Raw genomic sequence first — 57,671 nt, 5'->3', positions numbered from 1 at the left:
CCATTCAACATGTGGCATTCGCGGACAAGCGGCCAGTCCCGGCAACGCTCTTCAAATGCCGACAGGTCGATCTCGGCCTGGCTCATCAGGCCGACCATCGCGAAAACCTGCACCTCGAATCCCAAGGCGCGGCTATCGACATCGGCATGATACCCGCGTATGTACCCCTGCTCTTCTAGGGTGCGCACACGCCGCAAACACGGGGGCGCCGAGATTCCGACACGCTTGGCAAGCTCGACGTTCGTCATACGTCCGTCCGCCTGAAGCTCCGCAAGAATCTTGCGATCAATCGGGTCAAGCTTGGTACTGGCCATTTGTAAGGAATCCTGTTCGTTTTAGCGCAACTTATGTTCTAAGCCCTCGCTGCGCAATATTATTTCAATATCACGCAACAATTTTTTCAACGTAGACCGGCAGGATGACGCATCCATGCCACGCACACAGCGCCGAAACAGCTTGCAGACCCTTTGTGCGGCATCGGTGGTTGCACCCCCGCGGGGCGCCGCATAAGTATTATGCGCTTTCACCAAAGGGACCAGAGGCACATGACTGATACGCGCCATACCAAAGTTCTGATCATCGGCTCCGGCCCGGCTGGCTACACCGCCGGCGTCTATGCCAGCCGCGCGATGCTGAACCCGATCCTTGTTCAAGGGATCGAACCGGGCGGACAGCTGACCACCACGACCGAGGTCGAAAACTGGCCCGGCGACACAGAGGTTCAGGGCCCTGACCTTATGGTCCGCATGGAGGCTCACGCTAAGGCGATGGGCTGCGAAATTATCGGCGACATCATCGTTGATCTGGACCTGTCCAAACGCCCCTACACCGCCAAAGGGGACAGCGGAACAGTATACACCGCTGACGCCGTGATCCTTGCCACCGGCGCGCGCGCAAAATGGCTGGGCCTGCCTTCGGAAGAGAAATACAAAGGCTTCGGCGTCTCGGCCTGTGCGACTTGTGACGGGTTCTTCTATCGCGGACAGGAAATTGTCGTGATTGGTGGTGGTAACACTGCCGTTGAAGAGGCCCTGTTCCTGACCAATTTTGCCTCCAAGGTCACGCTGATCCACCGCCGCGACGAACTGCGCGCAGAAAAGATTCTGCAAGACCGCCTGATGAAGAACGAAAAGATCGAACCACTGTGGTTCCACACTTTGGAGGAAGTTGTGGGCGAGGACTCTCCTATGGGCGTCACCGGTGTGCGGGTGAAGCATGTCGAAACTGGCGAGATCACCGAGATCGACTGTAAAGGCGTCTTCGTCGCCATCGGCCACGCCCCCGCCAATGAATTGGTTAAGGACGTTCTGGAATTGCACAACGGCGGCTATGTGAAAGTGAACCCCGGCAGCACAGAGACATCTGTCCCTGGCGTATTTGCAGCAGGTGACCTTACAGACCACAAATATCGTCAGGCTGTAACCTCGGCAGGCATGGGTTGCATGGCTGCGCTTGATGCAGAGCGGTTCTTGGCTGAACAAGAGTGATCTAGTCGTCCAAACGACAAATTCACAAAAGACGTTCAAAGCGGTGGCAAATGTGAATTTGCCACCGCTTTATTTTGGACCACGCCAGCAGAGCCGTTAACAACAGCCGTCCAACATTTACAAATTGTTTAAAATCTTTTCCTAAATGTTGCTTCGAAACGTCGAGCAGGGCGGAAATTTGTTTGCTTTTGCAGCATTCTGTGCGATCTGTTCATTCGTGAACACACTTTGAGTCAAGCAGATGACCACGACCACGCAAAAGCAAACGATGCCCCAAGGCGACGACCTGTTTCGCCTGCTGCATCGGCTTGACCTGACGCCAGAGGCCTCTCAGCGGGTCATCGCGCAGGCGCTTGGCGTGTCTTTGGGGCGGCTCAACGCGCAGCTACGCGCGGCGACCGAGGCGGGCCTGATCGCGGTCTCTGACCGTGACGGTCCCGATCGCCGCCAGCGCTTTGCCTATGCGCTGACCACCAAGGGCGCCGCCGAAAAGCTGCGCCTGACTGACAAGTTTCTGGCCAGCAAGCTGGCCGAATATGACGCCCTTCATGCCGAATTGACCGGCACTACGAGCGGATTGCTCGCCCTCCAAAAAAGGACTTCCCCGATGGAATCGAACCTGTCTCCGATCCCGGAGCTGTTTGTCTCTTATGACAGCGCCCAAAAGCTAAAAGTCGAGGCCGCCGACCTGGTCAGCCACGACCTGACCCCACGCCAGATCTGCGACCTGGAACTTCTGATGAACGGCGGCTTCAATCCGCTGAAGGGTTTTCTAACTGAAGAAGACTATGACAGCGTGGTCGAGAACATGCGCCTTGCGGACGGCTCCCTTTGGCCGATGCCCATCACCCTGGACGTCTCAGAAGACTTTGCCGAAAGCATTGAACTGGGTCAGGACATTGCCCTGCGCGATCAGGAAGGCGTGATCCTTGGCACCATGACGGTCACCGACCGCTGGACCCCGAACAAAGCACGCGAAGCCGAGAAGGTTTTTGGTGCCGACGATCTGGCCCACCCTGCCGTCAACTATCTGCACAATGTGGCGGGCAAGGTCTATCTGGGTGGTCCGGTCACCGGTATTCAGCAACCTGTCCACTATGACTTCCGCGGTCGCCGCGACACACCGAACGAGCTGCGCGCCCTGTTCCGCAAGCTGGGTTGGCGCCGCGTGGTTGCGTTCCAAACCCGCAACCCGCTGCACCGCGCGCATCAGGAACTAACCTTCCGCGCCGCGAAAGAGGCACAGGCCAACCTGTTGATCCACCCCGTTGTCGGCATGACCAAACCCGGTGACGTCGACCACTTCACCCGCGTCCGCTGCTATGAGGCGGTTCTGGACAAGTACCCGGCAGCGACCACCTCTATGAGCCTGCTGAACCTGGCGATGCGTATGGCTGGCCCGCGAGAGGCTGTCTGGCACGGCCTAATCCGCAAAAACCACGGCTGTACCCACTTCATCGTTGGCCGCGACCATGCGGGCCCCGGCAAGAACTCTGCTGGTGAAGACTTCTACGGCCCCTATGACGCGCAAGAACTGTTCCGCGCCCACCAAGATGAAATCGGCATCGAAATGGTCGACTTCAAACACATGGTCTACGTGCAGGAGCGCGCCCAATACGAACCGGCGGACGAGATTGAAGACGGCGTCACTGTCCTGAACATCTCGGGCACCGAACTGCGCCGTCGTTTGGCCGAAGGTCTTGAGATCCCTGAATGGTTCTCGTTCCCCGAGGTCGTGAATGAACTGCGCCGCACCCGCCCTGCCCGCGCGAAACAAGGCTTCACCGTCTTCTTCACCGGTCTGTCGGGTTCGGGCAAGTCGACTATCGCCAATGCGCTGATGGTCAAGCTGATGGAGATGGGCGGCCGCCCCGTGACCCTTCTGGACGGCGACGTTGTGCGGAAGCACCTGTCATCCGAACTGGGCTTCTCAAAAGAGCACCGTGACATCAACATCAAGCGGATCGGCTATGTCGCGTCCGAGATCACGAAAAATGGCGGCATCGCCATTTGTGCTCCGATCGCGCCCTACACAGCCACACGCCGTGCCGTGCGTGAGATGATTGAAGCCTACGGCGCATTCACCGAGGTGCACGTTGCGACGTCTCTTGAGGAGTGCGAACGCCGCGACCGCAAGGGCCTCTATAAGCTGGCGCGTGAAGGTAAGATCAAAGAGTTCACTGGCATCTCTGACCCATATGAAGCGCCTACCAACGCGGAACTGGTCGTAGACACCGAAGGCGTCGACGTGGACAACTGCGCGCATCAGGTCATCCTGAAGCTGGAGCAAATGGGGCTGATTGCCGGCTAAGGTCGCAGTAAGCGCCGCTCAACTCGCAACCCCGCGCCTTTTGGTGCGGGGTTTTTCATTTACGCGTCACAGCCGACCGAAGCGAGCGCATTGACACCGGTTCCGACCTCATCCAAACCCTAACCCAACAATATTAGTCGGGGCGTGCGGTCGAATTTCGATGCTAGTCATTTCACTTTCCACAATACCCTCACGGTTCAGGCTATTAGAACCAACATTGGAGACACTTGTCGCGCAAAGCGCGAAGGTAGAGGAAATTCGGCTGAATATCCCTAAATCCTATCGCCGTTTTCCGGACTATGACGGAAGCCTGCCAGACGTCCCCAAAGGTATTCGCATCGTTCGCCCGGAAGAAGATTGGGGGCCAGCGACCAAAGTCTTGGCGACCGCCTTTGATTTAAGAGGCGAAGACTGCCAGATTGCCTTTTGCGACGACGACAACCTGTACCCAAGCCATTGGGCGCAAAAGATGCTTGATGCCAAGGCAGAACGACCCGACGACGCTATCGGATTTATCGCGGAAGACATTGCGGTTTTGACTAAAGAGCCCGTTGTGCCAACCCATTTTCCCCGCGCGGTTACAGCCAGGAAGGATTTGACCTACCGTTGGGAACGGCTGAAGCAACAAATCAAAGCTAGGCAACTGCGCGCCATCCGCGGAAAACCTCCGCGGATCTATGTGTCGAAGGCGGGGTACCGAGATACTTTGTATGGCTTCGGCGGAGCATTGGTTCAGCCCGACTATTTTGACAACCGATCTTACGAGATTCCGCCCGTGGTCTGGGCCGTTGATGACATCTGGCTATCAGGCTGTCTGGCCCGCCAAGGTATTGGTATCTGGGCCGTAGCCGGAGAGAAGATTCCGGCACTATCCCCGGCACATTATCACGACGGTCTGGCCTTCGATGAAATAGAAGGGGCCAACCGCAAACAGGCCAATCTGGCGTGCATCCGGTACATGCAAGACACCTATGGCATCTGGAAACCTGCAGAGGCGCAATAATAGGTATGCTTGTCATCTCTCTTTCGACAATTCCACCTCGCTTCAACCATTTGGAAGCAACGCTGCACTCGCTTCTAGAACAGACAACTGATGTCGAAGAGATCCGGTTGAATATCCCCAATTCCTATCGCCGTTTTCCCGATTACGATGGCAGCCTGCCAGCGGTGCCTAAAGGCGTCCGCATCGTGCGCCCGGAAGAGGACTGGGGGCCCGCGACAAAGGTTCTGGCCGCCACCAACGATCTAAAAGGCGTCGACTGCAATATCGCCTTTTGCGACGATGATCGGATCATGCCCCCTCATTGGGCTCAATCTCTGATCGAAGGCAAGCAACAACGCCCGAACGATGTGATTTCCTTTATTGGCGAAGATCTTTCGACGATTACGGGAGAGCCTGTCGCGCCCTCCCGGATGCCTCGTGCCAAGCCTGCGGGTAAGGATTTTGCCTACCGGTGGGCTAGGCTAAAACAACAGATCAAAGCGCGGCAGCTGCGCTCTGTCCGGGGCAAACCTCTTCGGCCGTGGTACAAGAAACCGGGATACGTTGATACGCTCTACGGAACCTATGGTGCCCTAGTTCGCCCCGAGTATTTCGATGACCAAGTCTATGACATTCCGCCAGTGCTTTGGTCTGTCGACGATTTTTGGCTTTCTGGCAGCCTTGAACGCAAAGGCATCGGCATCTGGACCCTGGCAGGCCCGTGCACGCCAGATTATACTCCGGCCCACGAGATGGACGCGCTTGAGAAAGAAGCGTTCGATGGCGCGGGCCGCCATGACGCCAATAGGGCCTGCGTCAAATACATGCAGGAGACCTACGGCATTTGGCCAGCATCAAAAAAGGCCGCGTAGTTCAACGCGGCCTTTTGTCAGTAGCTCTTGTACCTGATCAGGCGCGTTCGGAGTATTCCATGGTCTCGGTGTTCACGACGATGTCCTCGTCCTGACCAACAAACGGCGGCACCATGACCTTCACGCCATTGTCCAGAATAGCCGGCTTGAAAGAGTTCGCAGCGGTCTGACCTTTGACGACCGGCTCTGTCTCGGCGATTTTGCAAATCACCTTCTGCGGCAAGGTCGCGTTCAGCGCCTCGGCTTCGTAGAATTCGACAACGATGGTCATCCCATCCTGCAGGAAGGGGCGACGATCGCCGAGAATTTCCGCGGGCAGTTCGATCTGCTCGTAAGTTTCGCTATCCATGAACACCAGCATGCCGTCGTTTTCGTACAAGAATTGCTGGTCTTTTTGCTCTAGGCGCACGCGTTCTACTTTGTCGGCAGACCGGAAACGTTCATTCAGTTTCGAGCCATTTCGCAGGTTGCGAAGCTCTACCTGAGCAAAGGCGCCGCCTTTGCCGGGCTTCACGTGGTCGACCTTTACAGCGGCCCACAGACCGTCATTGTGTTCCAGAACATTGCCGGGGCGAATTTCGTTTCCGTTGATCTTGGGCATAAGAGACCTTGTTTATAAGGTTGATCGAGAGTTTCCAGCACCTATATCCAGAGCAGCACCTGCTGGCAAGAAAACTGTCGGATAGGAATAGAAGGAAGCGAGCTATGCAAAATATGCATGGAAGGTATTCCAAATAAGGGAACCAGAATCGCGTCAAATTCGTCATAAACGGCTTCACGCCAAAAAATGCAAGAACAAGAATAAAGGACGACGAGATGGTAGATTTCGTTGATGGCACAGCTTTTAATCACGAGCAGGGTAACCGTGCTCGAAAACTGTTCGCCGCAGTTGTGTTGGCCGCATTGGATGATGCGATTGCCGACGACAAAAAATACGGCAACGGGCCGGAACAAATCGCCCGTTGGGCACGCTCGCGTGACGGGCGTGAGGTTTTGTCCTGCGCTGGCATCGACCCGAACGAACGTGTTGTTTCGGGGCTGATGGAATTCGTGTCCAAAGGGGTCCGCACCTCTGTCGCGTTGTCGCGCGAAGAAAGCGAACGCCGCATGGCACAGGAGCAGGCCGAAGCGGCCTAAACCTTCGCCGACATTCGGTATGAAAAAACGCCCGGGTCTGCCTCGGGCGTTTTTTTGTCAGGAAAGCAACGCCCCCATCAGGCTGCTGACATGCGCGAACGATGTGCCGGGGCATTCACATTGCCCGCCTTCACACCCTAGGACAGATCACGTTCCGTCAGGGCGCGGGCAATCTCACGGCGGACCACTTTGCGAAGGCTTTGGGACAGTTTGTCACCAACCTCGCCCTTTAGTTCCTCGCGCAAAATCTCGGCAATCATGTTGCGCAGCTCCGGTGTATCCACCAGTTCGGCAGGAAGAGGGCTGGGCTTGGTTTCGACGGGTACCAGCGGACTGGACAATTCCAGCGGCGCCACATCAGCTTCCTCGACCGGATCGGCGATCTCTTCAGATGCCGCAGGCCAGTTGCGCGCAGCAACAGCAACGGCATTTTCCAACCGCAAAACCCGGTCATCGACCGAGGTCTCTTCCCAGGTCTGGTTGGGCACCAAAACCGGGTTGGTCAAAACCAGCTCTGCCACTTGTTCGACAATCCGGTGATCAGAGGTCAGTACAAGCTTTCCCTCCTCTACCTCGGGATTCGCGACATCCTGCCCGCTACCGTCGCTTACGAGGCGGCGGATCGAGGATAGCACCTCATTGATTTCGGCAGGATCTCCTGACTGTGTCATGGTCGCGGTCAAACTCCAATTTCCCAAATCAAACGGTAGCGATTTGCATACGATGACACAACTAGCGGATTAATTTGCTTCTTTTCCAAGGCGTTTCAGAACGCCATCCAGCTGGTCGCCCTGAAAACTGCGGATCGGCGCAGCTTTGACAGCGTTGTAATAGACCGTCGGATCATAGGTCTGAATGCCAAGGTTCAGGTTCTCGGCGGTCAGCAGCCCCATTGAGGCCATCAGCGTGAAAATCGCGACATACTGGTCTGCCTCGGCCCGGATGCGGGCGGCACGGGCGTCCAGCAAATTCTGCTCTGCATCCAGCACGTCCAACGTGGTTCGCGCGCCAAGCTTGGCCTCTTCCTGCGTTCCTTCAAACGCAAGCTGAGCCGCGCGAATCTGTTCACCGCTTGCGGTGATCTGCGCGCGGGACACAGCAAGGCTAGCCCAAGCGTTTCCGACGGATTGGTCGATCAGGCTTGTGGTGTTCAGCAGGCCGGCCCGAGTGGCCTCTTTTTGCTGAATGGCACGGCGCTCCAACGCCCGAAGGGCACCGCCCTGATAGATCGGCTGGCGCAGGGTCAGGGACACACTGCTGTTGTCATTGCCACCATCGGTCCTGCCGATGGACGCCCCGGCGGTGATGTTCGGCCCCCTGGATTTACGGGTCCGAAGCACGTTCAGCTCGGCAACTTTGACTTCATGCTGAGATGCAATGATCGACGGATGGGTCCGCAGCGCGATAGCACGGGCTTCGGACTGCGAGCGGGGAAGTTTCGGCAAGCGTACATTTGCAGCCAGATTACCCGGGTACTTACCCGTGGCCTGACGATAGGCTTCACGCGCGACATTCAGTTGGCCCTGATTGGCCACGCGGTTGCTGCGCGCCGCTGCCAGAGCGGCCTCGGCGATTGAAACATCGGTGCGGGTCACTTCACCCACTTCGAACCGATCACGCGCCGCTTCCAGTTCCTGCGTGATCAGGCGAACGTTGCTTTCGCTAAGCAAGACGTTCTGAACCGCGCTACGCACATCCATATAGGCCTGTACCGCCCCAAGCAGCACCTGCTGTTCAACACCGACCAGACCAGCGCGGGTCGACAGAACCGTCTCTTTTGCGACGTCCACACCCAGTTGGTTCGCGCCACCATCGTACAATACCAGCTCAGCTGAAATGCTTGCGCTGGCAGACCGGCTGTTGCCCTGAATATCGGAGTGGGAATCGGTCGCGTTCGCGACAAAGCTGATCACGGGGCGCAGCGCCGCAACGGCGCCTGCGACATCCTCATCCGCAGCCCGCAGCAGGGCGCGGTTCTGATCCAGAAGATTGCTGTTCTTATACGCCGCGACCATGGCGTCGGTCAGCGTTTCGGCCGAAGCCGCTCCTGCGCCAACGCTAACAATAACAGCGGCCAGTCCGGCCCGTACAATCGAAGGGAAAATGATTTTCATGTTTTAACATGCTCCAAATCCCCTGCGGAGCAGAGGTGGTTTACAATACGAAGGCGTTCTGCCGTTCAAACCCCGGAAGGACGGGAGCCCCTGCATTGAACGCGTAGCGCCAAGAGACCTCTCCATCAATCTTATAGCCGACGCGGCAAACGCCAAGGGCACCTTCCTGAAAAATCGCAAGAATACGCCCACCTTCTTTAACCTGTTGCAACAGAGCGTCAGGCATATGCTCGACTGCGCCCTGCAGGATCACCACGTCATAGGGACCGTGCTTTGCATCGCCTTCAGCAAGCGGCGCTTCGATCACAGCAGCGTTGTCGGCGTTCTGCTCGGACAGGTTGGTCTGAGCATCCGCGGCCATATCCGCATCTTCTTCAACAGCGACAACGGCTTCCGCCATACGTGCGAGAACTGCTGTAGAATAGCCAAGACCGCAGCCAAGGTCCAAGACAACTTCATCAGGCTGCACATCCAGCGCGTCCAGCATCTTGGCCAGAACGCGCGGGTCCAGAACCACACGACCGTTATCAAGTGCTACGTGCTCGCCCGCATAGGCCGCTTCGCGCTGTTCGTCGGGAACGAATTGTTCGCGCGGGACAGTCAGCATGGCTTCGATAATCGGAAACTTAGTCACATCCGACGGACGGATCTGGGTGTCTACCATCATGCGGCGGCGGGTGGCGAAGTCTGTCATTGTGATGAAGCCCCTCAAGCGGTTCGGAATCCCGCTACCCATGCCACATTCCCCGGCCAGCGGCAATATCCCGAAGCCGCGACAGAAGCGCTTGCGCCCCCTTTGGGCATGCGCTATGACCGCCGCACACTTCGGCGAGTTGGCGGAGTGGTGACGCAGCGGATTGCAAATCCGTGTACACCGGTTCGATTCCGGTACTCGCCTCCATTTTCTTCATATACTTCAAAATCTCAATTGATGCCTTGAATGTCCAATCTGGGGTATTGATTGGTTGCTATGAGTTGCGAACTTAGCGGAGCACCTTAGCGGCGAGTCTTTATGCCTTTAACGACCGTTATTAGAATTGACGATGCGTGTTGAGCTAAATTGAACGAAAGTCGGGCCTACCTTAACCTTGGCTATTGGTCGCAACATAGCGCGGTGCATTCCGGTCCCCTCAAGAAATAACACCACCGCCCGAACTTGTGGCTTCTTGAAGCCTTGACTGGCTTCCCTAATCCCATTTTCCTCCTTTCGCTCTCTTACAAGAACGAGATTGCGCGACAAGACGGCACACACTTTACCTATTAATTTTTACTATCAGATACTTACGATCATTTATCACTGAAAATTTCACCCGCAAATTACAGCGAATTGAATTTAAGCATTTCAGGCGCCCTCCAGTGGTCGAGCACCTTGCTTGCATGATTTTACCAGATCAAATTAGATGGGCCCAAACACGAAAATTACATTGGCGGTTTCATGACAAAAAAAGCGATGAATATTGGCTTTCACTTCCTTGAAGCTGCAGCAAAAACCCCTGAGCGCATTGCGATCATGGATGAAGAAATTGCCATCTCCTGTAAAAGTTTTCGCGCTCTGGTTATCTCAGTTGCTCAAAATATGGCTGTTAAGGGCGTTAACCGCGACAGTTTGATTGCGGTCCGGGCCACAGACCCGACAGTCATCCTATCAACACTGTTGGCCGCTGCTTTGCTAGGCGCGCGATGGGTCTTCGCCAAGGACGGCCTGGACCAAATCGAAGAGTTGAAGGTGACCCATTGGTTTCAAACGGAACTAGAAGGCGCAGCTATTAGGCCCGACGCGATATTTATCGACGAAACCTGGGCATCCACACCCGATGGATCGGTTTTTAGCGAAGAGCAGTTTCCAGGCTTTGAACGTGAAGACGATACATTCCTGTTCGTGTCCACTTCAGGCACAACTGGCAAGCCAAAATACGTGTCGATAAGTGCTAAAAATCTCTGGATGCGAAACGAAGCATTTAGGCAGCAAGAAAATCTTCTCGGCCAACGGGTTTCGTTGCTATTCAAACCTCACTCGCCGCCCTTTCTGTGCCGAGCTCTGGGTGTGCTGTCCGGAGGAGGCACTTTAGTCCACAGTACGTCTCCCAACTTTTGGCTGTCTCACAATGTTTCGTTGGTCGTGGGGTCACCCGGCCAGTTACAAGGACGGCTAGAGCATGAAGCGCCTCGCGGCAAATTGGGGAAAGTACTGGTTGGGGGCGGCGCTCTATCCGAAAAACTGATCAAAACGCTGCTACAGGATTTCACTGAAGTCGTCAGCGTTTATGGCTCAACCGAAACAAACAGCAGTATCTACAAGACTCTCAAGCTGGGCGATGCGGGAGAGGTACTTTCCAGCTTCAAGTTTTTGGATGCTGAAATCGAAGTTGTCGATGAAAACGGCAAACGTTTGGGGCGGGGAGACGAAGGCCATCTGCGGATCAAAACCCCTCACATGGTACATGGTTATGTCAACGATCCAGACGCGGCTAGAAAAGCCTTTAGGGATGGCTGGTTCTACCCCGGCGATATCGCTGTTCGAAGTTTAAGAGACGAGATCGTTCTAGTCGGCAGGAGTAACGACCAGTTCAACATCGGAGGCACGAAAATCAACGGGCAAACAATTGATCTGGCCTTGCTTTCCGTGGACGGTGTGGAAGACGCGATCAGTTTCATGATGCCGCATCCAGATGGGTCCGAAACCCTCGCCGCATTCATCAAAACCAAGGCGGGAGCGGACCCACTTAAGGTAATTTCGGACGCCAAGATCCAAATCACCTTAATGGCAGGCGATATAGCTATGCCAAAACGCATGATGTTTTCGAAAACGATTCCCCGTACGGAAAGCGGCAAGCCGAACAGGCGGGCGTGCGTGTTGATGGTGAAAAGCTCTCCTGAATACAAAAAACAGCATTAGATCACCTAGTCTTGGTAATACATGGCGTAAGAACCCCATTATAAAATAAGTGCTACTCTAAATTGTTAGCTTCATTTTTTGGGCCCTCTGTGCCATAGTCTATCGAAGCGAGTGTTTTTTGAAGGTCGGTAAGATGAACAAATCGGCAATTACAAAGATTGTTGCAGGTAGTGCCGTAGCTGTAGCGGGCGCATCTTCGGGTGCAAGTGCTCAGGAAAATCTTGAGGGTTTCTACATAGGTGGCAGCCTCTCGATGCCCCAAGGCGGAAGCTATGACGGATACGATGGCGGGACCTATACAGATGAAAGCGGAGTCGCTGGTCTGTTTGGGGGATACAATTTTGTCAGTGGCAACCTCGTATACGGCGTCGACGTTGCGATCCACAGCGGCATTGATTTAGACACCGGTTATGCAGATAACTTGAAAGGCCTGACCGACGTACGCGGACGTATTGGTACCGTATTCGGAAATACGTTTGTCTATGCGTCAGTCGGTTATAGCTTTGTTGACTTAGGCAACCCCGACACCAGCGAAGATGATTACAACTTGGGGTCCGACAGCGGCTTGAGCCTCGGCCTCGGCTTTGAAACCTCGCTAAGCGATAATATGTTCGTTGGTTTCGACTATACTCATCGAAAACTGGATCGCGAATGGGTTGAGGACAAGTTTGAAGCACGTGATCTGAATACCGCGACACTGCGCGTCGGCTTCCGCTTCTGACGATCACAACTCTGAATTTTGAAGAGGCTGTCCTACTGGGTAGCCTCTTTTGTTTCACCCAGTGGAATCACTTGGTTCGAGCTGACTGACAGCCAGTAGGATTTCCCGACTGCTAAGTTCAAATTCTTTGAGACTTTCACCTGAAATATCTCGCCACCAGCGCGCACAGTGGCGTGGTAGTAGCCCCCAAGAAAATCGACCGTCAAAACTTCCGCTTTAACCCAGCCATCCGTCGTCGGAGCCATTTCGCTGATCACCCAGCTTTCCGGTCGGACCATAAAGCCCGAAGCGTCAAACGAACCTGCCCCCTTGTATCCGGCAGCGCTCAGGAAGGTCTTGTTGTCAAACACTTTGCCTTGCCCAAGAAAACTGGCAACAAATTCCGACGCGGGCTGATGATACAACTCTTCTGGGGTTCCAATTTGTTCAATCCGCCCCTCCCGCATGACCATCATTCGATCCGAAAGCGACAGCGCCTCTTCCTGATCATGCGTCACAAGTAAGAAAGTTAGCTTCAGTTCCGTTTGCAAGAGCTTCAAGTCACGCCGTAGTCGGATACGCAACTCGGCATCTAGATTGGACAAAGGTTCGTCGAGAAGCAGCAGTTTGGGCTTTGTCACCAAGGCTCGAGCCAGGGCTAGTCTTTGCTTCTGCCCCCCTGATAATAATGCAGCAGGTCGGTCCCTTAAATCTTCCAAAGATAGAAGGGTTAGCATCTCGCCAACTCTTTCAGACCTCTGGCGCTTAGACAGGCTCTCAGTGCCTTTCAAGCTTTCGAGTGGAAAGTGAATATTTTGAGCAACGGTCATATGAGGCCAGACCGCAAAAGATTGAAACACCATTCCCAGCCCACGAGCATTCGGTGGAAGATCAACCCCACTTTCGGAATCGTATACCGGCGATCCAGAAATTTTGATTTGCCCAGAGGTAGGGCGTTCAAGTCCAGAGATCATTCTTAGCAATGTGGTTTTGCCGCAACCTGAGGGCCCAAGGACCGCGAAGAACTCTCCCTCGGAGACCTCAAACGAGGCTTTATCTACGGCTGCCTGCTGGCTGTGCTGGCCGGCAAAGCGCTTACATACATCCGAAACTTTTAAAATTGCGCTCACCTGAGCCTCCGGTTCATTGTGGCAACGTAGTGTGTGACAAGTGAAACCAGAACGCACAAGATTGCTAGAAGAGTGCCCAGTACGCTGGCGGCTTCAAACTCTCCAAGGCTGGCGTATTTGAAGATCAGTATCGACAAGGTCTGCAGATCAGGCGGCGCAATAAGGATTAGCGTGCCTACGTCTCTGATTGTTGCCGCGAAAACCAGCATGAATACCAGGATCAATGCAGGCAGGTTCAATGGCAAAACAATTCGACGAAAGATCGTGGCCGGGCTTGCCTTAGTCAACTGAGCAGCCTCAAGGGTTTCGCGGTGTGTTTGCCCCATAGAAACATTTAAAAGGTGAACCCCGATTGGGATTTCCTTAATCATCATCGCAAGGATCAGCGGCACAATTGTACCATGCATAACACTTAGACCGGGCATTAACGAGAGCTGAAGAATTCCCGCCCCCAACACAACACTGGGAAAGGCCCAAGGCAACCACGTTGCAACCGCCATGACACCGCGAATACGCTCTGGCAAATGCATGATTGTCCAAGCAATTGCGGCGAACAAAAGCGTTGCCAGAAACGCAGTTGAAAGGCCTAGCCCCAAGGTAGACAGCATTGATCTCTGGACATCACCGCTGCCAAGAACCGTCTCCCAATGCCGAACAGTCCAAGGTTGACTGAGGTCGAAAAAACCAAAAAGCTTCATGAAAGAGCCCATAGCCAGCATGATAAGTGGCAAACCGACGGTCAAGAAAAGGTACCCACCGACAACGAACGCACCAATTCGTTTACTGCTAGCGCTATAGCTGCTGACCGTTCGGTGAGTTTCATTTTCAGCGCCGGTTGGAACCGCCAGTCTTCGCTGCACCAAATGAACGACCGATGCCAAGGCGACTAGCAGTATCAAAAATAGGCTGCTCAATGCCATGGCCTCACTAAGCATCGGAGGCTGCTCTGTGATGAAGCTGTAGATGCGCGTCGAGAACACATCAATTCGGGCCTGCACACCAAGGATCTGCTCGACTTCAAATGACTCCAGCGCCTTTAGAAACGAGGCAACAGCGCCAACCAATGCAGCTGGCAAAGCTAAGGGCAAAATTACACGACGCAAAGTCTTCAATGGATGCGCACCAGACAAGTTCGCTGCATCTTCGAACGATCTGTCGATCAAACGCATCGTTGGCAGGATCAGAATGACAAGGATGGGAACTGTCTGGATCGTCATATGCGCCCATATGATCCCGCCATAAGAGTTCATATCGAAAAACGCTCTTGGCCCACCAAAAGCATGTATCACCTGATTGAGCACTCCCTGGGGGCCGTCCAGAAGCAAATTCCAGCTCGTCACCATCGGCAACAGAGGTAAAAAGTAAGCGAACCAGAACACCGTCTCGAAAAGAGCTGCCCCAGGCACCTGCACACGCACCAATAGCCACGCCATAACGAGTGCGATAGCCAATCCCAAAGGCACCCGTATTGTCAGAAGCAAAGAGGTCCATGCCGCGTCCAGGCTTTTCGCATCCTCGAACAAACGGGCCCAGGCATCGAAACCGAACTGGTAAGGCTCCCCTCGGGCTGACACATCAAAACTTAGGGCAAGGATCGAAATTATTGGCCCGACAGACAACAACAGAAGCACTGCCAGAAAAAAGCAATCGCGCAGGAAGCCAAATCCTGCGCGATTACGTGAGAAAGTTTCTGGCAAGACCTACTCCGACAGAGCTTTGCGCAATTCGGCAGCGAAGACTTTACGGTCATTCTCCCACCAGTCCTGCGCATAGGTATCCAAGTAATCTTCGCCCTCGACAGGCTCGACGAACTTTGGCCACGCGCCTTCAACGACATCTACGCGATCCGACGGCACACTCATCAAGTTAGAATAAATTGTTTGCGCTCTTTGGCTTAGGAACCAATTGGCGAACACGCGTGCAGCATATGGATGCGGAGCACTAGAGGGCGCAGTCATGGCTGAAGCACCACCCACCAAATACCCAGGGTGATCCTGAAGCGAAATGACCTTGATGAAATCAAAGCCTTCCGCTTGGTATTTCACAATGTGTCGGGCGATTGGCGCTAGGGCGACTGCATACTCTCCGCGTGCAATAGTATCCGTCGTTTGTCGCATGTCGCCGGTTAAAGCGACGTCTTGGCCAACGTACAAATCTTTTACGAACTTGGCCCCCAGTTTGGCAGTCAGAAATGTCGCAAGTGTTTGCCCGGCTCCGGGGAAGTTCGGATCGTGAGCAATGATCTTCCCCCTAAGGTCGTCGCGCAAAAGATCCGTCCAATTTGTAATACTTGAAGGATCGACCTGACGGCTATCAACAAGAATACGTCCCGCGACATAGCGAGAGGGAACCGGATTATAAAGGCGGGTGTTGTCGACATAGGCAAGCGCCCCGCCTCGCCAGTTTGAACCTTCGGTGACCTCAGGCAAGAATAGGTGATCGCCTAGGCTCAGGTATTTCCCGGCGTCACGCAAATCTGCATTGGCGGGACCATGCAAATAAATGTCAAAACTTGCATTATCGGCCGCGGTCTCTTGTTGAAACCTTGCCGGACCTTCGCGACGACCGGCTGGGATTAATTGAAACTTTAGCCCCGTATCCTCTTCAAAGGCGGCAGCAATATCATCCCCAAGATTGGGGTTGCCCATTACGATGACGCGGCCTTCTTCCTTTGCAGCCTCAAGGAGGGCCTCGAATTCAGGACTGGAATTGACCGGCCAATCACTAGCCAAAGCAAATGATGGCAAACAAGCAATCGCAAGGCCGGCAGCAAACTTTTTCACTATTTGGATACACGAAAACAAATCGATCCCTCCTGTTCGAACTATTGCAATTCCGGTCTGCCTTTTAGGGTTTCAATATCGACTTTTCCCGATTCTGTCAGAGGAAAGTCCGCCAACCTAAGGACTTTCGTCGTGGAGAGATTGGTGAAGAGACTCTCTGTCACTTGATTGATAGCCTCCACTGAAATCTCGCTGTTCGCGACGTAGCAGATCGCGAGTTCTTCCATTTCATTGGCAGCAGAGACCGCCATAGCGGCGAAATTTGCCCCAGGGAAAGAGCTCTCAAGTCGCCGCTGAACACTTTCCAGAGATATCTTGTTACCACCAAGGTTGATCACATTCTTGGTACGTCCAAGGATGTACAGTTTCTTTCCTTCCATACGCATGATGTCGCCCGAAAAGAATACCCCGTCCAGAAATCCCGTTTTTCCGTCTGATTGTTCTTGGCCGTAGTAGGAGTAGGCTCCGGTCATCGACTTGCGACTGAAACCGACTACGCCCTCATTAGCTTCTGGAAGAGGGTTCAAGTCTTCGTCAAAGAAACGAACTTCGATATCGTCCCGGTAGACTTCTCCCACAAACCCTTCTTCGAACGGGGTATCCAGATCATATCGAGCGACAGCAATGCCCCCAATCTCTGCCGCACCGAAACCGATTTCGATCGTTGCATCGGTATGTTTACGAAGCTCCGTCAGCATCTGGTTCGAAGTGTAAGCTCCGCCGAGAACCACGTTTCTCAGCGAGCTTAAGTACTGACCGGGGTTCTCTACGTTCAGCATCTGCTGGATCAACAAAGGAGAGGCGACCAGATAGCTAACCGCATAGTGATCAATGAAAGGCAATAAACGATCTTGCTCTGCCCCCAAGGCGACGACACTGCCACCAGCGCAGAGAATGCCGAGATAGCTGTTCATTGCCCAGCCATTGTCGGGCTTCATTCGAGACGCCCAACGCTGCTTATGAGCGTCAGCCGCTTGCACTCCACGAAAACGCATTACTTGACTGATCCGTTCCTCCTCTGGGGAAGCGACAAGCTTCGACTGCCCAGTGGACCCGGACGTTGTGCCGATGAACGTCCCGGGTTCAGGACTGATCTCTGCCGGAGTGATCGGGGTCAACTGGTGAAGGTCTTTAAACCAATCGCCCTCTACGAGAATTAGCTTGCTTGTTTTTGGGGCTGTCGGCCTTACCGAAACCCAGTGGTCATACAGTGTATCATCGATATAGGAAGCGCCTTCGCCTGCGTAGATAACGCCATAGCCTCGGAGGCTGAGCAGCAAGGCAAAAGCGATACACAAATCCCCTCGGTCTGTATCGATCAGCAGGGTTTGACCGGACTTCACGCCACGATCTTTAAGCGCCCGATCAATTGCGACAACCAACTGCAAGAGGTCCCGGTAGCTCAGCTGACTATTTTCAGTGAACAACGCTGTCTTTTCAGGTCGCTTTTCCGCCGACTTGTAAAAAAGTTCGTATAGTCGCACCCTACCTGCCCTGTTCGCCCGAATTTCTGGTTTTATTAGGTTTAATAGTTGCAAATAACTATTGGAACCAGCAGAAAAAGACGATCGGGGATACAACGAGAGCTGTCTCAGCGATCCAGAAAAAGCAGTGTGAGGTTCGGGATGGAGACGCTTTCAACACGGTTTGAAACTACCAGCCAAGCATTTTCCAGCCAGATCGCGATGTTTGAACTTAGCGGCACACCTGTCCGTTACGAAAACTTCTTTTTCACGGTCATCTCATTCGCGGAAACTCTTATAGGCCTTGGCGTTCGGCCCGAAATGCGGGTCAGCATCCATGTACCTGATCACATAGCGACAACAGCCCTGAACTTAGCTGTACTTCGCCTGGGAGCCACGCTGGTAATTGGACCGCTGAACCTTGTAAGAGCACGGCCCGATCTGGCTGAAAAAATGGTCATCATCCGTCAAGTCGCGACGGGTGACCCACGTGAAATCTTGATGGACCAAAGCTGGATCCGCCCCCCCACTCGTATGATCGAAAACGTTGGCAACGCGAAGATGATCCGAGCGACATCTGGAACGACGGGCATCCCAAAACTGCGTTTGACAGACGAGGCGTCACTATTACTGCGCGACGATTATTCACGGTCAAAACGCGGCTCTCCCGACGGTCCTTGCTATGTGGGGGTAAATACCCGTTCAGCGACAGGGTTTTCCAACGTGATGCGCGTCTACAATTCTGGCCAAAAACAAGTTCACCAATTGGCCGAGTTGAAGCACACGCTTTCAGCTATGGAACAGATTGACGTAAATTACGCCTACATCCCGCCGCTACATTTCCTGAACCTGCTTAACACCGCAAAGGAAACCGGAATTTACCCTCGTAACCTGAAAAAAGTATTCGTTGGTGGTGGTCGCGTGGAACCTTCGCTAGCCACCGAAGCAGAGACCTTTTTGGGATGCGAAGTCTGGAACACCTACGGAAGCACTGAAACCGGCTCGATGGCCCATGCTCGACCTTCCCAGCACATAGATTTGCCCGGGTGCGTTGGGCATGTGTACGAAGATAGATCCATCTGTTTTCGAAATGGCGAAGGAGAAATTGTCTCGTCAAGCGAAGGTGGGCACCTTTGGGTGACCGTCCCAGAGGGGTTTCAAGTTTCGGACTTCGACACAGGGCAACCTATTTGTGACGATGACGGTTGGCTCGATACTGGCGACATCGGATATATCGAAGATGACCTCCTAATTTTGAGCGGACGTCAAAGTGAGTTTTTGAATCTTGGGGGCGACAAGCGTGCGCCTTCTAGGATTGAGAACGTCGTTCGAGTATTTGATGGTATCCGAGACGTTGTCGCCTTTGCAGTCTGCACCGACACTGGAATTGACGAAATTGGCATCGCCATTGTGCCCGAAGACGGGTTCGACCTTGGTAACTTCCAAAAGTTTCTCGATGAACGATTTGGCCAGAAGTACAAAACCCAAGTTATTCTGATCGACAATATTCCTATGACCGAAACAGGAAAAGTGGACCGTCAGCACCTTTCACAAACCTATTCCGGGACAAACGACTGACCACAAGAAGGGCACTTCAAAGTGAAAACAATTCTTCGAACTCTTGCGGCGTTGGCATTCGGCGTTCCGGCGATGGCCTTTGAAGCTGACCAGTTGATCCTGAAAGTCGGTTACTCGGCCGGTGGCGGCTACGATCAGTCCGCACGATTAGTCGCCGATCACTTGGGGCGGTTTCTGCCCGGCTCTCCAGACGTAGTAGTGCAAAACGTACCGGGAGCAGGCAGCCTGAAACTCGCGCGATTGTTCATAGCGACAGGCCAGAACGACGGGTCCGAACTGGCAATGATCGGGTCAGCTTTGGGATTAACGCCAGTATTTTCACCGGACGAAAAGAGTTTCGACCCTCAAGCCGTGCATTACCTTGCAAGCCTGTCCAACCAGTCCGCCTTCTGCGTGACCAGTAAGGAAAGCGGCATTACCTCATTCGAGCAATTGCTAAGCAGTTCAGCCAAACTGGGAGCTACTGGTAAGAAGTCGACCACCTATACCTACGGCGCCGCGATCAAGGCAGCGACGGGAAGCTCCATTAAAATCATTACGGGCTTCGAAGGTGGATCAGAAATTAACTTGGCAATGGAGCGCGGTGAAATCGACGTTCGTTGCGGCTATAGCTTTGCTTCGTTGATGCGTGCAGGAGGTCAAGAACGTTTCAACATACTGGTGGAGCTGGGCGCAGAGCGGCAGAACCTAATCGAAGGAACCGACTACATTCTGGACTATATTGAAGAGCCATCTAAACGTGAGGCGCTCGTGCTCGTGTTCTCGTCCAACTTTGTACACTACCCTTTGATTGCGCACCCAGACACTCCGGAACCGACCATAAAAGTACTGCGTGATGCCCTCAAGAAAATGTCCACCGATGACGCGTTCTTGGCGGACGTAGCCAAACGAGGCCAGCCAATTGTCTTTACGCCCGGAGAGGATGTCGAGGTTTTTCTAGACACCCTATTAAACGGAAGCCCCGAAGTTCACCGACTCGCCCGCGAGCTGGTTAAGTAAATGACACCCAACCCGGATTCATAGCAATGGATCTGCTTTTTAGTGCAGTAACCGACTTGCTGGAACCGACGCGGTTTCTATTGCTTGTACTTGGTGTCTGCTTGGGTTTGATCGTTGGGGTTATTCCGGGCCTCGGGGGGCCTTTCGGACTGACGATCCTTATTCCCGTAACCTATAGCCTCGACCCTGTTTCTGCGATGGCCCTGATGTTGGGGATGGCCGCCGTCACAACAACATCTGATACGATCCCTGCGGTCTTACTTGGCATCCCAGGCACTGTTGGGTCTGCGGCAACCGTTCTTGATGGTCACGCGCTTGCCAAGAAAGGGCAGGCAACCCGAGCTTTTGGAGCTGCGTACCTCTCTTCTTTGATCGGAGGGCTTTTCGGGGCTTTGGCTCTGGCAATGGTTTTGCCACTAATGCGGCCTCTCATTCTGTCTTTGAATTTCGGAGACTTGCTTGCGATTTCGATTTTCGGTCTCACGCTTGTCGCTTTGTTGTCCGGTCGAAATCCTGGCAAGGGAATTATTGCAGCGTTGCTCGGGGCGCTATTGTCATTCATCGGACTTGACCCCTTTGAAAGTTCGGAACGCTGGACCTTCGGAAGTATCTACCTTTGGGATGGGCTTCCCATGGCGACTGTCTTTCTGGGGCTCTTTGGCTTGGCAGAGCTAACAGCACTCCTTGCGAGAGGGCGTATTCAGATCGAAGACGTTCCCCCCAAACGCACTGACATCATAAGGGGCTTCAAAGACACCGTTGCAAACTGGCCCTTGGTCCTGCGTTGCAGTGGGATCGGTGCTATTCTCGGGGCCATTCCCGGGATCGGAGGCTCTGTCATAGACTGGGTCGCTTATGGTCATGCTGCACGCCGCCCCGGCGCAGGCGGCCCCTTTGGCGACGGCAACATTCGCGGCGTCATCGCTCCCGAAAGTGCCAACAATGCCAAAGAAGGGGGGGCATTAGTCCCAACCCTGGCTTTCGGCATCCCCGGGTCTGCGACCATGGCCATTCTATTAGGTGCCTTCACAATCTATGGGCTAGAGCCTGGCCCACAGATGTTAGAGCAAAACTCACAGCTGATGATTGCAATGATACTGACATTGGCAATTGCCAATGTCATAGGCGCGGCATTCTGCCTTGGTGCGACCCGCCAACTCGCGCGCTTGGCACAAACCAAGGCCGAGGTTCTGGTTCCGCTAGTTTTGGTCTTCGTCCTCCTTGGCGCATTTCAACATGGCAAGGCGGGTTCCGATTTCTTAATTCTGTTTGCCTTTGGTCTTCTTGGAATTTTTATGCGCCGACTAACCTGGCCTCGGCCAGCGTTCGTGCTTGGCTTCGTGCTTGGCCCAAGCCTCGAACGCTTCTTTTTCCTGACCTATCAGGTTTCGGGTTGGGACTGGGTCACGCAGCCGCTTGTTGTCTTGCTTTTGTCACTGACTGCAGCGGCTCTGTTTCGGCAAATGAAAGGGTGGCGCATCGCCAGAAACACTTCTGAACCAAGGCATCACCTACGCGCAGATTTTTTCTTTGCCCTCATACTTACAGGGATCGCTGTTTATGGGCTTTTTACTACATTCCGCATGCCATTCGCCGCAGCGTTATTTCCAGCCGCCGTCTGCGCACTCATGCTCACTGGCGGCGTGTTTGTGATCAGTTCGCATCTTCTAAACCGCAGCGCCAAGACCGCAAGTGAAAGGCTGTTGAAAAAGTCGGACTTAACCTTTTTATCCGGTGTCCTATGCCTCTCACTTACAATTCTTACATTTGGACACTTGATTGGCCCCGCTCTATTTATCGGCCTTGCTGGGATTTGGTTTAAGGTTCAGTCCCCTTGGGCCACTCTTTTGTCGATGGCAGGCACCAGCGCCGTGATATTTTTGGTCTTTGACCTGCTGGTATCACAAGCGTGGCCAGAGCCGTGGCTGGCATCGATTTTCTAGCGCTTCGGATTCAGGTGCACCTGCAGTTGCTTCTAGAAGTGTGAGAACTCCTGAAAGGAACAGCAAAGAATCGGCAAGACGGGCGATTGACTGAAGGCCCTTGCAAGGAAACTCGGATTTCACACTGCGTCACCGCTTACCGCAGGTCGGACGGCTCGATGCATCCTGACCCAGGAGTGAACTTGACTTTGTTTGGCCTTCTGGTGGTCTTAGCCCTCGCCATTTTTGAGGTTCATTGCAAACAAGTTTCAGTTTGTTTTTCGAGCTATCGGTGGGGCCTGAGGTTTACGTGGCATCTTCGCCTTTCCCGTCCGGAAAATCTTTTCCCAAACGTCGAGTTTGCCCGTGACGGCATGATAGAGGGCTCGGAAGGAAGAGATGTACAGGAGTTGGACGAAGCCAAGACGCATTAGCGGCGAAATCAGCAAAAGCGACCAATCCCACCGCCTTTTAAACCAAAAAGCAAAGATCAGATTCACTACATCCAGAAAAACATGGGCGGCAATCGCTAGATAGAACTCGAACGAAAAACCGAAAGCTATTGGTTGAACGCCCAGCGCAAAAGCGAAGACGGATTGAAGGAGCAGTCCAACAAGCAAGAGGTCCAGAAGCGGGTACACGACACCTGAAACCAATCGATACCAAAGGGACTCGACGATCGAAATCAGTCCGATGCCCCTGCCCTCAAGTATGGCGCGCTTATGCTTCCAAGAAACCTGTAGAATGCCAAGAGACCAGCGAAGGCGCTGCTTCATGAATTGCCGAAGTGTTTCCGGCACTTCGGTGTAGGACAGGGCATCTGGCTGATACACAACGCGGTAATTCGCACGGTTTACCGCGACAGTCAGATCAGCATCTTCAGTGATCGTATCTCCTGTCACAAAACCGGCTTCCCGCACCGCGTCCGTACGCCAAGCGCCGATTGCGCCGGGAACCACTAGAATTCCGTTGAAAGCCTGATAGGCGCGGCGCATCAACTCTTGGCTCACGGTATATTCGACCGCCTGACACCTGGTGATGAGGTTCATCTGGTTGCCAACTTCGACCGTCCCGGCCACAGCGCCGACCTTGGGGTCGCGGAAAGGCTGAACCAGATATTCTATGGCGTCCGGATGCAACAGAGTGTCGGCGTCAATAACTACGAAAATGGGGCTATCTAGGTTATTTATGGCAATATCTTCTGCATACCATTTGCCGTGGTTCGTCTCGCGAATAAGTTCGATACGCTCATCGCTGGCAACAAGTTCTTCCACGATTCCCGCGGTATGATCTGCAGACCCGTCGTCGACGACCAAAACCTTCAAATGGCGATAGGTAGAGTCCAGTATTGATGCAATTGTGCGCGCGATCACCTGTTCTTCGTTGAATGCGGGAACAACAACCGTGACTTCCGGTTTGTAGTTGGGCTCCACCGGGTACCTGTTTCGCCAGATTAACGCGAGAACGATCTGGATCGGGGCCCGAATGAGGACGATCAGAGCCAGAATGAGAAAGAAGTCTTCAAACGAATTCCAGGAAAAACGAAGCGATCCATAAACCACCTTATCCAGAATGTCGGGCTGGGCATCAGTATAAGCGTGCAGCCGTTGCGCATCGGTTTCGACAACCTCTGGCATCGAAAGGATCTGGATGCCTTCAGCAAGAAAAAGGTCCAAGGTGGTCTTGAAGCTATCTGAAACCGATTTCGAATTTCCGCTTGAGAAGTCAAATCGAACGATGCCAAAGGGCTGCGACAGGACAGCCGCCAGCACCACTTCGTGGAACGCTCTCGGGTCATATTGGCCATATGGCGCAGAGATGCCCGTGGGCAAAGCAAGGCGCCCCTGTTTCTGAAGCTCTCTCGCGACCGCCAGTTCTGCGACCCGACTTACGGCAAGCGGCGATCGGCTTGGGTGCCGAACCAACACCGGAAGAGTGCCCGTATGGTGGTGCAACGCATGTTGGGAAAGGTCGAAGGAAAACCGGTCCAGACCGCTTACAAGACCATCGCCATCTATGTCTCCCTCGGCCAACAGCCCGATTTCGTGCCCCTCCTCCAAGAGCCGGGTGATACGATCGCTTCGCAACAAGGTGTCCTCAAGGCCAAGCAAGAAAGTCGCTTTCACCTCAGCCCCCGACAAGGCATTCAGAACGCTGTCAAAATCGTCGAGATCACCCAGGCCATCAAAAGTTAGGGTAAGACTGGGAAGCGAGACATTAGCGATTTCAGAGAGCCAAGGCGCCTTGGGGATTATGTCGTATGACAGGGCGCTCAGCCCCACTTCGGGACTGATCGCCGCTTCAAATCGGCGGACGCCCAATCGCCCCTCACTTGTCGAAACAAATATGCCGTCTTCAACTGTTTCGATTACCTGCTCTCCAAGAGAGACAGTTTCAGGCGGCTTGGCAGACCCATCCAAGAAAACCTCCCAAAGGGTCGGGTCCTCATAGCCTATAGGCCAAATGACGACGGGAATACTCTCGGGGATTGCCTTGAGCGCCTCAGACATAGTCACCGCATCTGGAAGCCAAATCTGGTTTGGTCGTCCTTCCACATCGATAAACCTGACCATCATAGAGCTAGCTTTGGCGTCAAACGTTGGTGGAGAGCTGTAGGTTGCTGCCTGATCCATAGCCACCGCATAGGAAACCCGTGAAGAGCGCCTCTGACCGCCTTCCCAGGATATGCCCGCCGCCGAAATCGCAAACCTAAGCTTTCCAGTCTTCGCGGCCTCGTGGAGTTCGCCGACTTGTTTAACAATCCACGCGCCAGTCGCCGGGGCAACGGTCGGAGAAGTCTTTGCATCAATAAGAACGGCAACGGCGATATCGACTGTCGCCAGAATATCCGGGTCCCTTAGAAAGGCCGCTTCGGAGGGGCCGATCAAACACTGGCCTAGGCCAGAACGATCTAGGTGTTGCTCCAAAACGCCGAGCGCACTGAGCACAAGCGAAGGGGAAATGTTCCCAAACCCGCTTAGGTCTAGACACACACCTGAGACGCCACTCGCCTTCGCAGCTTCAGGGTTCGGCAGAGCCGCCTGAATGATTTCATCCACCTCCCCCGCCAGCATTTTCGCCAACTCATCTTCGACAACACCGACTTCCGGCGAAAGAAACGGCCACCTTTCAGGACCGCGCATCGCGTGATCTTCAGACCGAATTTCCCACGCGGGGAAGGCACCGAATGTTGGTTCGTCAGTCTCGGGTTTTCGGCCCAGAACTGCGGCCCCGTAGAACACCTCTGAAAAAAACGCGCAGTTCTGCCTTAGTCCCGAAAGAGCGGTTTCATCAGCTGCGGGAACAAACGCCGAGACGGGACGGGCTGTTTCCCCTGTGACATCGCACTCCGGTGCATCGCCTGACGAAAGCACCCGGCTTCTTAGATCGCGTGTCGGGTGCTTTTCTGCCGAAACTTCTAAAATGTTCGGAAGGACCGAAATCGGCGCCTGAAGCCTCTCGATGCGAGCGGTAAAGCTGCTTGCTAAAACGGCTAACGCAACCACAAATGCGAGCAAGAGAAAGGCCAACAAACGGGCGCGCCTTCCCTTCGGATCGCTGAAGATCAGCTTTGGCTCAGGCGGTTCCCGCTGGATGCGTTGTGACATCTGGCTCTATTGACCTTCTCAAAGCCTTGGCGTTCATTCTTATCTATATATCAATCAGTCGATGAGTTGACGAGGAAGTGATATCCTGTGGATAACCTGATGAAAAGGCGGACGCTGATGCAAGGGCGGGGCTTCGCAACATGATCTCACGCCGTGCAGTTATCCAAGGTGTTATAGGCTCAACACTTGCGCTACCGGCGGGGCGGGCGACCGCGCAGCAAGCGCAGACTTGGATCGTGCAGATTGATGTCGATCACAGCGCCCTGTCAGCGGCAGACATGATCGAGGCCGTCGGCGCTTTCACAGAACGGCATGTGCCGGTTCTACTTGCCTTGGACCCCGCACTGTCAGCGGAACAGGTGCAAGCGATCTCTGAGCTTGTATCGGCGAACAAGGGGCTTCTTGAATGCGCGACAGTGCTGACCAAAGACCCGGGGGAACGGCGATATTTTCAAACAAGAGCGGCGTCAGAGTTACGTCGCTCACTTTCTGAAAGAGGCTGGCCGACAGAATTGCCTTTGCGCTGTTGTGACGTGCGGAATGATCCGGCCAGCGTCGATCCCTTTGCGTTCCGTGATGCTGGATTTCGTATCCTGATTTCTCTGCAGGACGATGAAGAACAAACCGCCCCTGTCTTCAATGCTCAGGATGGTGGATTGCTGGACATCCGTGGAGGGATCCGAATTCGGGCGGAGGACGCGCCAAGTGCAATCTTCGCCCGCGCTCACTCGTCAGCCAGTGTCTTCAGATTTTCCCTCTTCGACCTCTACACGAAGTCCAAGCAGAAAGAATGGGCAACCGCCTTGTCGGACGCGTTCTGGCAAGGGCGTGCCTTTGTGACTCTCCCATCTGACTATCTCCTTCAACACGGGCGAGGGATCACCAGCCGTCTGGGCCTTATTCTGGAGACCCCCGATGCAAAGAATCCAACTGCTCCGATCAAAGAGATTATGAACCAGTTCAGCGCGCGGGGTTGGTCGCTTAGCCTTGTGGATCCCGGCCTTGCAGGTCGAACAAACAACGACTACTGGGATTGCGATCCGCGCGAGCAAGCAGAACCCAGCCTATCTAAATTTCAGTGTCGATCGTCCGCCGAAGATGCGATTTCCGAGATCGGTGATCGTGTCGCACTTCTGAATCCAGATACTGAAGGTGGCTGGACCGGTCTGCGCGCCGACGGAGTTTTTCAGATCACCACAGAGTTTTGGCCACAAGGCGGGCTTACCGATGTCCTCCGCGTGGATCCGTTTTCAGACCGCTCCCTAGTCTTGCGCTCAGATGACATTCGAACGCCAATTCAACGTCGTAAAGTGTTGGCAGATCTCGACGCCTATTCCTCACTCAATCGAACCGGTGTTCTTTCAGTGGAAAGGTTGGCGACCGAGCTTCTGACACCGCCGCCTGCATTGGATCGGGTCTGGTCCCATCGGGAAAGGATGGCTCTGGATCCTCCTAGAGCGCAGACGCTGGATTCAGAAGCCAGAGCGTCGCTGTTGGATGATGCCCGCATCGCATGGAACTTTATCCTGACTCACTCTGACCCGCGAACAGGTCTGTGCCCTGGCACCGTAGACCTTGCTCCAGGAGGATCGAGGGATGACAGCATAACTATGTGGGATGTCGCGAGCCAGATACTGGGCACCCTCGGGGCCGGGTCAAGCGGCCTCATCGATCAGGCAGAGGTGACAGATCGAATAGAGGGCATCCTTTCCAATCTTCCAGTGACATCCTTGGGTGGACACAAACTTCCTCCCAGCTTCTTTCATGCCTCTAGCCTGAGGGCCCAAGAGTTGGGCTTCGATTCCTGCGATACTGGGCGGTTCTTGAACGCCTTGTCGGTCGCCGTAGATACCGGCGCCATCAGCAGGGATGCTGCCGAGGAATGCATCAATCAGTGGGATCTTTCGGCAGCTGTCCAAGATGGGCGGCTTTATAACTTCGGAAGCGGTCGCTTCCATGACGTTACCAACTCTCACTGCAATGCCTACGTGCGGCGAGGGTATCAGCGTTGGGGTTTTGAAGTAGAGCGCGCATTGCCGCCAATACCTGATGACCCCAGCACCGACGATCTAATGGCGCTAGTATTCGCGGCCGGTGACATCGGGGCCTATGGCACAGAACCGATGCTTCTAGATATTCTGGAAACCGGCGCGGATCCCGCCATTCAATATCTGGCCGAGCTTCTTTTCGACGCCCAGCTGTCGTGGTTTGAAGACACTGGTGAATTCAAATGCGTTTCCGAGAGCCCCCTGAATTTTGCGCCTTGGTTCATTTACAACGGTCTTCGCGTAGATCGAGCTGCGGAAGACGCGTGGACGCTCCTGACCTTGGCCAAAGATCGGACGTATCAGACAGAAGACTTCAAACGCAAAGCAGAAGTGCTTAGCACAAAGTCGGCTTACTTGTGGGAAGCCCTGTTTCCACACCCGTACTCAACGAAACTTCGGGAACTCATGCAGGAAAAGGCACGCATTCAAGAACAAGGCTTCTCGGCTGGATTGTTTGCGCGCGACCTCTCTCCGATGGAGAATTATTCGGACCTGAATACCAACGGCATCATATTATCCGCAGTCGCGAGAATGCTTGAATAGAGGGCGAGCGAAGCTCCGAGCAGCACGCCCTCGGGTACCCGTTTCAATCGGCAACACGTTTGTTACCTAGTGGAAAAGCGGACGTTAGTTCAGCGATGCCAGCTTAGCCGGCCTTTTAGGTGCAAACGGAATTTCATAACCAGCAAGGGTTCTGACATACCTGTAGATCGGTGTGCCGTACGGATCGACGATTTTCCGGCTGCCGCCTGACTTGATGAATTTGCGCAGCCCGCCAGTCCCAAGCAGATGCGTGGCACCCAGCATTCCGCTTGGTGTAAGAACCACATCGCCCGTACGCGTCCACGCATAGCGATGAAGACCTTCGGACTCGATGTAGTGCCACATCAGTTTGACCCAATTCCGGGCGGCTTTGTCTTGAACTCTTGGGTTGTTGAGGAAGTCGTTCACCGATCGGATACCGTCCTTGCCTGTGAACCCACCGCCGAAGTTGTTGTCGGATATATTTCTATCCCGACGAACGTATCCAAGATCAATCAGCGCAGCTTCGCCAAACTGATAGGCCCCGAGGAAATTCAGGGTATTCACAGCGCGGTAGTTCCCACGCGATTCCATGTGGCGAAGTTCAGCCAAGAAGGCATCATACGGCTTCGGCTCGGACGCAGCCAACACGACGACTTCACGATCCCCGAACTGAGCCCAAGACGTTGCCTTGTCCTGAGCCTGGGCCGAAACAAAACTTGACAGCAAAGCAGCCGAGATGGCCGCTGCGCGGCGTACAATATTCAACATAGTGTCCCTCGCTTTAATCTCGATTCAGTTATCAGAAACATTCGAACTGCTATCGGACGCGCACCAATCACTGCGCAATCGGAAAACCCTGTGAGGGACATTATGCAGCGGAAATCGGGCAAATCTGCGTCGGCCGGTAGGTGATTTCCCGCCGATGGCGCCTCTCCACTGCTGTCGTTCCCTTTCAAAGGCGCCCAACAAAACCCATCTTCCCCAAGAAAACACCGCTCGGCTTTGAGACGCGCAAATTTGTCGGCACCTACTTGGCCAAAGGCGCTTATGGCCCGTGGCGAAATCAGCAACACCGCCCTCGCATATTGCCCCCTTTCAAGCAACTTGGTCGCTGTATTTGCCCGCTCTTGCGTTGATCCAAATCATGGTGACGCAGCCAAAGCAGCGTAAAAGTTACACCTTAAGAACAAGATTATTCAGGAGGGTTCCCATGAAAAGTTTACGGCCACTTGTCCTTTGTTCGTTTGCTTTAGGCATCGCCAACATTGCCGAAGCGGGCTCCAACGTCACGGGCACCGTGAGCGAGTTCAGCAGTTGGTTTGGGGTCAGCGAGCAATGCATTCGCACCAGCCCGATGCCCGGCGCGACCTATACTGACGAGGATATTGCGCAGGAAGAAGCGCTGTGTGCGATGGACCTCTATAGCATGGACATTGGGATCTGCCCAAAGATCTGGTCCACCAGCCCTTCGGTCGTCTTGTACGATCTCGTGGGGAGCAAATTGGAAGGCGAGCGACGTAAGTTTCAGGAAGATATCTGCGCGGGCGGAAAAGCTGCCCGCTACGTCGCCACCCGTGAACTCGCCCGTCTCAAGTTCACTATGAACCAACCGGGGACAAGCGCTGCTTATGCGCCTGCGCCGATCCTCTACTATCATCTGTCTCGCTACCTGAACATGAACGTCGAAGTGGCACCTGCTGTCTGGCGTTCGATGGACCAGCAGGTACTGCTTGGAGAAGTCGCTCTAGGCGGGGCGCATTTCACCGCTGGCAGTTTGCGAACCCAAAAGGTCAATGCTGCCTGGCAAGCCATCGTAGACGCAATTCGCGATCCAGAGAGCTACTCGAAGGAAGGAGGCTACGGAACTGCCGCGGATATTCTGTTAGAGGACGGTTTGCGCGCGTATGGCACCCTTCTCCATGCCCAAGGCAGCGGCTTTGATGAAGAAGTGAATGGCATTGAAGACGACGGTCTCGGAGATGTCGAGGAAATGCGGCATTTCATGCTGACACCAGGCTATATCACACTGATGATTGATGCCCCATTGGACGAGGCCGCGAAGATCGGGATAGAGCGCGCCGTGCCGCCTGCCTTTGAAACAATGCCAGACGGTCTATCGACTGCCCAAGTAGCCTATTGGGCGAGAGAATTGGCTGAAACGACGCTGCTTGATTTCATCCTCTCTCAAAAGGACCGGCCCGGTAACATCGACCGTAGCGACTATTACGCATGGGTTTCCGAAGGTGCCGTTCAGTGGGCGAAGGAGGACAATCACGAGCCAGGTGACGGGGCAGTTCCGGAAGATGCGATGCCGGTATCGCGCCTTGCCCTGAATGACAACGATGCCGCCGTGAAAGTGGAATACCAGAATGATGCATTCATGACTGGTATGCTTGCCCGGGTTCGCCACTTCGACGCAGATACCTACCGCAGTTTGCATGCTTTGGCGGCTGACTTGACGAATGATGGACCGACTTGGAACTGGTTAAGGGAGAGTTCCGGGGTCAGCTGGGCAGAAGCCGATAGAATTAGAGAGAACGTCGGTTTCGCTGCTGAAACACTCGCCCAGAGTTGTGAGCTTGGTGTTCTGCGCTTCGACCTTGATCCGGACGCGCTTCTTTTAAACAAAGAGATCAGTTCTCAAGAGGTTGCGTGTCGGCCATAGGTTCTGCACCGATTTACTAAGGATCAAACAAATAGATCGCGGACCATTGGTCCGCGATCTGTATGCCCCTCCGGCGATTATTCGAGTCTACGCAGGAACGGCGCTTTGGTGCCACCCGTCGCGGACATAAACACGACAGGCATCGCCTATCAGCTAACGTCATTGAACCAACTGTATTCACATCTGGACGGCCCAAAACTCTTTTTACAGAGGCTCAGTCGATCGGTCGCCGAGTGGTTCACGTCGTGAAGACTATCTTGAACGGTCTGCTATTATTGAGATCACCATGCTCGAAGTCCTATTTGACCGTACTTATCGACATCTTTTCCTAGCCCAAGTCTTCGCCCTTTTGGGAACAGGGCTTGCGACCGTGGCGCTTGGACTGCTCGCCTATGACCTTGCGCAAGATGGTGCCGCCATGGTCCTTGGTACCGTCTTCACCATCAAGATGGTTGCCTATGTTGGCATCGCCCCGATCGCCGGAGCTTTTGCCGACCGTATCAATCGGCGCGCTCTGCTGGTGACCCTTGATCTGGTCCGCGCGGGCGCTGCTTTCTGCCTTCCGTTCGTCGCCGAGGTTTGGCAGGTCTATGTTCTGATCTTCTTGCTGCAATCGGCTTCTGCCGCATTCACCCCGACGTTTCAGGCCACTATCCCCGATGTCCTGCCCGACGAAGCAAAGTATACCCGCGCCTTGTCCCTGTCGCGGCTTGCTTATGATCTTGAGAACATCGTCTCGCCAACACTCGCCGCCCTGCTTTTGGCGGTCATGAGCTTCAATATGCTCTTCTTCGGGACCGTAATCGGCTTTGCCGCTTCGGCACTTTTGGTGGTCTCGGTCCTCTTGCCAAGTCCGAAGGCCACCGAACGACGCGGCATATATGACCGCACAACGCGGGGGATCCGCATTTACCTTGCAACACCGCGCCTGCGGGGCCTTCTGGCCTTGAACCTTACCGCCGCAAGCGCGGGGGCAATGGTTCTGGTAAACTCTGTCGTTCTGGTGCGCGGCCAACTTGGGCTAGGCGAAACTGCGCTGGCATGGGCCATGTTCGCGTTCGGAGCTGGAAGCATGGTCGCGGCGCTGGCCCTGCCACGTTTGCTGGATCGCCTGCCCGACCGGCCTGTAATGCTGACGGGTGGATGGGTCATGATCGGATCACTGGTTGCAATGGTGGGCGTCAAACTGGGCGCAGGCCTTTCTTGGCCCAGCCTCTTGGCTTTCTGGCTGGTCATCGGTCTTGGCTATGCAGCCGTTCTGACGCCGTCGGGCCGCTTGCTTCGACGCTCTGCTCATCCCGAGGACCGCCCAGCTGTTTTCGCGGCGCAGTTTGCTCTTTCACATGTCTGCTGGCTGATTACCTACCCGCTGTCGGGATGGCTTATGACAACGTTTGGCACGGCGCCGACTGCTTTATCCTTGGCAGGTCTTGGGTTGATCGGAGTTGTCTTTGCAATGCGCATGTGGCCATCAGGAACGTCTGACACCGTGGAGCACACCCACGAAAACCTCCCACTGGATCATCCCCATCTGAATGGAGAGAGGCACCACTCTCACACGTTGGTCATCGACGATGCGCATCCGCGATGGGGCTCGAAATTCTGATCTCATCCAAGGACGGAATTACGCATCGGGCTAAAGGCGCTAGCCTTCCTCCAAAACCTTGCGTGCAGCGCGAAAGCATTCAAGGGCCTGCGGAACACCGCAGTAGATTCCGATCACATGGATGATCGCCCGGATTTCTTCGGGGGTGACGCCGTTGTTAATGGCCCCTCGGCAGTGAAGCTCCCATTCATGCATCTTGCCCAAGGCACCGATCATCGAAAGATTCATCATAGAGCGAGTCTTGGCGTCGATCACCTCGTCCCCCCAGCCAAAGCCCCAGCACCAAGCTGTCATCGCCTCTTGGAATGGGCGGGTGAAATCATCTGCAGCGGCCAAATTTTTCTCTACATATTCAGCCCCAAGGGTGGATTTCCGCTGTTCCAGTCCTTTCAGGAAAAGGTCTTCGTCAAAAGTGCTCATGGCTGGCCTCCCAGTTTGATGGCGATGTTCTTGGTCTGGACGTAGTTCCACAATGCCTCGCGCCCCTTTTCACGACCGTATCCGGACTTCCCGTAGCCGCCGAACGGGGTTTCGACCTCGCCTGCGAACCACTCATTCACAAATATCTGGCCAGCGCGCAATTGGCGAGCGGCCCCTGTTGAATAATCCAGATTGCGGGTAAAAACACCCGCCACCAGACCGTAGTCGGTAGCGTTGGCGATCTGTATCGCCTGTGCATTGTAGCGGAAGGGCACGACCGAAAGGACTGGGCCAAAGACCTCTTCCTTGGCGATGGCCATGTCAGAGGTGACCTCAAGAACCGTAGGCTCCATGAACGCGCCCTGACGATTGGGCTTGCGGCCCCCAGTGATCACCTGCGCGCCTTCGGATACGGCAGCGGCGACCATGCCAAGTACCCGGTCGCGTTGGCTGTCAGAAACCATGCTGCCCATAGTCGGGCCAAATTCCGGGCTTTCGATTCAGGGCTGAACGATCAGGCTTTGCGCATCCCTTTTACGGTTGCGTGAATTGGAGTTCGGCCCCTTGCCGAGAGGGGCCTGAAGGCAGAAGGTCGGCCTATCCTAAGGCCCGCATAGAACTCGCCCTGGGCGCCATCCTTAACGCGCCAGGTGGCAGGCAACCCGCCCTTTTCCCAAAGCTTTCATTTCGGGGCGTTCTTGGCGGCAAATGTCTTCGGCGATCGGGCATCGCGGATGGAAGGCACACCCCGATGGCGGATCAATAGGATCGGGGATTTCCCCCTGAGGCGGCGGCACTTCGCGGCCGAAGCCATCCATTCGCGGCGCGGCATCCAAAAGCATTTGCGTGTAGGGGTGCTTGGGCGCGTCAAAAAGGGACTGCGGATCTGCTTCTTCCACAAGACGACCCAGATAAAGCACGCCAATCCGATCAGCCATGTGACGCACAACTGTCAGGTCGTGCGTGATCAGAAGATAGGTCAGCCCCAACTCTTCTTTCAGGTCGCTCATCAGGTTCAGAACCTGCGCCTGAACCGAAACGTCTAGGGCCGAGGTCGGCTCGTCGCAGACGATCAGCCGGGGTTCGGACGCCAAGGCGCGCGCGATACAAATCCGTTGGCGCTGACCGCCCGAAAACTCGTGCGGGAACTTGCCCGCGTCCGAGGGGTGAAGACCCACTTGTTCCAACAGCCGTTCTGCCAGACCTTCGGTCTCTCCGCCTTTAGAGGCTACGGGTTCTGCAATGATATCGCGGACCCGCCATCTTGGATTGAGAGAGGCATAAGGATCCTGAAAGATCATCTGGATGTGTGACCGCACCTTGGCAACCTTGGCGGCGTCTGCTTCGGTGGCAAGGTTGACGCCATCGACCTGCACGTCCCCTTCGGACGGGTCCAAAAGCCCGACCAACATCCGCCCAATGGTCGATTTACCGGACCCGCTTTCACCGACAAGGGCATAGGTGGTCCGTTCTTCGATTTGGAAATCCACGTTGGATACGGCGGTCAGCAAGGCCTTGCCACGACGTTCGAGAATACGGTTCAACCAAGGTTTTGAGACGTCAAACACCCGGGTCAGCGCTTTGATGGTGACATAGGCGTTCATTCAACCGCCTCCGCAAGCAGTGGCGACCAGCACGCCGCGCGGCCTTCGGCCATCGGCGGCAGCGGGTCGTGACTGCATCTTTTTTGAACTTTGGGACATCTGGGATGAAAGGCACAGCCATTGGGCATGTGCTGAAGGCGCGGCATTGCGCCGGGGATTTGGTGCAACCGTTTTTGCCCCTCGGATGCCAGCGGGGTCGAGGCCATAAGCCCATGCGTGTAGGGGTGTCGCGGTTGTGTCAAAACATCCCGGACATTGCCAAGTTCCGCCAAACGGCCAGCATACATCACGGCGACACGATCGGCGGCCTCGGCAATCACGCCCATATCGTGGGTGATCAGCATGACCGCGGTTCCACGCTCTCGGCACAGCCGCTTCAAAAGCGAGATGATCTGCGCCTGAACCGACACATCCAGCGCGGTTGTCGGCTCGTCAGCGATGACAAGGCTAGGTTCGGCACATAGCGCAAGGGCAATGACCACCCGCTGCCGCATACCGCCGGAGAACTCATGCGGATAACTGTCGATCCGTTCTGCAGCACCTGGAATCCCCACTTCTTCCAAAGCGGCAACGGCGCGCTCGGCGGCCTCTTTCCGGGAAATGGGAAGATGGGTCAGCATCGTCTCTGCCAACTGATCACCGACGGTCAGCAATGGGTTCAGCGATGTCAGAGGGTCCTGAAAGATCATCCCGATCTCTTTGCCGCGCAGCTTGCGCATCTCCTCGCCCTTCAGCGGGTCGATGCGCACGCCATTCAGCCAGATCTCACCACCCGAGATATGGGCCGGTGCGTTCAGCAGCCCAATCACGGCATTACCGGCCATCGACTTGCCTGCGCCGCTTTCACCGACGACACCCAGAATCTCGCCTTCGGAAATGTCGTAGCTCACGCCATCGACAGGCTTCACGATCCCTTGGCGGGTTGGAATTTCGACCGAAAGGTTGCGGATGGAAAGGACAGGAGTGGTCAACGGAGCCTCGGATTCAGCGCGTCACGAAGCCAGTCGCCCAACAAATTGACGCTTAGGGCCAACGCCAGAAGGGTGCAGGCCGGGAAGAACAGGATCCACCATTCGCCCGAGAACAGGAAGCCCTGCCCGATCCGAATAAGCGTTCCCAAAGACGGTTGGGTCGGCGGGGCGCCCACACCAAGGAAAGACAGGGTAGCCTCGGCGATAATCGCAAGTGCCAAAGAGATCGTCGCGATCACCAGCACCGGCGACAGCGCATTTGGCAAAATGTGCTTGATCATGATGGCCCAAGGGCTGCGACCGATCAGACGCGCGGCAGCGACGTAGTCTTTACTTTTCTCAACCAGTGTCGCGCCACGCACGACGCGGGCGAATTGCACCCAGTCAGACAAACCGATGGCAAGGATCAGAACCCAGATTGCCATCTGGTCCCGGTATTCGACCGGGGTGAAGCCCTTGGCGATACCAAAGATCAGCATCGCCACAAGGATAGACGGGAAGGTCAGCTGAACGTCGGCAAAGCGCATGATGATCGTTTCGGCCCATCCCCCGAAATAGCCCGCAATCAGGCCCAGAATAATGCCCAGGACCATCGCGAACAGAACGGCAGATACCCCGACAAACAACGAAATCCGCATCCCGTAGAGGATGGTGGAAAACACATCGCGGCCCTGATCATCCGTGCCCATCAGGAAGGTTTCCTGCGTAAAGGCATTGGGCTCCATCGGGGCGGTGAAGCCGTTCATCAGGTTCAGGCTTGCCGGATCAAACGGGTTGGTCGGCGCGATCAGCGGAGCAAATACCGCGGACAGGACAAGGATGCACACGACGGTGAAGGACACCAGCGCGATCGGAGAGCGTTTGAACGCATAGAAGAAGTCGCTTTCGCGAAAGCGTTCCCAACGGCTTTTGTCCTTGGCGCGCGTGGTCATTTGGGCGTCAGACATCAATGCCCTCCTTTCCGGTCAACCCGAAGCCGGGGGTCAATGAAGACATAAAGGATATCAACGATCAGGTTGATGCCGACAAACATGACGGAAATCAGCATCAGGTAGGCAGCCATCACCGGGATGTCGACAAACTGGATCGCGTTGATGAACAGCAGGCCAACGCCGGGCCACTGGAACACGGTCTCGGTAATGATGGCAAAAGCAATGATCGACCCAAGTTGAAGACCGATCACGGTAACCACCGGGACCATCGTGTTTTTCAACGCATGGCGGAAGTTCACCACCCGATCCCGCAGACCGCGGGCGCGGGCAAACCGGATATAGTCCTGTCGCAGCACTTCCAGCATCTCGGACCTGACAAGGCGCATGATCAGCGTCATCTGGTACAGGCCAAGGGTAATGGCAGGCAGGATCAGTGCCTTGATCCCGCTTTGGGTCAGAAACCCGGTAGTCCACCAGTCGCCTATGCTGACAGTTTCCCCCCTACCGAATGAGGGGAGCCAGCCAAGCTCGACCGAGAACAGATAGATCAACAAGATCCCGATTAAGAAGGTTGGCAGGGACACCCCGACCAAAGAGGCCGCCATGATCGTATGTGCCGCAAAGCCGTTTCGTCGGATCGCGGTGAAGACCCCAAGCGCGATACCCGCAATGATCGCAAGCAAACCTGAGACTGCGGCAAGCTCCAGCGTGGCGGGTGCGCGCTCCATAAGGATCTCGGCTACGGGGCGACCCTGACGATAGCTGACGCCAAAATTACCCTGCACCGCGCCTTCCAAGAATTTGAAGTACTGAACCGGGAAAGGCTGATCGAGGCCCAGCTGCGTCCGCAGACGCTCTACATCTTCGATCGTGCGCTCTTGTCCCAGCATGTTGTCGATCGGATCGCCAACAAAGCGGAACATCGAAAAGGCAACCAAACCCACGATCAGCAGAACGAGGATAGATTGCCCAACGCGCCGGATAATAAAGGCAAGCATACTGTTCGTGGCCCTCCCGCGACCTCGGGAAGAGGTCAGTGAACCTCCCCGGGGTAGTCCGAGGAGCATCCTGCTAAAAGATCAGTTAATGCCCCCCCTGCGCAAGATGAAAAAGGTCTGGGGACGTCGCGTCAACCCAATGTCGCTGAGCGCACCCCAAGTCAAAGCTTGGGCGAACATCGGCAAAAGCAGGTCCACGTGCGGACCGGAATGACCTCTCGATTGCCACGGCCCAACTTGTTCAGCTTTCGTGCCGGACGGGCTTCGGCCTTTAGGAATTCGCGCATGAAAAAGGCGCCCGAAAGCATCGGACGCCTTGTTGGTCACAAGCCTTACGGCCGATTGTCTTAGTTGACAGTCGCGTGCTTGATCATCGGCTGGTTTTCCGGATCAACTTCGATCCCGACGTTGTCACCCATGGCCCAGTTCAGGACTTGGTGATGGATCGGGATGTACAGCTGCTCGTCCTGCACAACACGCCAAATGTCGGCGATGTCTGCATTACGCTGTTCCAGATTGGTGTTCGACGCCAGCGATTTGATCTTTGCATCAAGCTCGTCATTGTCGAAGCCAGTACCGTTCCAGGTACCGATGCTGTCTTCACGACCGTGGACAAGGAAGTTGAAGATATATTCCGAGTCATACGTCGGAACGCCCCAACCCAGCATGTAGAAGTCGGTCTTGCCTTCGGTGATCTTCGGGAAGTGCTGCGCTTTCGGAATTGCATCCAGGTTCACAGTGATACCGATCTGACCCAGCATACCGACAGCCGCCTGACAGATGCCCTCATCGTTGATGTAGCGGTCATTCGGGCAGTCCAGACGGATCGAGAATCCGTCGCCATAGCCTGCTTCGGCCATCAGAGCCTTGGCTGCTGCAAGGTCGGTCTTGCTTTCGCCGTCCATCGCTGCGGTCCAGCCGTTCACGAACGGAGGCGCAATCATGCCAGCAGGCTGCGACTGGCCGCGCATGACGACCTGTTTGATCGCATCACGGTTGATGGCCATCGACATCGCACGGCGTACGCGGACGTCAGCCAGCGGGTTCTTCCCGTCGACATTGTCGGCTTCAAGATCATCCGCGCCTTGGTTCATACCGAAGAAGATAACCCGGTTCTGCGGAGCGGTTTTGACCACAAGGCCATCCGCCGAAGAGACACGCTCAAGGTCTTGCACCGGCACGTCCTGCAGGAAGTTGATTTCGCCCGACAGAAGCGCGGCAACGCGGGTTGCAGCGTTTTGGATCGGAGTATGAACGATGTCCGAATAGGCCATCGGGAACTGATCACGGCCCCAATAGTCATCGTTGCGAACCATCACGGTTTTTACGTCCGGCTCGCGGCTGACCAGCTTGTAAGCACCCGTGCCGTTGACGTTCGTCGTGGCATAGGTGATCTCGCCGCCCTCAAAGTCCTGAACTTTGACGGTGTTGTTTTCTTCGGTCCAGTCCTTGTCCATGATGAACAGGTCGGTCAGGTTCGCCGGCAGGATCGGGTTCGGGCCATCGGTGACCATCTCGACGGTGTAGTCATCCACAGCGCGGACTTCGACGACCGAGTTGATCAGCTCTTTCATGTCCGAGGTCGGGGTTTTCGCACGGTTGTAGCTGAACACCACGTCTTCGGCAGTGAAGTCATTGCCGTTGTGGAACTTGACGCCTTGGCGAAGATTGAAGACCCAAACATTCGGGTCATCGGCCTTCGGGCCCCAGTCAGTGGCCAGCGACGGTTCAAACGCACCGGTTACGTCGCGAATGATCAGCGCGTCGTACATCTGGTGGCGAATCGTATGAGTCTGGCCTTCGTTCTGCGAATGCGGGTCCAGTGTCAGCGCGTCACCGGCACTTGCCCATCGCAGGGTTTCTGCGCTTGCTGGCAAGGCAAGCATAGCGACTGTCGTCGCAAGAATAGCTCTCGTTGCGGTTCTCATGATTTCTCCCATGTCGGTTGTTTTTATTGTTGATGAGACACAGTGTTCGACAAAGTTCTTTAAAAAACAAGGTTTAGGAAATGTTGCGAGAGGAATTGTACGCAACGTCAACTAAAGCTTTAGAACAAAACATAGCGCCTTGAGGCCCAAGCCGTCGCTTGGAACCAAGGCAATTTCCCAAGTAAATAAGGCCTCTTTCGCGCAAACCGAGTGCCCACAAAACGTCAGCGCGGCGCGCCCAGTTCTTTATGTTCCTGCCCCGCGCTTAGGTCAGTAGATTTTGGGAACATAAAGCTTATCCGGCAGGACCTTACGCTCGTAGTCCGGGTTATAGCGGCGTTCGGGCAGCGTTACCTTTTCATGCGGGATGTCGGTGTAGGGGATCTGGGACAAGAGATGCTCGATACAGTTCAGGCGCTCTCGCTTCTTGTCGTTGCCTTCGACGATGTACCATGGCGCTTCAGGGATATTGGTGCGGGCGAACATGTCCTCTTTGGCCTTGGTGTATTCCTCCCACCGGACACGGCTTTCCAAGTCCATCGGTGACAGTTTCCACTGCTTCATCGGGTCATGGATGCGCATAAGGAATCGCAGCTGCTGTTCCTCATCGCTGATCGAAAACCAGTATTTCAGTAGGATGATTCCCGACCGAACCAACATGCGTTCAAATTCCGGAACGTCCTGAAAGAACTGCTCGACCTGTTCTTCGTCGGCAAAGCCCATGACGCGTTCAACCCCGGCGCGGTTGTACCAGGAACGGTCGAACAGAACGATCTCTCCGCCCGCAGGCAGGTGCGGGACATAGCGCTGAAAGTACCACTGGCTTTGTTCACGACGAGACGGCGCAGGCAAGGCCACCACTCGAGCAACCCGGGGATTAAGGCGTTGCGTGATCCGTTTGATCACACCGCCCTTCCCGGCGCTGTCGCGGCCCTCCATAATCACCAGAACCTTGGCGTTGGTGTGTTCAACCCAATCCTGAAGTTTGATCAGCTCGCCCTGCAGGCGCAGAAGGTTGGTGAAATATGTGCGGCGGTCCAGCATGTCAGGATGCTTGGCGCGATAGATCTTGCGAATCTCCTGCGACAGCATCGGATCGCTCATCTCTAGCTCGAAGTCCTCGTCCAGAGTGTCTTCAAGCTCTGCCTCTAGCCAGTCCTTTTCACCGTCTGCCATCATCTTGTTTTTCCTTCTGTGCACCGTGGGGCGATATCAAGCCTGATTGAAGGTTTCATGTCAGACCGGCAGCGCTGTTGTTTTGAAGACCGTCCGTAAGGCAAAGCTGGACTGCATCTGGGCCACCCCCGGCAGGCGTGCAAGCGATCGGCGGTGGATCTGGGCAAAGTCATCACCATCCCGCGCCACGACCTTCAGCAGATAATCGAACTTCCCGGCCATCAGATGGCATTCCAGGACATCCGGAATGCGGGCAACTTCCCGCTCAAACGCGTCCAGCAATTCGTCAGCCTGCCCCGAAAGGGTGATCTCGACAAAGACGGTTGTCGGCCGACCGACCTTTCGCGAGTCCACCAGCGCGACATAGTCACGAATAAAGCCTTCATCCTCTAGCCGCTTAACCCGCCTGTGGCAGGCCGAGGGCGACAGGTTCACCCGCTCGGACAAATCAGCGTTGGACAAGCGGCCCTCGCGCTGAAGTGCGGTCAGGATTCGAAGGTCTGTATCGTCGAGAGAGAACATGAACGATTTTCTTTTTCAGTTTTACGAATTCATCGAAGATTATTCGAATTTTATACTAACTCAAACAAGAAATAGGCAAACAATTCATCGAAACCTCCGCCAAACTGGGACTACGGCGAAGAGGAGGACCCCATGAAAATCGGATGCCCGAAAGAGATCAAACCACAAGAGTTTCGCGTCGGGCTTACCCCGAACGCAGCGCGCGAGGCCATCGCCCATGGTCATCAGGTTATCGTGGAAACCGGCGCCGGTGACGGCTCGGGCTTTAGCAACGACGACTATCTGGCGGCGGGTGCCAAGATCATCGAAACCGCGGCAGAGGTCTTTGCACAGGCCGACATGATCGTGAAGGTCAAAGAACCCCAAGCCAGCGAGCGCAAGATGCTGCGCGAGGGTCAGGTTCTGTTCACCTATCTTCACCTCGCCCCGGACCCCGATCAGACCCACGACCTTCTTGCCTCGGGCTGTACCGCCATCGCCTATGAAACCGTTACCGATGCCAAAGGCGGGCTTCCTCTGCTCGCACCCATGTCCGAGGTCGCAGGCCGTCTTGCCCCGCAGGTTGGCGCTTGGACCCTGCAAAAGGCCAATGGAGGTCGCGGCGTTCTAATGGGTGGCGTTCCGGGCGTTGGCCCTGCCAAGGTCGTCGTGATCGGTGGTGGTGTTGTCGGCACCCACGCAGCCCGTATCGCTGCGGGAATGGGCGCAGATGTTACCGTTCTGGATCGGTCGCTGCCGCGCCTTCGGTATCTGGATGACACCTTCGGGCATGTCTTCAAAAACCGCTATTCGACAGCGGGTGCCACTGCAGAACTGATTGCCGATGCTGACATGGTTGTGGGCGCTGTTCTGATCCCGGGGGCCGCAGCACCCAAACTGATCAGCCGCGCGCAACTGGCGGATATGAAGCCCGGCGCAGCGCTTGTAGACGTCGCGATCGACCAAGGCGGATGCTTTGAGACCTCTCGCGCCACCACACACGCCGATCCGATCTTCGAGGTCGATGGCATCATGCACTATTGTGTGGCCAACATGCCTGGCGCCGTTGCCCGGACTTCGACCATCGCGCTTGGCAACGCCACGCTGCCCTACATGCTGGATATTGCCGATAAAGGCTGGCGCAAAGCTTGTCTGGAAGACCCGCATCTGCGGAACGGGCTGAATATCCATGCGGGCAAACTGACTTATGAAGCGGTCAGCCAGTCGCTTGGCATTGATTTCCTCCCTGCCGACCAAGTGGTATTGGCGGCATGAAAGTTCGGGCGGCCCGTTTGGGCCGCCCGTTCTGCATCAGGCTTTCTGAGCAGCCAATAGATCGCGGATCTCGATCAGAAGCTCTTCCTGCGACGGCCCCTTGGGTGCCTCTTCTGCGGGTGCTTCTTCTTCCTTCTTCGCAGACGCCTCTTTCACTTTATTGACGTAGCGCACAAGCATGAACACGACGAATGCAACCATCAGGAAGTTGATCACGGCCGTCAGGAACGCGCCGTAAGCAAAGACCGCTGCGCCGCCTTCTCGCGCTGCTTCGACCGAGGCGTATTCACCCTCGCCACTCAGCAGAACGAACATGTTGTTGAAGTCGATACCGCCGACAATCAGGCCGATGATCGGGTTCAGCAGGTCGCCGACCATAGACTTTACGATGGCGGTAAAGGCCGCCCCGACGATGATACCAACGGCCATGTCCATGACATTGCCTTTGGCGATGAAATCCTTGAATTCCTTAAGCATGATGCCTTCCCTTATCCTGGCCGCGCCACTTTGACGCGCGCTGGACGGCATCTTTGCCCCTTTTTTGGTCTTACGTTAAGGGAAATTATAACCGGGTTTTCCCCGGACGTAAGGTCAACCTGGCAATACGCTGGTCAGAACATAGCGCAGGATCTGTGCGACCTGCTCTGGCGTTTCGGTAACCGCCAAGGCAGCGGCGTCGACTTCTTTCAACGCGTGCTGGTGTTCTGCCTGATGCATCACGATCAGGGATTTCCCAAGCGCTGCGGCATAGCCCGCGTCAAACGCCGCGTTCCATTGCTTGTACTTTTCACCAAACCTGACGACGACCACATCGGCATCTTCGATGCCTTTGCGTGTACGAATGGCATTTACCTTCGCTCCTTTGTGGTCGTGCCAGAACTTGTTGTCTTCTGCGCCCAGAATAGCGACACCGCAGTCATCAGAAGCCCCGTGATCCGTGACCGGTGCGTCAAACTTGACGTCCAGACCGTCACAGGCTGCGATCAAGTCTTCACGCCAGCTGGTGTGAATCTCGCCCGACAGATAAACCTTCAGTGTCATAAGCTACCCCCTTACCCGCGCAGCGTCGCGCCGGTGGCTTTGGTGACTTTCTCGACAATCTTGGCGCTGACCGCTTCGATGTCTTTTTCCTTCAGCGTATTTTCGGTCGGCTGCAGGCGCACGGTGATGGCAAGGGATTTCTTACCTTCCCCAAGCGAGCCGCCGATGAATTCGTCGAACACGCGGACCTCTTCGATCAGCGCCTTGTCAGCACCGGCTGCGGCGTTGACCAGTTTCAGGGCCTCGACATCGGCATCCACGACAAAGGCAAAGTCACGCTCGACTGCCTGCAGGTCACGGATTTCCAGTGCCGGACGGGTCGCCGACTTTGCTTTCGGGAACGGGATGTTCGCCAGATGGATCGCAAAGGCAACGGCAGGGCCTTTGACGTCCATTTCCTGCAGCGCCTTCGGGTGCAGCTCGCCAAAGCCCGCTAGTACCTTCTTCGGACCAAGACATATCTTGCCCGAGCGGCCCGGGTGCCACCAGTCATTCAAGCCACGAAGGATCTGCGCCTTCGCCGGCGCACCGATGGCGGCCAGAACGGCCTCTGCATCAGCTTTCGCATCATAGACGTCCACCGGGCGACGCGCGCCATGCACGTCTTTGGGGCCGGTGTGGCCGATCAGGACGCCGGTGATCATCAGCTCTTGCTCGTCAGGTTCACCGCCGTGCCAGACAGGACCAACCTCGCACAATGCCAGATCCATGAAGCCACGCGCCTGATTGCGGGCAGCCGCCTGCAGCAGACCGGGCAGCAGCGACGGGCGCATGTGGCTCATATCGGCAGAGATCGGGTTGGCCAGCATGGTTGCATCAGTGCCACCGCCGAAGAACGCCGCGCTCTTCTGGTCGATAAAGCTGTAGGTGACGCATTCGTTGTAGCCAAGCGAAGCCGCCGTGCGCCGCGCAATGCTTTCGCGTTTCTGCATCGGGGTCAGAACTGGTTTCGGCACACCAACCTCGGCGCGCGGCATGGGCTTGCCTTCCAGCTTGGTCAGGGAGGCGATCCGCGCGACCTCTTCCACCAGATCGGCCTCGCCCATCACGTCAGGGCGCCAAGTCGGCACGTTGGCCATGTCGCCATCCAGCGTGAAGCCAAGCGCCTCTAGCGTTGCGCGCTGCGTTTCGGGGGCGATGTCCATACCCACCAGCGACTGAACGCGGTCGGTGTCCAGCTTGTAGGCACGGGACACATCCGGCACCTCGCCAGCAACCACAACCTCGGACGGCTCACCACCGCAGAGGTCGATGATCATCTGCGTCGCATCATCCAGCGCCTGCATGTTGTAAGCCGGGTCGATACCGCGTTCATTCCGATACCGCGCGTCAGAGTTAATCTTCAGGCCACGACCCGTATAGGCAATCTGCACGCGGTCCCAGACAGCGGCTTCAAGGAAGACATTCACGGTCTCTTCGGTACAGCCCGTCGGCAGGCCACCCATGATGCCACCCACGCTTTCCACGCCCGTGTCGTCCGAGATCACGACCATACCTTCGGCAAAGGTGTAATCTTTCTCGTCCAGACCCACCATCGTTTCACCACCCTTGGTGCGGTGCACGCGCAGGTCACCCTGCACCTTGTCCGCGTCAAAGACGTGCAGCGGACGGTTGCGGTCATAGGTGAAGTAGTTCGTCACATCGACCAGCTTTGAGATCGGGCGCAGCCCAATCGCGGTCAGCTTGTCCTGCAGCCACTGCGGGGACGGGCCGTTCTTGACGCCTTTGATCAGACGACCGGCGAAGACTTCGCAGCCATCGGTCTGTGCGTCCTCATCAATGGTGATGTTGATCGGGCTCGGATACGTGCCTTCGATCTTCTCAACGGCCAGCGGTTTCAGCTTACCCAGACCCCGCGCCGCAAGGTCGCGCGCAACGCCATGTACGCCAAGCGCGTCGGGGCGGTTCGGGGTGATCGCAATCTCGATCACCGGATCGACCTTGGCCGGATCATTCTCGGCCAGCCAGTCTGCAAAGCTTTGACCGACCTCGCCCGAGGGCAGCTCGATGATACCAGTGTGTTCGTCAGACAGCTCCAGCTCACGCTCGGAGGCCATCATGCCGAAGCTTTCGACGCCGCGGATTTTGCCCACGTTGATGGTGATATCCAGACCGGGGATATAGCTGCCCGGCTTGGCCAGAACCACGGTGATACCTTCACGCGCGTTTGGGGCACCACAGACAATCTGGGTCTCGCCCTCATCCGAGAGAACCTTGCAGACGCGCAGCTTGTCGGCGTCGGGGTGTTTCTCGGCGTGGGTCACCTTGGCGATGGTGAAATCGCGCAGCTTCTCGGCCGGGTTCACGACCTCTTCGACCTCTAGCCCCATGTCGGACAGGGCAAAGGTGATCTCGTCGAGGGTGGCCTCGGTTTCCAGATGTTCTTTCAGCCAGGAGAGGGTGAATTTCATGGGTCTGGTCCTGTCTCAAATGCGCGATTGCGCGTTCCGGTCGGTCGGAATGGATTAACGGCTTAGGCCGCCCTGAAGGTTCGGCTGATCAAGCGAGGCAAAGCCATAGTGGCGCAGCCAGCGCAGGTCGCTGTCGAAGAAGGCGCGCAGGTCGGGGATGCCATATTTCAGCATGGTGATCCGGTCGATCCCGACGCCAAAGGCAAAGCCCTGCCACTGGTCGGGGTCAATGCCGCCGGCGGCCAGCACCTTGGGGTGGACCATGCCGGACCCAAGGATTTCCAGCCAGTCGTCGCCCTCGCCCACTTTCAGCGTGCCACCTTCCCACGAACAGCGGATGTCGACCTCGGCCGAAGGCTCGGTGAAGGGGAAGTGGCTGGCGCGGAAGCGCAGTTCAACGTGGTCGACCTCGAAGAAGGCGCGCACGAATTCTTCCAGCACCCATTTCAGGTTCGCCATCGAGATGTCCTTGTCGATGGCAAGGCCTTCGACCTGATGGAACATCGGCGTGTGGGTCTGGTCATAGTCGGCACGGTAAACGCGGCCCGGGCAGATCACACGCAGGGGCGCCCCGGCCTTTTCCATCGAACGGATCTGAACCGGCGAGGTATGGGTGCGCAGCACGTGCGGCGGACGGTCGTCGCCCTCGGCCCGGTGCATATAGAACGTGTCCATCTCGGCCCGCGCGGGGTGGTGGCCGGGGATGTTCAGCGCATCAAAGTTGTACCAGTCGCTTTCGACCTGCGGGCCTTCGGCGACCGAGAAACCCATGTCGGCAAAGATCGCGGTGACCTCATCGGTGACTTGGCTGATCGGGTGGATGCTACCCTGACGGGTCGGGCGCGACGGCAGGGTGACGTCCAGCCACTCGCCGCGCAGGCGTTCGTCTAGCGCGGCATCGGCCAGCGCAGACTTCTTGGCGGACAGGGCGCTGTTGATCTCATCCTTCAGCGCGTTCAGCGCGGGGCCAGCGACCTGACGCTCTTCTGGGGTCATCTTGCCCAGCTCGCGCATCTTCAGGCTGACCTCGCCCTTTTTGCCGACGGCCTGCAGGCGCAGGTCTTCCAGCGCGGCTTCATCAGCAGCGTTGGCGATCGCATCAAGGTATTTTACGCGCAGGTCATCCATATCCGGCCCTCCAGTATTCAGGGCCTTCTGCTATCACAGGAGGACGGGAATGCAAGGTGGTCAGTGGCGCGTGCGCCAGCGTTTGGCAGCCATTGGGTCCGTGCGCCCCGGAAAATGACGCAGCATCGACCAGCTTCGGTAGGCGCGGATGGCAATCAGGCCCTGCAGAGCGCGCCATTTGCCACGCAGCCCACCGGGGATACGAGGGGACCGCAAAATGCGGGGAAGCGCCCAAATCGGAGACACCAATAGCACCACCGCCTTGGCAAACCACAGCAGTCGATTGGTCCCAACCGCATCATGAGAGATCATCCGATCCCACTTTCGAGCCAGCTCGCCGAAACTGCCGCGCGCCGGATGATAGGCCACCATGTCGGGCGACCACGTGAATGTGTAGCCAAGGGCCGTCGCCCGCTGCCCCCAATCCCGATCCTCGGCCAGAGCGATACCGGCAAAGGGGCCGACCTCTGCAAACACAACCCGGCGCATGGCAAGATTGCCGGTGCCGCTGAACCCCTGATCGCGGATGTAGTGCTCCATCCGATAGGCGAATTCGGCCTCATAGGCCTCCCAGATCGTGGGGTGTTGGGGATCATCCAGCAGGATGCGAACGTCGCCCCCCAAAATTTCAGCGTTAGACAGACCAAGGTCGATGCGGTCCAGCCAATCGGGCGCGGGGCGACAATCGGCATCTATGAACACCAGCCGATCCCCTTTGCTAAGGGCCGCCCCCATATTTCGCGCAGGGCCCGGACCCGGTTCGGGCTGAAGCTCTAACCGGACACCGGGAAACGGGGCCACTTCTTCCGAAGGCAGGCGTTCCGAGCCGTTGTCCACCACGATGATCTCTGCCCCCAACCGGCGCGCTTGCGGGGCTAGGTCTTGTAGCAACACGGCCAGCGCAGCGTGCTGATTGAAGTGGGGAATGATTATCGACAACATGCGGAAAGCATTCGGAAACCAACGTTAATGAAATATGAATTTCATCCTGCCAAAGGTTACTTCTCTGCCAATAAGTTCCCCCACTCTGGTGTGGGACAGAAACCAAGGTTAAGAAACAGGAGATGATCGATACCTCCGACCCTTTCCGACATCACCCCCGCCTGCGCGACCTTGTGATTCCGGCGGAAGAGTCGACTTTTCGGCACATTGATACCAACGCCATCCTTCAGTTCGTCACCGAACATGGCGGCGACCCAAGCTTCATAACCCCCGACGAAGACCGCGACACCGAACGCGCCGCATTCCTGAAAGACCGATGGGACACGGATATGTGGGTCTTTGCCTATGGATCACTGATCTGGGACCCCGCAATCGTGTTTTCAGAACTACGCCGCGCCCACGCGCCGGGTTATGCGCGCCGGTTCATCCTTGTGGACACCAGCGGCGGACGCGGGTCAGTCGCCTCGCCGGGGGTGATGGCCGCACTGGACTACGGGCATGGATGCGACGGCTTGGCGCTGCGGGTTCCGCGTGAATTGCTGGAAGAGGAAACGCGCCGCCTGTGGCAGCGTGAAAGGATCGGCCACGCCTATCTGCCCGCCTTCATCACTGTCCAGACCGAGATGGGAGATGTCGAAGCCCTGACCTTCATCGCCGATTACAAGGCCTACTTGATCCAACCAGACCTGCCCTATGACCGGCAGGTGGCACTTTGCGCAACAGGCGAAGGGTTTCTGGGGACCTCACGGGCTTATGTTGAAAACATCATCACCCATTTCGAAGAGATGCGCATACACGACGCGGACCTGAAACAGTTCTGGACCGATGTCTGCGCCCACCCTGCCAAGCCATAAAAAACCGCGGCAACCTTTCGGCGCCGCGGCTTTCAAACTCAGTTGTTCCGGCGACTTAGGCCAGAGCAGCTTTCGCTTTTTCAACGATCGAACCGAAGGCTTCCGGCTCGTTCACGGCCAGGTCGGCCAGAACTTTACGGTCAACTTCGATACCTGCCAGCGACAGGCCGTTGATGAAACGCGAATAGGTCAGTGCTTCGTCGTGCGAACGGACAGCAGCGTTGATGCGCTGGATCCACAGCGAACGGAAGTTACGCTTACGGGCCTTACGGTCGCGTGTTGCGTACTGGTTCGCCTTATCGACGGCCTGAGTTGCTGTCTTGAAGTTCGACTTACGACGGCCGTAGTAGCCTTTCGCAGCCTTGATGACCTTCTTGTGACGTGCGTGGGTGGTGGTTCCGCCTTTTACTCGAGACATGATCTGACCTCCTTAGCGCGAATACGGCATCATCGACTTGACGATTTTCTCGTCAGGGGTCGACAGCGTGGTGGTACCGCGCGCGTTGCGCAGGAATTTGTTGGTGCGTTTGATCATGCCGTGGCGCTTACCGGCCTGACCGGTTTTAACGCGACCTTTGGCCGTCACCTTGAACCGCTTTTTGCAGCTCGACTTAGTCTTCATCTTGGGCATTTCCGTCTCCTTTGGAATGCAAACGGTTTTTGCGCGACTCGGCATGCCACATGGGCCGGTCGTGCCGGTTAGAAGTCGGGCCTATACCGGCCTCAGGCTGACTTGGCAAGCGCTAGTTCAAAAACGCCCCGATCACTCGGATAAAAGAGTCTGGTATTTCTTCGAATCCGAACCCTTCAGGCTTGTATCGGAATGTCATAACCAGACTGACCCCGCTGCCCACAAGCAACAGGATCGGCATTAGAAAACTTCGGCCATGGGTAAACGCACCCAGCAGCGATGGAAAGGACAGCAGGCCCATAATAACAGCGCCCACTAGGAAATAATCACCTGTCATACCCGCTCCCCGGGTAATTTAAATATCCTTTGATTATTCAGGATCGCTCTGGAAAATCAACCTTTCATCGCAGGGCGCAACGCGAAGGATATTGGTGGTACCGGGGACGTTGAACGGGACGCCTGCGGTCACAACCACATGGTCCGTTGCTTCGGCAATTCCCAGATTGCGCGCCGCTCTGGCACCGTTCACAACCGCCATTTTAAAGCGATCGATCTCGCTGGTCTCGACACAGGTTGTTCCCCAGACAAGGCACAGCTTTCGCGCGGTGTTCGGAATCGTCGACAGGGCGATGATCGGCACGCGCGGACGTTCGCGTGCGGTCAACAATGCTGTCGTACCCGATTCTGAGAAGCAGCAGATCGCCTTCACGTGAATCGCCTCGGCCACTTCGCGGGCCGCCGATACGATAGCGTCGGCCACGGTGCCGCGTTCGATCACGCGGCTGGCTTCCAGAACGTCGCGATAGGTCTGGTCGCTTTCGACTTCGATTGCGACGTTGTTCATGGTGGTCACGGCCTCGACCGGATAGCTGCCCGCTGCCGATTCGGCCGACAGCATGACGGCATCGGCGCCCTCGTAGATGGCTGTCGCAACGTCCGAAACCTCGGCCCGGGTCGGCACGGGGCTTTCGATCATGCTTTCCATCATCTGCGTCGCAACGATCACAGGCTTGGCGGCCGAACGCGCCCGGCGCACCAGGCGTTTCTGGATTGGCGGAACATTCTGAACAGGCAGTTCAACACCCAAGTCGCCGCGCGCAACCATGATGCCATCAGAGACAGCCAGAATATCATCAAAGGCTTTTACAGCAGCCGGTTTTTCAATCTTGGACAGAATCGAGGCGCGGCCCTTGGCCAATTCGCGCGCTTCGATGACATCTTCTGGACGCTGCACAAACGAAAGCGCCAGCCAGTCGACACCAAGGTTGCAGACAAATTCCAGATCTTTGCGGTCTTTTTCCGATAAAGCGGCCAGCGGCAGGACCACGTCAGGCACGTTGACACCTTTGCGGTTCGAAATCGTCCCGCCGTTCACAACGGTACAGTCCGCAAAGTCAGAACCACAGCTGTCGACGGTGACACGGATCTTGCCGTCATTGATCAACAGGGTCGCGCCGGGTTCCAGCGCCGCGAAAATCTCGGGGTGCGGCAAACACACACGAGAGGCGTCGCCCTCTGACGCATCAAGATCAAACCGGAATTTCGCGCCGGTCTCTAGCTCTTCCGAGCCATTCGCAAAAACTCCGCAGCGCAGCTTGGGGCCCTGAAGGTCGGCAAGAATGGCGATCGGGCTGTTGGTGTCTTTTTCGATCTGCCGAATAATTTTGTGACGCTCGGCAATCTCATCGTGGGACCCATGGCTCATATTCAGTCGGAAGACGTCTGCGCCTGCTTCGAACAAAGCTCGGATCATTTTATAATCGTTCGAGGCCGGGCCAAGTGTGGCCACGATCTTTACGTTGCGAAGTCGTCTCATGGAATCCCGCCTACTGTGTTAGCGCTAACTGATTACTCGAAAGCTTGTCTGAAAATCAACGCCAAAATGTCGCATCTTTTACTTCAGACCAGTTTCGCTTAACTCGGTCTGTGACGCAACTAAGTGACAATGGCATGACAGAGCAACCATTCCAGATCTTCGGCACCGAGCGAAAGTCGAATTGGGTCGTGACCTGCGACCATGCTACGAACCATGTGCCTGACTTCGTTAACGGCGGCGACCTTGGCCTGCCCAAGGCCGAAATGGGACGCCATATCGCCTATGATATCGGGGCTGCGGGCGTGGCCTGCCATCTTGGCAATCTACTGGATGCACCGGTCATCCTTTCGAACTTTTCGCGCCTTGTGGTCGACCCGAACCGGGGCGAAGAAGACCCAACCCTGATCATGCGCCTCTATGACGGAACGATTGTTCCCGGAAACCGCGCGATCACCGAAGAAGAGGCGGAAGAGCGTCTAGACCGTTGCTATCGTCCCTATCACGAGGCTGTCGAAAAGCTGCTGCAAAGCCGCGACGCTCCCGCGCTGGTGGCGGTTCACAGCTTCACCCCCCGCCTGAACGGCCGTCACCCGCGACCTTGGCATATCGGCCTGCTGCACGCGTGGGACACGCGGATTTCTGATCCGATGCTGGAACGGTTGCAGGCGATGTCGGGTATCACGTCGGCGCCGAATGTTCCCTATTCGGGATACCTGCCCGGAGACTCCGTTGACACTCACGCGCTGAAACATGGGCGCCCGAATGTCCTGATCGAATTGCGCCAGGACCTGATCGAAACCGACCCCGGCCAGACCAAGTGGGCCGAGATTTTGGCCGCCTCAATGGACGGCCTTCTGGACGAGGTGAAATAATGCCACATCTAACACTGGAACATTCAGCCCCGCTGGCGGAAAGCCACGACCTTCAGGCGCTTTGTCAGGCGCTGTTCGATAGCTTGGCCGCATTGCCGGAGGTTCCCAACCCCTCAAGCCTGAAGATCCGCACGATCCCCTGCCCGGTTTGGGTAATTGGAAGCGAACCTTCCAGCTTCGTCCACGGCACCTTGCTGGCACTACCGGGGCGGACGGACGCCCAGAAGGCAGCAATGACGGCTGCAGTAATCTCGACGCTCAGCGAATTCCTGCCTGATGTCGGCAGCCTTTCTGTAAACTTTGGCGTTCTTGACGCCGCTTATGACAAACGCACGCTTTAGGAGCTCAAAATGGATGACCAGACCCGCATCGAACTGGAAGCAGCCGCTTTCCGCCGCCTCAAGCAGCACCTGATGGAAGATCGCACCGATGTTCAGAACATCGACATGATGAACCTTACAGGGTTTTGCCGGAACTGCCTGAGCCGCTGGTATCAGGAAGCCGCCAACGAGCGCGGCATCGAGATGTCAAAGGACGAGGGCCGCGAGGCATTCTATGGGATGACCATGGCCGAATGGAAAGCCAACTATCAAACCGAAGCAAACGCCGATAAGCAGGCCGCGTTTGAAGTGGCCTTCAAAGAAAACGTCACCGACAAAGAAGGCTGAAAGCCTGACTGGCCCTTCACGGTCAGTTGACGCATCATGGGGCCAGCTCAACCAAGGATGGCCCCATGCGACCTGCAGACCAACTTGCCGCCTTCGTCGCTGACGCCCTGAAAGCCGGGCGGTCGCGCGAAGAAATTACCACTGCCCTGTCAGATGCCGGCTGGACCGGCCCTGAAATCCGCGCTGCCCTACATGCTTGGGCCGACGGCGATTTCAACCCGCCAGTCCCGCGCCCCCGCCCGATGGTTTCGGCCAAAGAGGCGTTCCTATACGGGTTGATGTTCGTATCGCTGGCTGTCACCGCCGTACATCTGGTCATTTTGGGGTTCGAGCTTGCTGACAACTGGATCCCCGATCCAGCCCACACCTACGGGTATTACAGCCGCTCGACTGTGCGCTGGTCGATCTCGGCGCTGATCGTGTTCTTCCCCATGTTCCTGTGGCTGAACAACCTGATCGGCAAAGCCGTCAAAAAGGACGAGGGCAAACGCCGCTCTGGCGTGCGCAAATGGATCACCTATCTGACGCTGTTTTGCGCAACTTTGACCCTGTTAAGCGATCTGATCGTGGTCATTCACGCCTACCTGAATGGTGATCTGACCGCCCGCTTCTTTGTCAAAAGCACAATTGTCGCTGTCGTGGCGGGCCTGATATTTCTTTATTTCCGGGGTGAGATGAAAGAGGCCGAAGATGCAGACTGAAGATCTGGCCAAAATCGGCTTTGGGGTGGTTGTCGTTCTGGCAATCATCGGCGGGATCGTAACGGTGGGTGGCCCCGCCACCGGACGCATGGAGAAGCGCGACCAGGCGCGCCTCTCTGATATCAGAGCGCTTCAGAACTATGTCACCTGCGTTGCCCGTGCCCGCGACAAGACGCTGCCCGATAGCCTTGACGGAAACAACGAGTGTCGGCGCGAGCTGGACCGCACCGACCCGTTCGACGGTACGCCCTATGTTTACCGGAAGCTAAGCGAGACCAGTTACGAGCTTTGCGCCAACTTCGAGTTGCCAGACGCTCTGTCTACCTGGCAACGACCGCAACTGGATCCGGAAACGGGATGTCTTCAGTACGAATTCATCCCTTAGACCTTAGCGAAAGCGCAGGTTTTCCGGGCTAAGTTGATCGACGCTGGTGGCCCCCATCAGCTTCATCCCGCGTTCAACCTCGTCTCGCATCAAACCAAGCGCGCGCTCTACACCCGGCTGACCCGCTGCGGCGAGTGGGTAAAGGTACCCACGCCCGATACCAACGGCCTTAGCGCCAAGCGACAGGGCTTTTAGCACATGGGTGCCGCGCTGCACGCCGCCATCCATGATGACGTCGATCTCGTCGCCAACTTCATCCACGACCTCTTTCAACTGATCGAATGCGGTACGAGAGCCGTCCAACTGCCGCCCACCATGGTTCGACAGGATGATCCCCGTACATCCAATATCTACCGCGCGACGTGCATCGGCGGCGGTCATAATACCCTTCAGGCAATACTGACCACCCCATTCCTGAACCATTTCGGCCACGTCGTCCCAGTTCATCGACGGGTCGAGCATTTCGGTGAAATACCCCCCGATAGAGCTGGCACCGCCCCCCATGTCGACATGCTCATCCAACTGCGGCAAGGCGAATTTCTCATGCGTGACATAGTTGATGCCCCACATCGGCTTGATCGCGAACTGGATCATCCCGCCAAGCGTTAGACGGAATGGGATCGAGAACCCGGTCCGCTTGTCACGCTCGCGGTTGCCGCCGGTGATGCTGTCCACTGTCAGCATCATGACCTCGACGCCCGCTTCCTTGGCGCGCTGCATCATGGCCCGGTTGAGACCGCGATCCTTGTGATAGTAGAACTGATAGACCTGCGGGTTCTTGTGCTTCTTGCGCAGCTCTTCAAGGCTGGTGGTGCCCAACGAAGATACCCCGAACATCGTCCCGTATTTCTCAGCCGCAGCCGCCACGGCGCGCTCTCCCTGATGGTGGAACAGGCGCTGCAACGCAGTGGGAGAGCAATAGAACGGCATGTCCAGCTTCTGGCCCATGACGGTCACTGACATGTCCACGTCAGACACACCCGTAAGAACCGACGGCAGCAGATCACAGCGTTCGAACGCCGCGGTGTTCTCGCGCAGGGTCACCTCGTCATCCGCACCGCCATCAATGTAGTTGAAGATCGGTCCGGGAAGGCGACGACGCGCCAACTCTCGGAAATCCTGAAAGTTGTGACATTGAGACAGACGCATGGGGTCCTCCGGGGTTTAGCTCAAGATTGCTAAACTGGTTAATATTCTTTACCAGTTATTGAAGTCAACGGACAGCTCGCCGCATGTTTAACCATGTAGATTTGGGTTGCACCAGATCATTCAGACGTAGCCCACATATTGGGTAACGGCGCCACATCCGCTTTGGCCTTGAATATTGCCGCCTCGATATTCTGGTCTTCGCGAAAGCCTAACAGAATTGCAGAGGCACAAAAGAAAAAGGGCTGCCGAAGCAGCCCCTGTTCGTCAGACCGCCGCGGCGCGACTGCCTTCGATATAAAGTTCGCGCAACCGCTTGGCCGCGGGACCCGGTTCGCCAGCGCCAACGGTCACACCGTCGATCTCGACCACGGGGGTCACAAAAGTGGTTGCCGAGGTGATAAAGGCCTCGTCCGCCTGTTGTGCCTCTTCGATGGTGAAAGGACGCTCTTCGACTTTCATCTGCGCTTCACGGGCAAACTCCAGCACAGCGGCGCGGGTGATGCCGTGCAGAATGTCATTGGACAGTTGGCGCGTGATGATCTTGCCGTCCTTGATGATATAGGCGTTGTTCGAGGTACCCTCGGTCACCGCGCCATCCTCGACCATCCACGCATCGTCGCAGCCAGCCGCCTTGGCCATCATCTTGCCCATCGAGGGGTACAGCAACTGCACGGTCTTGATGTCACGACGTCCCCAACGGATATCCTCGATCGAGATCACCTTGATGCCACGTGCAGCAGCGGGGCTTTCGGCCAGATCAGGCTTGTTCTGGGTAAACAGGACGACCGTTTGCGGCGTGTCTTCTGGCGGGAAGGCAAAATCGCGATCCGCAGGCGCGCCACGGGTGATCTGCAGGTAAACGCCACCGTTGATCACCTCGTTCTCGGCAACCAGCTTGCGGTGAATTTCCAGCAGCTCGTCCGCGGTCAGCGGCTCGCCCATTCCAAGCTCGTTCAAAGAGCGCGCAAGGCGTTTCACGTGGCCGTCAAAATCGACCAGTTTGCCGTCCAGAACGCTGGTGACCTCATAGACGCCATCGGCCATCAGGAAACCCCGGTCAAAGATCGAGATCTTGGCGTCTTCCTCGGGAAGATACTCTCCGTTCACATAGACGGTACGGCTCATGATGGTCTCCTTATCCCCAAAGGCCGGGTTCGGGTGGGTACACCCCGGCCTCGTCATAACGCAAAGCTGTTGCACGGTCTTCGGCCAGAAGCAACGGGCCGTCAAGGTCTGTGACTGCCGCACCCTGGGCGACCAGCACGGCCGGGGCCATTGCAAGCGAACTGCCCATCATACAGCCAACCATGATGCCATAGCCTTCGGCCTCGGCCGCCTTGCGCAGTTCCAGCGCCTCGGTCAGGCCGCCGGTCTTGTCCAGCTTGATATTAATCAGGTCGTACTTGCCCTTCAGTTTGGGCAGCGAGGCGCGATCGTGGCAGCTTTCGTCGGCGCAAACCGGCAGGGGTCGGTCGATCTCGGCCAGCAGGTCATCCTGCCCGGCGGGCAGCGGCTGCTCGACCATCTTGACGCCCAGACGCACCATATGCGGGGCCAGATCGGAATAGACCTCGGCGGTCCAGCCTTCGTTGGCATCGACGATGATCGGGGTCTTGGGGGCACCTTTGCGGACCGCTTCCAAACGGGCCATGTCATCCGGGGTGCCAAGCTTGATCTTCAAAAGGGGCCGGTGGGCGTGTTTCTGGGCCTCGGCGCGCATCTTTTCGGGAACATCCAAAGACAAGGTATAGGCGGTCACCTCGGGCCCCGGCTGTGGCAAGCCTGCCAGTTCCCACACGCGTTTACCGGCGCGTTTCGATTCCAGATCCCACAAGGCACAATCAACGGCGTTTCGCGCCGCTCCGGCGGGTAACGCCTTTTGCAGGGCCGCGCGGTCGATCGGCAGGTCCAGCCCGGTGATCTGTGCTGCCACGCTTTCCATGGTTTCGTCATAGCGGGCATAGGGGACGCATTCGCCCCAGCCCTTATGCGCGCCGTCCTCGATCCGGACTGTAAGAACCTTCTGCTCGGTCCGCGAGCCTCGGGCGATGGTGAATACCTGGGCAAGGCGGAACGTGTCGGGGGTGACGGTAAGTTTCATCAGGTCTCCTGCGCGATGCCCCTTCAATAACCGGCCCTCCGCACTGTTTCCAGCGCAGAGGACCACCGGGAAGGGGGACCCGGTTGATTAGATTGAGGCCAGCGCGTCGACCAGACGGTCGGCACCGTGGCGATACGGGTCAACCGTGGGCAGACCCATACGAGCTTCGACCTCGGCGCAATAGGCCTTGGCCTCTTCATCGTTAAGGTGCTGGGTGTTGATCGAAACACCGACCACCTGACAGGCCGGGTTCGAAACCTTGGCCAACTCCAGCGCCAGATCGCGCAGGGCTTCCAGCGAGGGCAGCTTGAACCCCGGCAGTCCGCGCATATGCTCTCGGG

54 protein-coding genes and 1 tRNA gene (2 of these 55 only partly in view) are annotated in these 57,671 nt (G+C 56.1%); 21 read left to right on the top strand and 34 right to left on the bottom strand.

What is annotated here, in order from left to right; all coding sequences use genetic code 11:
* A protein-coding gene (locus CLM58_RS04750) for an Lrp/AsnC family transcriptional regulator (RefSeq protein ID WP_095594723.1) crosses the window boundary here: on the bottom strand, positions 1-314 show its 5' portion. 187 nt of this gene lie to the left of the window's left edge; only the first 314 of its 501 coding nucleotides appear in the window; the start codon lies at positions 312-314; its stop codon lies off the left edge, out of view.
* A 231-nt stretch (positions 315-545) separates the two neighbouring features.
* Here CLM58_RS04750 and trxB point away from each other — a divergent pair, with 231 nt between their 5' ends.
* The 4 genes from trxB (at position 546) to CLM58_RS04730 (ending at position 5,652) form a co-directional block, all read left to right on the top strand.
* Positions 546-1,487 carry a thioredoxin-disulfide reductase gene (gene trxB / locus CLM58_RS04745; protein WP_095594722.1) on the top strand — a complete coding sequence of 314 codons (942 nt, stop codon included), beginning with the start codon at positions 546-548 and terminating at the stop codon, positions 1,485-1,487.
* A gap of 241 nt (positions 1,488-1,728) precedes the next feature.
* Positions 1,729-3,798, top strand: a complete 2,070-nt coding sequence (locus CLM58_RS04740; RefSeq protein WP_095594721.1) for a bifunctional sulfate adenylyltransferase/adenylylsulfate kinase — start codon at positions 1,729-1,731, stop codon at positions 3,796-3,798.
* Positions 3,799-4,015: 217 nt separating this feature from the next.
* A complete protein-coding gene (locus tag CLM58_RS04735) occupies positions 4,016-4,801 on the top strand; it encodes a hypothetical protein (protein WP_198950951.1) in 786 nt (261 codons plus the stop codon).
* Between the two features lie 5 nt (positions 4,802-4,806).
* On the top strand, positions 4,807-5,652 hold the full coding sequence (locus tag CLM58_RS04730; protein WP_095594719.1) for a glycosyltransferase: 846 nt from the start codon (positions 4,807-4,809) through the stop codon (positions 5,650-5,652).
* A gap of 37 nt (positions 5,653-5,689) precedes the next feature.
* Here the strand turns inward: CLM58_RS04730 and efp are convergent, their stop codons facing one another.
* Positions 5,690-6,253, bottom strand: coding sequence for an elongation factor P (gene efp, locus CLM58_RS04725; protein ID WP_095594718.1), 564 nt, complete (start codon positions 6,251-6,253; stop codon positions 5,690-5,692).
* Positions 6,254-6,468: 215 nt separating this feature from the next.
* Between efp and CLM58_RS04720 the strand changes: the two genes are divergently transcribed.
* Entirely contained in the window at positions 6,469-6,789 is a 321-nt protein-coding gene (locus CLM58_RS04720) for a DUF6280 family protein (RefSeq protein ID WP_095594717.1), read from the top strand.
* 137 nt (positions 6,790-6,926) lie between these two features.
* On the opposite strand, the gene CLM58_RS04715 is transcribed toward CLM58_RS04720, so the two are convergent.
* The 3 genes from CLM58_RS04715 to CLM58_RS04705 all read right to left on the bottom strand — a co-directional run bounded on the left by CLM58_RS04715 (position 6,927) and on the right by CLM58_RS04705 (position 9,597).
* Positions 6,927-7,460 carry a hypothetical protein gene (locus CLM58_RS04715; protein ID WP_095594716.1) on the bottom strand — a complete coding sequence of 178 codons (534 nt, stop codon included), beginning with the start codon at positions 7,458-7,460 and terminating at the stop codon, positions 6,927-6,929.
* Between the two features lie 69 nt (positions 7,461-7,529).
* The gene (locus CLM58_RS04710; RefSeq protein ID WP_095594715.1) at positions 7,530-8,903 is read right to left on the bottom strand and encodes a TolC family outer membrane protein; all 1,374 of its coding nucleotides are present in this window, start codon (positions 8,901-8,903) and stop codon (positions 7,530-7,532) included.
* A 40-nt stretch (positions 8,904-8,943) separates the two neighbouring features.
* Positions 8,944-9,597 (bottom strand): protein-L-isoaspartate O-methyltransferase family protein, encoded by a 654-nt coding sequence (locus CLM58_RS04705; RefSeq protein WP_095594841.1) that lies wholly within the window; start codon positions 9,595-9,597, stop codon positions 8,944-8,946.
* Between the two features lie 133 nt (positions 9,598-9,730).
* Between CLM58_RS04705 and CLM58_RS04700 the strand changes: the two genes are divergently transcribed.
* The 3 genes from CLM58_RS04700 (at position 9,731) to CLM58_RS04690 (ending at position 12,520) form a co-directional block, all read left to right on the top strand.
* Positions 9,731-9,804: transfer RNA gene (locus CLM58_RS04700), tRNA-Cys, on the top strand.
* A gap of 534 nt (positions 9,805-10,338) precedes the next feature.
* The gene (locus tag CLM58_RS04695) at positions 10,339-11,799 is read left to right on the top strand and encodes a class I adenylate-forming enzyme family protein (RefSeq protein ID WP_095594714.1); all 1,461 of its coding nucleotides are present in this window, start codon (positions 10,339-10,341) and stop codon (positions 11,797-11,799) included.
* A 133-nt stretch (positions 11,800-11,932) separates the two neighbouring features.
* Positions 11,933-12,520 (top strand): outer membrane protein, encoded by a 588-nt coding sequence (locus CLM58_RS04690; protein WP_095594713.1) that lies wholly within the window; start codon positions 11,933-11,935, stop codon positions 12,518-12,520.
* 32 nt (positions 12,521-12,552) lie between these two features.
* Here CLM58_RS04690 and CLM58_RS04685 read toward each other — a convergent pair whose 3' ends face one another.
* The 4 genes from CLM58_RS04685 to CLM58_RS04670 are packed head-to-tail and all read right to left on the bottom strand — an operon-like array spanning position 12,553 to position 17,896.
* Positions 12,553-13,629, bottom strand: a complete 1,077-nt coding sequence (locus CLM58_RS04685) for an ABC transporter ATP-binding protein (protein ID WP_158221854.1) — start codon at positions 13,627-13,629, stop codon at positions 12,553-12,555.
* Positions 13,626-15,326: an ABC transporter permease gene (locus CLM58_RS04680; protein ID WP_143226523.1), complete on the bottom strand. Its 1,701-nt coding sequence runs from the start codon at positions 15,324-15,326 to the stop codon at positions 13,626-13,628. Before CLM58_RS04680 ends, CLM58_RS04685 begins: the two co-directional genes overlap by 4 nt.
* 3 nt (positions 15,327-15,329) lie before the next feature.
* Positions 15,330-16,433: an ABC transporter substrate-binding protein gene (locus tag CLM58_RS04675; RefSeq protein WP_143226522.1), complete on the bottom strand. Its 1,104-nt coding sequence runs from the start codon at positions 16,431-16,433 to the stop codon at positions 15,330-15,332.
* A gap of 20 nt (positions 16,434-16,453) precedes the next feature.
* Positions 16,454-17,896 carry an AMP-binding protein gene (locus CLM58_RS04670; RefSeq protein ID WP_158221853.1) on the bottom strand — a complete coding sequence of 481 codons (1,443 nt, stop codon included), beginning with the start codon at positions 17,894-17,896 and terminating at the stop codon, positions 16,454-16,456.
* 141 nt (positions 17,897-18,037) lie between these two features.
* On the opposite strand from CLM58_RS04670, the gene CLM58_RS04665 reads away from it, so the two are divergent.
* The 3 genes from CLM58_RS04665 to CLM58_RS04655 are packed head-to-tail and all read left to right on the top strand — an operon-like array spanning position 18,038 to position 22,395.
* Positions 18,038-19,453 (top strand): class I adenylate-forming enzyme family protein, encoded by a 1,416-nt coding sequence (locus CLM58_RS04665; RefSeq protein WP_095594708.1) that lies wholly within the window; start codon positions 18,038-18,040, stop codon positions 19,451-19,453.
* 21 nt (positions 19,454-19,474) lie between these two features.
* On the top strand, positions 19,475-20,452 hold the full coding sequence (locus CLM58_RS04660; protein ID WP_143226521.1) for a Bug family tripartite tricarboxylate transporter substrate binding protein: 978 nt from the start codon (positions 19,475-19,477) through the stop codon (positions 20,450-20,452).
* Between the two features lie 26 nt (positions 20,453-20,478).
* Positions 20,479-22,395, top strand: coding sequence for a tripartite tricarboxylate transporter permease (locus CLM58_RS04655; RefSeq protein WP_095594706.1), 1,917 nt, complete (start codon positions 20,479-20,481; stop codon positions 22,393-22,395).
* A 248-nt stretch (positions 22,396-22,643) separates the two neighbouring features.
* Here CLM58_RS04655 and CLM58_RS04650 read toward each other — a convergent pair whose 3' ends face one another.
* Positions 22,644-25,517 carry a glycosyltransferase gene (locus tag CLM58_RS04650; protein WP_158221852.1) on the bottom strand — a complete coding sequence of 958 codons (2,874 nt, stop codon included), beginning with the start codon at positions 25,515-25,517 and terminating at the stop codon, positions 22,644-22,646.
* Between the two features lie 881 nt (positions 25,518-26,398).
* Between CLM58_RS04650 and CLM58_RS04645 the strand changes: the two genes are divergently transcribed.
* Positions 26,399-28,573, top strand: coding sequence for a DUF3131 domain-containing protein (locus CLM58_RS04645; protein WP_158221851.1), 2,175 nt, complete (start codon positions 26,399-26,401; stop codon positions 28,571-28,573).
* A gap of 84 nt (positions 28,574-28,657) precedes the next feature.
* Here CLM58_RS04645 and CLM58_RS04640 read toward each other — a convergent pair whose 3' ends face one another.
* The gene (locus tag CLM58_RS04640; RefSeq protein ID WP_095594703.1) at positions 28,658-29,323 is read right to left on the bottom strand and encodes a hypothetical protein; all 666 of its coding nucleotides are present in this window, start codon (positions 29,321-29,323) and stop codon (positions 28,658-28,660) included.
* 442 nt (positions 29,324-29,765) lie between these two features.
* Between CLM58_RS04640 and CLM58_RS04635 the strand changes: the two genes are divergently transcribed.
* Positions 29,766-31,220: a hypothetical protein gene (locus CLM58_RS04635; protein WP_095594702.1), complete on the top strand. Its 1,455-nt coding sequence runs from the start codon at positions 29,766-29,768 to the stop codon at positions 31,218-31,220.
* 286 nt (positions 31,221-31,506) lie between these two features.
* Positions 31,507-32,826: an MFS transporter gene (locus CLM58_RS04630; RefSeq protein WP_095594701.1), complete on the top strand. Its 1,320-nt coding sequence runs from the start codon at positions 31,507-31,509 to the stop codon at positions 32,824-32,826.
* A 39-nt stretch (positions 32,827-32,865) separates the two neighbouring features.
* On the opposite strand, the gene CLM58_RS04625 is transcribed toward CLM58_RS04630, so the two are convergent.
* The 10 genes from CLM58_RS04625 to CLM58_RS04585 form a co-directional block, all read right to left on the bottom strand.
* Positions 32,866-33,246: a carboxymuconolactone decarboxylase family protein gene (locus CLM58_RS04625; protein ID WP_095594700.1), complete on the bottom strand. Its 381-nt coding sequence runs from the start codon at positions 33,244-33,246 to the stop codon at positions 32,866-32,868.
* Complete coding sequence (locus tag CLM58_RS04620; protein WP_198950950.1) at positions 33,243-33,710, bottom strand: aldehyde dehydrogenase family protein; 468 nt, start codon at positions 33,708-33,710, stop codon at positions 33,243-33,245. Before CLM58_RS04620 ends, CLM58_RS04625 begins: the two co-directional genes overlap by 4 nt.
* A gap of 174 nt (positions 33,711-33,884) precedes the next feature.
* Positions 33,885-34,850 (bottom strand): ABC transporter ATP-binding protein, encoded by a 966-nt coding sequence (locus CLM58_RS04615; RefSeq protein ID WP_095594698.1) that lies wholly within the window; start codon positions 34,848-34,850, stop codon positions 33,885-33,887.
* Positions 34,847-35,821: an ABC transporter ATP-binding protein gene (locus CLM58_RS04610; protein WP_095594697.1), complete on the bottom strand. Its 975-nt coding sequence runs from the start codon at positions 35,819-35,821 to the stop codon at positions 34,847-34,849. Before CLM58_RS04610 ends, CLM58_RS04615 begins: the two co-directional genes overlap by 4 nt.
* Positions 35,818-36,768 carry an ABC transporter permease gene (locus tag CLM58_RS04605; protein ID WP_095594696.1) on the bottom strand — a complete coding sequence of 317 codons (951 nt, stop codon included), beginning with the start codon at positions 36,766-36,768 and terminating at the stop codon, positions 35,818-35,820. The genes CLM58_RS04610 and CLM58_RS04605 overlap by 4 nt, the downstream gene beginning before the upstream one ends.
* On the bottom strand, positions 36,768-37,751 hold the full coding sequence (locus CLM58_RS04600) for an ABC transporter permease (protein ID WP_095594695.1): 984 nt from the start codon (positions 37,749-37,751) through the stop codon (positions 36,768-36,770). The genes CLM58_RS04605 and CLM58_RS04600 overlap by 1 nt, the downstream gene beginning before the upstream one ends.
* Positions 37,752-37,912: 161 nt before the next feature.
* Complete coding sequence (locus CLM58_RS17405) at positions 37,913-38,038, bottom strand: hypothetical protein (protein WP_269843633.1); 126 nt, start codon at positions 38,036-38,038, stop codon at positions 37,913-37,915.
* A 60-nt stretch (positions 38,039-38,098) separates the two neighbouring features.
* Positions 38,099-39,679 (bottom strand): ABC transporter substrate-binding protein, encoded by a 1,581-nt coding sequence (locus CLM58_RS04595; protein ID WP_198950949.1) that lies wholly within the window; start codon positions 39,677-39,679, stop codon positions 38,099-38,101.
* Between the two features lie 270 nt (positions 39,680-39,949).
* Complete coding sequence (gene ppk2, locus CLM58_RS04590) at positions 39,950-40,858, bottom strand: polyphosphate kinase 2 (RefSeq protein WP_095594693.1); 909 nt, start codon at positions 40,856-40,858, stop codon at positions 39,950-39,952.
* Between the two features lie 57 nt (positions 40,859-40,915).
* Positions 40,916-41,377 carry an Lrp/AsnC family transcriptional regulator gene (locus tag CLM58_RS04585; protein WP_095594692.1) on the bottom strand — a complete coding sequence of 154 codons (462 nt, stop codon included), beginning with the start codon at positions 41,375-41,377 and terminating at the stop codon, positions 40,916-40,918.
* Positions 41,378-41,509: 132 nt separating this feature from the next.
* On the opposite strand from CLM58_RS04585, the gene ald reads away from it, so the two are divergent.
* The gene (gene ald / locus CLM58_RS04580; protein WP_095594691.1) at positions 41,510-42,631 is read left to right on the top strand and encodes an alanine dehydrogenase; all 1,122 of its coding nucleotides are present in this window, start codon (positions 41,510-41,512) and stop codon (positions 42,629-42,631) included.
* A gap of 36 nt (positions 42,632-42,667) precedes the next feature.
* On the opposite strand, the gene mscL is transcribed toward ald, so the two are convergent.
* From mscL to CLM58_RS04555, 5 genes are all read right to left on the bottom strand, one after another.
* Positions 42,668-43,108, bottom strand: coding sequence for a large conductance mechanosensitive channel protein MscL (gene mscL / locus CLM58_RS04575; RefSeq protein WP_095594840.1), 441 nt, complete (start codon positions 43,106-43,108; stop codon positions 42,668-42,670).
* Between the two features lie 114 nt (positions 43,109-43,222).
* On the bottom strand, positions 43,223-43,672 hold the full coding sequence (locus CLM58_RS04570) for a YtoQ family protein (protein ID WP_095594690.1): 450 nt from the start codon (positions 43,670-43,672) through the stop codon (positions 43,223-43,225).
* A gap of 11 nt (positions 43,673-43,683) precedes the next feature.
* Positions 43,684-46,083 carry a phenylalanine--tRNA ligase subunit beta gene (gene pheT, locus CLM58_RS04565; protein ID WP_095594689.1) on the bottom strand — a complete coding sequence of 800 codons (2,400 nt, stop codon included), beginning with the start codon at positions 46,081-46,083 and terminating at the stop codon, positions 43,684-43,686.
* A 54-nt stretch (positions 46,084-46,137) separates the two neighbouring features.
* Positions 46,138-47,211 carry a phenylalanine--tRNA ligase subunit alpha gene (gene pheS / locus CLM58_RS04560; RefSeq protein ID WP_095594688.1) on the bottom strand — a complete coding sequence of 358 codons (1,074 nt, stop codon included), beginning with the start codon at positions 47,209-47,211 and terminating at the stop codon, positions 46,138-46,140.
* Positions 47,212-47,271: 60 nt separating this feature from the next.
* The gene (locus CLM58_RS04555) at positions 47,272-48,153 is read right to left on the bottom strand and encodes a glycosyltransferase family 2 protein (protein WP_095594687.1); all 882 of its coding nucleotides are present in this window, start codon (positions 48,151-48,153) and stop codon (positions 47,272-47,274) included.
* Between the two features lie 122 nt (positions 48,154-48,275).
* Between CLM58_RS04555 and CLM58_RS04550 the strand changes: the two genes are divergently transcribed.
* The gene (locus tag CLM58_RS04550) at positions 48,276-49,007 is read left to right on the top strand and encodes a gamma-glutamylcyclotransferase (RefSeq protein ID WP_095594686.1); all 732 of its coding nucleotides are present in this window, start codon (positions 48,276-48,278) and stop codon (positions 49,005-49,007) included.
* Between the two features lie 55 nt (positions 49,008-49,062).
* Here CLM58_RS04550 and rplT read toward each other — a convergent pair whose 3' ends face one another.
* The 4 genes from rplT to pyk all read right to left on the bottom strand — a co-directional run bounded on the left by rplT (position 49,063) and on the right by pyk (position 51,454).
* The gene (rplT, locus tag CLM58_RS04545; protein WP_095594685.1) at positions 49,063-49,425 is read right to left on the bottom strand and encodes a 50S ribosomal protein L20; all 363 of its coding nucleotides are present in this window, start codon (positions 49,423-49,425) and stop codon (positions 49,063-49,065) included.
* A gap of 12 nt (positions 49,426-49,437) precedes the next feature.
* Complete coding sequence (gene rpmI / locus CLM58_RS04540; RefSeq protein WP_095594684.1) at positions 49,438-49,638, bottom strand: 50S ribosomal protein L35; 201 nt, start codon at positions 49,636-49,638, stop codon at positions 49,438-49,440.
* A gap of 112 nt (positions 49,639-49,750) precedes the next feature.
* Entirely contained in the window at positions 49,751-49,975 is a 225-nt protein-coding gene (locus CLM58_RS04535) for a hypothetical protein (protein ID WP_095594683.1), read from the bottom strand.
* A 33-nt stretch (positions 49,976-50,008) separates the two neighbouring features.
* Positions 50,009-51,454, bottom strand: coding sequence for a pyruvate kinase (gene pyk, locus CLM58_RS04530; protein WP_095594682.1), 1,446 nt, complete (start codon positions 51,452-51,454; stop codon positions 50,009-50,011).
* A 134-nt stretch (positions 51,455-51,588) separates the two neighbouring features.
* On the opposite strand from pyk, the gene CLM58_RS04525 reads away from it, so the two are divergent.
* The 5 genes from CLM58_RS04525 to CLM58_RS04505 all read left to right on the top strand — a co-directional run bounded on the left by CLM58_RS04525 (position 51,589) and on the right by CLM58_RS04505 (position 54,080).
* Entirely contained in the window at positions 51,589-52,326 is a 738-nt protein-coding gene (locus CLM58_RS04525) for an N-formylglutamate amidohydrolase (RefSeq protein ID WP_095594681.1), read from the top strand.
* Positions 52,326-52,667 carry a 5-carboxymethyl-2-hydroxymuconate Delta-isomerase gene (locus CLM58_RS04520; RefSeq protein ID WP_095594680.1) on the top strand — a complete coding sequence of 114 codons (342 nt, stop codon included), beginning with the start codon at positions 52,326-52,328 and terminating at the stop codon, positions 52,665-52,667. The genes CLM58_RS04525 and CLM58_RS04520 overlap by 1 nt, the downstream gene beginning before the upstream one ends.
* 9 nt (positions 52,668-52,676) lie before the next feature.
* A complete protein-coding gene (locus CLM58_RS04515) occupies positions 52,677-52,994 on the top strand; it encodes a DUF1244 domain-containing protein (RefSeq protein ID WP_095594679.1) in 318 nt (105 codons plus the stop codon).
* 65 nt (positions 52,995-53,059) lie between these two features.
* Positions 53,060-53,695: a DUF5671 domain-containing protein gene (locus CLM58_RS04510; protein WP_095594678.1), complete on the top strand. Its 636-nt coding sequence runs from the start codon at positions 53,060-53,062 to the stop codon at positions 53,693-53,695.
* On the top strand, positions 53,685-54,080 hold the full coding sequence (locus CLM58_RS04505) for a type II secretion system protein (protein WP_095594677.1): 396 nt from the start codon (positions 53,685-53,687) through the stop codon (positions 54,078-54,080). Before CLM58_RS04510 ends, CLM58_RS04505 begins: the two co-directional genes overlap by 11 nt.
* A 3-nt stretch (positions 54,081-54,083) precedes the next feature.
* Here CLM58_RS04505 and CLM58_RS04500 read toward each other — a convergent pair whose 3' ends face one another.
* The 4 genes from CLM58_RS04500 to dgcN form a co-directional block, all read right to left on the bottom strand.
* Complete coding sequence (locus CLM58_RS04500; RefSeq protein ID WP_095594676.1) at positions 54,084-55,229, bottom strand: alpha-hydroxy acid oxidase; 1,146 nt, start codon at positions 55,227-55,229, stop codon at positions 54,084-54,086.
* Between the two features lie 264 nt (positions 55,230-55,493).
* Positions 55,494-56,354 (bottom strand): D-amino-acid transaminase, encoded by an 861-nt coding sequence (locus CLM58_RS04495; RefSeq protein ID WP_095594675.1) that lies wholly within the window; start codon positions 56,352-56,354, stop codon positions 55,494-55,496.
* 10 nt (positions 56,355-56,364) lie between these two features.
* Positions 56,365-57,330: an N-acetyl-D-Glu racemase DgcA gene (gene dgcA, locus CLM58_RS04490; protein WP_095594674.1), complete on the bottom strand. Its 966-nt coding sequence runs from the start codon at positions 57,328-57,330 to the stop codon at positions 56,365-56,367.
* A gap of 87 nt (positions 57,331-57,417) precedes the next feature.
* On the bottom strand, positions 57,418-57,671 hold the end of the coding sequence (dgcN, locus tag CLM58_RS04485; protein ID WP_095594673.1) for an N-acetyltransferase DgcN. The gene runs 748 nt beyond the window's last position; only the last 254 of its 1,002 coding nucleotides appear in the window; its start codon lies beyond the right edge, outside the window; the stop codon is at positions 57,418-57,420.

Origin of the sequence: Actibacterium pelagium (assembly GCF_002285415.1) — a bacterium.
Lineage (GTDB): Bacteria > Pseudomonadota > Alphaproteobacteria > Rhodobacterales > Rhodobacteraceae > Actibacterium_B > Actibacterium_B pelagium.
This window is presented reverse-complemented; position numbering and strand designations above follow the sequence as displayed.

Coding starts and splice junctions, on each gene's coding strand:
- CLM58_RS04630 (WP_095594701.1), top strand. CDS start 31,507: ATGCTCGAAGTCCTATTTGACCGTACTTATCGACATCTTTTCCTAGCC.
- CLM58_RS17405 (WP_269843633.1), bottom strand. CDS start 38,038: ATGCGCGAATTCCTAAAGGCCGAAGCCCGTCCGGCACGAAAGCTGAAC.
- CLM58_RS04535 (WP_095594683.1), bottom strand. CDS start 49,975: ATGACAGGTGATTATTTCCTAGTGGGCGCTGTTATTATGGGCCTGCTG.
- CLM58_RS04620 (WP_198950950.1), bottom strand. CDS start 33,710: ATGGTTTCTGACAGCCAACGCGACCGGGTACTTGGCATGGTCGCCGCT.
- efp (WP_095594718.1), bottom strand. CDS start 6,253: ATGCCCAAGATCAACGGAAACGAAATTCGCCCCGGCAATGTTCTGGAA.
- CLM58_RS04595 (WP_198950949.1), bottom strand. CDS start 39,679: ATGAGAACCGCAACGAGAGCTATTCTTGCGACGACAGTCGCTATGCTT.
- ppk2 (WP_095594693.1), bottom strand. CDS start 40,858: ATGATGGCAGACGGTGAAAAGGACTGGCTAGAGGCAGAGCTTGAAGAC.
- CLM58_RS04715 (WP_095594716.1), bottom strand. CDS start 7,460: ATGACACAGTCAGGAGATCCTGCCGAAATCAATGAGGTGCTATCCTCG.
- rplT (WP_095594685.1), bottom strand. CDS start 49,425: ATGTCTCGAGTAAAAGGCGGAACCACCACCCACGCACGTCACAAGAAG.
- pheS (WP_095594688.1), bottom strand. CDS start 47,211: ATGGATGACCTGCGCGTAAAATACCTTGATGCGATCGCCAACGCTGCT.
- CLM58_RS04525 (WP_095594681.1), top strand. CDS start 51,589: ATGACAGAGCAACCATTCCAGATCTTCGGCACCGAGCGAAAGTCGAAT.
- CLM58_RS04690 (WP_095594713.1), top strand. CDS start 11,933: ATGAACAAATCGGCAATTACAAAGATTGTTGCAGGTAGTGCCGTAGCT.
- CLM58_RS04705 (WP_095594841.1), bottom strand. CDS start 9,597: ATGACAGACTTCGCCACCCGCCGCCGCATGATGGTAGACACCCAGATC.
- CLM58_RS04520 (WP_095594680.1), top strand. CDS start 52,326: ATGCCACATCTAACACTGGAACATTCAGCCCCGCTGGCGGAAAGCCAC.
- ald (WP_095594691.1), top strand. CDS start 41,510: ATGAAAATCGGATGCCCGAAAGAGATCAAACCACAAGAGTTTCGCGTC.
- pheT (WP_095594689.1), bottom strand. CDS start 46,083: ATGAAATTCACCCTCTCCTGGCTGAAAGAACATCTGGAAACCGAGGCC.
- CLM58_RS04555 (WP_095594687.1), bottom strand. CDS start 48,153: ATGTTGTCGATAATCATTCCCCACTTCAATCAGCACGCTGCGCTGGCC.
- CLM58_RS04740 (WP_095594721.1), top strand. CDS start 1,729: ATGACCACGACCACGCAAAAGCAAACGATGCCCCAAGGCGACGACCTG.
- CLM58_RS04515 (WP_095594679.1), top strand. CDS start 52,677: ATGGATGACCAGACCCGCATCGAACTGGAAGCAGCCGCTTTCCGCCGC.
- CLM58_RS04650 (WP_158221852.1), bottom strand. CDS start 25,517: ATGCGCGGTCCTGAAAGGTGGCCGTTTCTTTCGCCGGAAGTCGGTGTT.
- CLM58_RS04640 (WP_095594703.1), bottom strand. CDS start 29,323: ATGTTGAATATTGTACGCCGCGCAGCGGCCATCTCGGCTGCTTTGCTG.
- CLM58_RS04495 (WP_095594675.1), bottom strand. CDS start 56,354: ATGAGCCGTACCGTCTATGTGAACGGAGAGTATCTTCCCGAGGAAGAC.
- pyk (WP_095594682.1), bottom strand. CDS start 51,454: ATGAGACGACTTCGCAACGTAAAGATCGTGGCCACACTTGGCCCGGCC.
- dgcA (WP_095594674.1), bottom strand. CDS start 57,330: ATGAAACTTACCGTCACCCCCGACACGTTCCGCCTTGCCCAGGTATTC.
- CLM58_RS04585 (WP_095594692.1), bottom strand. CDS start 41,377: ATGTTCTCTCTCGACGATACAGACCTTCGAATCCTGACCGCACTTCAG.
- CLM58_RS04510 (WP_095594678.1), top strand. CDS start 53,060: ATGCGACCTGCAGACCAACTTGCCGCCTTCGTCGCTGACGCCCTGAAA.
- CLM58_RS04730 (WP_095594719.1), top strand. CDS start 4,807: ATGCTTGTCATCTCTCTTTCGACAATTCCACCTCGCTTCAACCATTTG.
- CLM58_RS04720 (WP_095594717.1), top strand. CDS start 6,469: ATGGTAGATTTCGTTGATGGCACAGCTTTTAATCACGAGCAGGGTAAC.
- CLM58_RS04635 (WP_095594702.1), top strand. CDS start 29,766: ATGAAAAGTTTACGGCCACTTGTCCTTTGTTCGTTTGCTTTAGGCATC.
- CLM58_RS04655 (WP_095594706.1), top strand. CDS start 20,479: ATGGATCTGCTTTTTAGTGCAGTAACCGACTTGCTGGAACCGACGCGG.
- CLM58_RS04570 (WP_095594690.1), bottom strand. CDS start 43,672: ATGACACTGAAGGTTTATCTGTCGGGCGAGATTCACACCAGCTGGCGT.
- CLM58_RS04710 (WP_095594715.1), bottom strand. CDS start 8,903: ATGAAAATCATTTTCCCTTCGATTGTACGGGCCGGACTGGCCGCTGTT.
- CLM58_RS04625 (WP_095594700.1), bottom strand. CDS start 33,246: ATGAGCACTTTTGACGAAGACCTTTTCCTGAAAGGACTGGAACAGCGG.
- CLM58_RS04665 (WP_095594708.1), top strand. CDS start 18,038: ATGGAGACGCTTTCAACACGGTTTGAAACTACCAGCCAAGCATTTTCC.
- rpmI (WP_095594684.1), bottom strand. CDS start 49,638: ATGCCCAAGATGAAGACTAAGTCGAGCTGCAAAAAGCGGTTCAAGGTG.
- CLM58_RS04615 (WP_095594698.1), bottom strand. CDS start 34,850: ATGAACGCCTATGTCACCATCAAAGCGCTGACCCGGGTGTTTGACGTC.
- CLM58_RS04550 (WP_095594686.1), top strand. CDS start 48,276: ATGATCGATACCTCCGACCCTTTCCGACATCACCCCCGCCTGCGCGAC.
- mscL (WP_095594840.1), bottom strand. CDS start 43,108: ATGCTTAAGGAATTCAAGGATTTCATCGCCAAAGGCAATGTCATGGAC.
- CLM58_RS04505 (WP_095594677.1), top strand. CDS start 53,685: ATGCAGACTGAAGATCTGGCCAAAATCGGCTTTGGGGTGGTTGTCGTT.
- CLM58_RS04605 (WP_095594696.1), bottom strand. CDS start 36,768: ATGTCTGACGCCCAAATGACCACGCGCGCCAAGGACAAAAGCCGTTGG.
- CLM58_RS04695 (WP_095594714.1), top strand. CDS start 10,339: ATGACAAAAAAAGCGATGAATATTGGCTTTCACTTCCTTGAAGCTGCA.
- CLM58_RS04600 (WP_095594695.1), bottom strand. CDS start 37,751: ATGCTTGCCTTTATTATCCGGCGCGTTGGGCAATCTATCCTCGTTCTG.
- CLM58_RS04500 (WP_095594676.1), bottom strand. CDS start 55,229: ATGCGTCTGTCTCAATGTCACAACTTTCAGGATTTCCGAGAGTTGGCG.
- trxB (WP_095594722.1), top strand. CDS start 546: ATGACTGATACGCGCCATACCAAAGTTCTGATCATCGGCTCCGGCCCG.